Origin of the sequence: Chryseobacterium aquifrigidense (genome assembly GCF_006716485.1) — a bacterium.
In the GTDB taxonomy this organism is placed as follows: domain Bacteria; phylum Bacteroidota; class Bacteroidia; order Flavobacteriales; family Weeksellaceae; genus Chryseobacterium; species Chryseobacterium vietnamense.
On sequence record NZ_VFPD01000003.1, the window covers coordinates 57,672 to 115,342 of the forward strand.

Sequence of the window (57,671 nt, forward strand, 5' to 3'; positions counted from 1 at the left end):
AAGATTAAAAGGCGAATTACTTCCATACTCTAATAATTCTTTTATTATCAAATGGGACGACAGAAGCTATGATGCGGATGCTTATATTATTTTCAGCTACGACGAAAACGGAAAGGCAGAATCTGCAAAATTGAAGGCGATTTCTGATGTAACGGATTTCAGTTTTGATTTTGATGATCTGGATTTGAAGAAGAAATAAAAGCGGAATCACGTAAGATATTTCATAGAGAACGGGCTTGGGTCCGTTCTTTTTTGTTAACCACCCCGTCAAAAAATAAATTTTTTGCCACCCCTCCGATGGAGGGGAATATGCAGTTGGTAAAGGAATGTTGGTTTATTGTACAAGATTCAGGTCTTGCTGTGACAGGGAAAGTTCTGTGTTAAGATGTTGCTTTTCAAAGAAATTTTTCAATTCAAGAAGTCTTTTCTCAGGATCATAATGGATACTTGAATTCAGTTTTCTCTGACAGAGTGAACATGCTCTTGCGAGGTGATAATCTGTTTCAGTAAGCGTATTGGTTCCATTCATCACACAGTTGGCATTCAGACAATGGCTTATTCCAAACATATGCCCGATCTCATGAGAACTGATCTTTATTAATCTCAGAAAACTCTCATTAAAGTTGGAATCACTTAAATGACCGTTTGCAAATCTATACATTGACGTGACCCCTACACCTTCTTCATAAGAAGCCAGCCCGAAAACATAGTTCCATTCCGGCAGTGGAAAAAGATCTTTCTCTGTAATTCCCATCAGTACTACAGCATCTTTAGGCTTTCTTTTGATCAGAATGCTGTCCAGGACATAACTTGCCAGAATTTGTTCCTGTCCTTCCTTTGAAATTCTTTTGATCTTTTCAGGAAATATGGTGTTGGATAAGGGGGGAAGAATCTTTGTTTCCAGCTGGAAATATATTTTTAAATATTCACTGGTAAGGGCTATTTCTCTTTTCTGAAGTTCATCAAATTTTCCGATTGGCTGCAGATAGATGGTATTCTGTCCAGACTCTGGTTTTATCTTTTTTGATTTCTGAAAATCTTCATAGGTCTGGAAATGTTCATCATGATTAGAGCGCCAGCTTCCGGGCTTGGGGGAAGAAAGCTTTATATCATTCAGTGCAATAGATTCATAGTAGGTTTTCTTCTGTTTCTGACATGAGAAAAGAAGGATTAATAAGGATACATAAAAAAGTACAGAAGTAAAGTTATATTTTCCCCGGCTCATAAAAGAATAACAGTTTCTTTTTAGCACCGTCGAATTCTGACCAGGATTCACAGTCTACTTCAAAACCTGCAACTCCGCAAGTCGGAAAATGGAAAATATCCTCAGAAATAGAGTTGGCAAAATTGGAAATTCCATTATTGTGAGAAAAGAATGCAACAGAATTAAGATTGTCATCCAGATCATAAATTACAGATTCAAAGCTTCTTTCCGATGGATTATAAAGTTTTTCATCAGTAGCACAGTTCAGCTGATAGGCCTGATTGAAAATTTTACAGGTATTCAGTGCACGCACCGCGGGGCTGGACACAAAATGATCAATGGAAATATTATTACTTTTCAGGAACCTGGACATGTGCATAGCATCCTCCAAACCTTTGTCTGCCAATGGTCTGTCAAAGTCCTCCGTTTCCTCCGGCCAGTCGCTTTTTGCATGTCTAACGAGGATGAGTTTCTTCATATAATTGTTTTTTGGAAGATTAAAATTATAAAAAAAATAATGGAATAAAACATGATTTATATAAAAAAACTGCGTTATGAATAAAATCAGTAAATTTTACTAAATTTGCAAACTTATGGGACAAATCCTTGCAATAGACTACGGAAAGGCTCGTTGTGGTATCGCTGCAACCGATGATATGCAGATTATAGCCAGTGGACTGGAGACTGTAGAGAACCGTCTTTTAATGGAATTTTTGAAAAAATATTTCAGTGAAAATAAGGTGGATGAAGTAGTGATTGGGCTTCCCATAGATTTGAGAGGAAATATTTCAGAAGTGGAAACCGATATTTTAAAATTCATAGAAGAATTTAAAAAAGAATTTTCGGATATTGCAGTTCACCGTTTTGATGAAAGATTTACTTCCAAAATGGCTTCGTTTTTTATTTCCCAAAGTGGAAAAAACAAGAAAAAGAGGCAGGAAAAAGGACTAATAGATAAAGTAAGTGCAACAATTATATTGCAGAATTTTTTAGAACAAAGATTAAGATGATATTACCGATAAGAGCTTTTGGGGATCCTGTTTTGAGAAAAGTAGGGAAAGATATAGACAAAGACTATCCCGAATTACAGGAACTGATAGATAACATGTTCGAAACCATGTACAGCGCAAATGGCATAGGTCTTGCAGCGCCACAGATTGGTTTGGACATCCGTCTGTTCGTAATAGATGTAACGCCTCTTGCAGAAGATGAGGATTATGAAGATATTAAAGATGAGCTGGCAGAGTTTAAAAAAGTATTCATCAACGCTCAGATTCTCGAAGAATCCGGGGAAGAATGGAAGTTCAATGAGGGCTGTCTTTCTATTCCTGATGTAAGAGAAGATGTAAAAAGAAAAGGAACAATCGTTATTGAATATTATGACGAAAATTTTGTGAAACATACAGAAACTTTTTCCGATATTAGAGCCCGCGTAATTCAGCATGAATATGACCATATTGAAGGAGTTCTTTTTACCGATCACCTTAGTGCTCTGAAGAAGAAACTGGTAAAAGGTAAGCTGACTAAAATATCTCAGGGTGATGTGAACATCGGTTACAAAATGAGATTTCCAAAGTAATTTAAAATAAGGATTAAAAATAATAAAAAGCAAAAAGCTAGTGCTGATTGCAGAATTTACAAAAAATAAAATTATGCTGTTAGAAAAAATAATTTCAATTTCTGGAAAACCAGGACTTTTCAAATTAGTTTCTCAATTAAGAAACGGATTCATCATTGAAGATGTTACCAACAAGAAAAAAGTAAGCATTGGAAACTCAAGCCAGGTAAGTTTATTGGACAATATTGCGATGTTTACATTCGAGAAAGAAGTTCCTTTGTTTGAAGTATTTGAAAATATTGCTAAAAACAACGATTATAAAGAAACGATTTCTCACAAATCGTCTGATGCAGATTTAAAAGAATTCATGTTAACATCTCTTCCTAATTATGATACAGAAAGAGTATATGCTTCTGATATCAAGAAATTAGCTCAGTGGTACAACATCCTTCAAAAAGCAGGATATATTACTCCTGAAAGCTTTGTGAAAGCTGAGCCTGAAACTTTAGAAGGAGAGCCTGCAACAGAAGAAGTAAGCATTGAAAAAGAAGCTAAAAAAGCGGCTCCAAAAGCAGAAAAGCCAGCTGCTCCAAAAGTAAAAGCTACTTCAGCTGCAAAATCAGCTCCTAAGAGTACGCACAGAAAACAAGGATAATTCAGTTCTGAATTAAAAATATAAAGCCTTGTCTGGAATGTCCGGACAAGGCTTTTTGTTTTTTGAGACAAAAGATAATTGCACGCTAATATTCCAAACCTAACAGGTTTCGAAAACCTGTTAGGTTTAGACCTCTCATCTGTCCTGAATTCTGCACTTCGCAACTTTTACTTCCAACGTTTGTAATGATGCCTGAATAACCCTTACATTTGTATAAGATTGAATTTCCCCTTATTTATGAATACGAAACAAGAGAAACTGGAAGCCTTCGGAAGATTATTGGATATTATGGATGATTTGCGTGAAAAATGTCCATGGGATCAGAAGCAGACGTTGGAATCCCTTCGTCATCTTACCCTTGAGGAAACCTATGAACTTTCAGATGCTATTTTGCAGAATGATTTACAGGAAATAAAAAAAGAACTGGGCGACGTCCTGCTTCATCTTGTTTTTTATGCTAAAATAGGTTCCGAAAAAGAAAGCTTTGACATTGCTGATGTTATCAATTCCTTGAATGAAAAATTAATTTTCCGCCATCCTCACATCTATGGAGATGTAGAAGTGAAAGATGAAGAAGAAGTGAAGCAGAACTGGGAAAAATTAAAACTAAAAGAAGGAAACAAATCTATTTTGGGAGGAGTTCCTAAAAGCCTGCCGAGTCTGGTAAAAGCCTACCGAATTCAGGATAAAGTGAAGGGAATAGGTTTTGAGTTTCATGATGCAGAAGATGCATGGAAAAAGGTAGATGAAGAGATTCAGGAGTTCCATGCTGAGACTGATCTGGATAAAAAAGAACAGGAGTTGGGTGATGTTTTTTTCTCTTTGATTAACTATGCAAGAATTTCAGGTATTAACCCGGATTCTGCGTTGGAAAGAACCAATCTTAAGTTTATTTCAAGATTTCAAAAGATGGAAGGACTTGCCGAGGAACAGGAGTTGAAACTGGCAGATATGTCTCTGGAAGAAATGGATGTTCTTTGGGAAAAGGCAAAAAAGCTTTCATAATTTCTGATTGGAACAATTAATGCTTCTTACATTCAATTAAAAAAAAATAAAAGATAAATATGTTACGTTTTCTTATTTTACCCGCTTTGCTTTTATTGAGCTGTAATCCAAAAGCTCAGAATTCCCCAACTCAAGAAGATGAATTAAAAGTTCAGTTTTCCTTACCTAAAAAATTGAAGGAAGTTTCCGGAATTGCTTTGTCACAGGATAAGAAAACAATCTGGGCGATTGAGGACAGGGGAAATAAAAATGCGATATACGGGCTGAGTGATAAAGGTGACATGCTGGCAAAAATACCGGTAGAAAACGCTGAAAATACAGACTGGGAAGATATTATATCTGATCCTCAGGGAAATATTTATATTGGAGATTTTGGGAATAATGATAATAACAGGCAGGATCTGGCGATCTTAAAAACAGATCTGAAAGACAGCAAACAAATTGTTACCAAAGTTGTACAGACTACAAAATTCCATTATCAGGGGCAGACGGAGTTTCCACCTAAAAAATCAAACCTGTTGTACGATTGTGAGGCTTTTGTAGAAATGGACGGAAATTTTTATTTATTCACTAAAAACAGAAGCAAAGGTTTTGACGGAACTTTCCTTGTATTCCAGGTACCTAATAAAGAAGGTGATTTTGAAGCTAAATTAATAGGAACACTGAAACTTCAGGGTGGGTATAATGATGCTGCCATTACTTCAGCCACCATCAACAGTACGAAGGATAAGATTGTACTGCTGACTCATAAAAATGTTCACGTTCTTACCGGATTTACCGCTAATGACTTTAATTCTGCTAAAATTCAGAAAATTCCACTGAATCATAATTCACAAAAAGAAGCTATTGTTTTTCTTGATGATAAAACAGTAATGATTGCCGATGAGAAAGGAAAAAATGAAGGTGGAAATATGTATACTTTTTCTTTAAAGTAAACCTTAAAATAAAAAGAAGAGGTATCACAACTAAATGACGTATAGTAAAAATCATCTATGAGTGTACAATAAAACTTTATAAAAAGGCCGTTTTCACAATTTGTGAAACGGCCTCTTTTGAATATATGAATGTTATTGAAAGGATTGATGTTTTTTTTGTATTGTTTACTGAGTAAGATAAGAGATACTGATATTCCCTTTTGATAATCTGAAGTCCTGGGTGTATCCACATCTTAGCCTGAATGTCTCTCCGGCAGCAAAGGGCTGGATACCCGTTAACTGATGATATACATATGTTGTTCTTTCTCCGTGTCCTGTTGATACTGCTGAAACTAAGTTTTGAGTATCAGCCTCTTTCTGAAGTTGTGACGTTGCTGTTCCAGCTGTTTCATTAGTTCCGTTAAGGTTTAAGTCATAGGTGAAATAGGTTGCTATATTATAGAATCCGGTCCTGTTTACTGTAAATATCCCGGTGTTTGCATCATAGGAAATAAAATTATTATCTATTTTGTTAACCATATTATAAATGAAATTTTGAGCCAGGTTTTCAAAAGTTCCGGTTACGTGAGTTCCTGTATAGCTGCCGGTAGCTGGTGATATATTACCCTTGTTGCCCACAAAGACTACTTTGAAAAAATTTTGAGATTCTATAGTTCTCCAGGTAGGAGCTGTACCTGGCCCATTGGAACTTAAAAATTCACCGTCTTTACCTGCAGTACCCTGTACATTTTCAGAACCTCCTACGTTCAGTTCTTTTACCACCTGCAGTGAGCCGTTGACGTGCAGTGTTCTCTGTGGAGTAGATGTCTGGACTCCGATTTGTGCATAAGCAAATATTGACATAGCAAATAATGCTACACTTAATAGTTTTCTTTTCATCTTAAAAATGTGTTTTGTTGGGACAAATGTATGGATTATTATAAAACGAAAAAAAATCAACAATAGATGATTAATTTTATTATTGTGGTTTATTTTTATATAATTTGTTTTTTGCGTGTTTTATTTAAATTAATTTGCTGAATTTTTTGAATTAATTTAAATTCATTTTTCTTGTTCTTTATGATTTTTTTTAAATTATAGAAGAATTTCTATGATGATGTAAAAACTATAGTTTTTAGCAAGGATTATTATTGTGATAACAAGTGTTACTGACTTCTTTACCTAATATAAAGGAACTCAATCTGTAATTTTATTATACAGTAAAAACCACAGAATAAGTCTGTGGTCTTTGAATATATGAATAGTTGAAGTGATTGACGTTTGTCTCGTTTATGGAGTAAGATAAGAGATATGAATATTTCCACCCGATAATCTGAAATCCTGGGTATAACGGCAGCGTATTCTGAAGGTTTCTCCCGTGTTGAAAAAATTAATGGAGGAAAGATTATGATTCAAGCCTGTTGTACGCTCGCCATGTCCTGTGGATATACCTGCAAGTGTCGTGAGAGTAGGGGAAACTTTTTGGATATAGGAATTGGCCGTTCCTGCAGTTTGTCCTGATGGATTTAAATTAAGATCATAGGTTGCATAAGGAACGATATTGTAAAACCCCGGCTTTACTACCGTGAAAAGCCCTGTGGTAGAATTGTAAGTTAAATAAGCCGTATCGATCTTATTACTCACATTGAAAACATAGGTTTGTGAATAACTTTCATGAGTATTAACCGGTGTAGAATGGGTTCCTGTGTAGCTTCCGCTTGCAGGGCTGATGTTCGTTTTATTTCCCACATACACTACCTTTAAGAAGTTTTCAGACTCTATAGTTTTCCATACCGGCGCAATGCCCTCTCCATTTGACATTAAAACCTCTCCTTTGTTTCCGGAATTTCCTTTTGTTTTGTCGTCCCCACCTACATTCAGATCCTTAACTACCTGAAGTGTACCGTTTACATGCAAAGTATTTTGGGGTGTGGGTGTTTTAATCCCTACTTGTGCACTTAACTGTATGAACATGACAAATAATGCCATATACAATAGTTTTTTTTTCATCATTTGTTGATTTTTTATTGGCACAAATATAAAATGTTTTTTAAATGTCTGTTTTTTAAGGAATTGATAAACATATTGAACTATGTCTGGCTTTGACTTATATAGCTGAAAATATGGCTCTTATTTAAAAGCCATATTTATTTTATCTGTAAAAAATGTGAGTTGAAAATTTGAATTATTAAATTTTATTAAAATTGATTTTTTTTTAATATTTAAATTTAAGTAGTGTAAATTACTGTTAAATAGTGTTTTATGTTTATTCTGTAATTACGGTATACGTTCCCGGAATTAGAATTAATTTCCTTCTTTTCTATGAAACATGTTAAAATTTCATTCCCACTCCAGCAGAAATTCTTCCACCATCTGAACCATAGAAATAATTCAGCCTTGCAGACATCATTTCCACAATACTCAGCCATACACCTGCGCCGGCAGACTGATGCCATTTTCTGGAATTTTCACTGTCGTTCCATACACGGCCAATATCATATCCGATAAGAATTCCCATGTTGGCAGGCACAATATTATTTCTTACCCGTCCAAAATCCCATCGTATTTCTGAGTTATTGGTCAGGTAGGATCTTCCTGAGAATCTTTCGTTTCTGAAAGCTCTCATTCCATTATTACCCCCGATAGCCGCTGCCTGATAGAATTCGAAATTATTATTATTGATCCACATCACATTGCTGGAATTGGCGAATACAAATTTTCCTTTTTTATCAATCCTGTGGTCGATGGCAAGTTTTCCTTTTACCGTTACGAAGTTTTTATTAAAATCGGAAAGGGTTGCTTTCCAGTCTGCATTAAGCATGAATTCCAGTCCAAGAGTAGGGAAGGCAGCATTATCTGCATTTTTATAGCCAAAGGTATAATTGGCTCCTACAAACTGCTGGCTGTTGAATACACCAGGTCTCACATCCGGTGACTGGTTGATGAAGCGGTCAGCTTTTCGCTGTACTTTATTATCTTCAAAAGTTAATTGAAACTGGTGGCTGAGGTTCATCCAACTCTTCTGAGAGATGGAAGGCGCAAAGTTGAATTTGGAAATTCTTGCTCTGTTGTATTCTCTTTCCGTATCCTCTTTATCATACTCACTTTCATTGGAAAGCCCAAAGAAGTTTTGAGAGAATCTCGGCGTTGTATAAAATGCATCAAGATTGATATCCCAACCGGAGATGGCTTTTTTAAATACCCCCTTGTACGTAAGGCTAAATCCTGCGGTAGCCGTATAAAAATTAGCTTTTAAGCTGTGTCTTTGAGTAAATGGATCGCGGATAAAATTATTCACGGTATAATTGGCCAGAACCCCTACAATCACCCCATCATCCGGGTTATAATCCAGGTTTGGATATCCGGCAACAGAATTATATTTAGGGTGCTTATAATTATAGCTGTTGATATCATAATCATCCGTAATATTCCTCGTTGCATTTCCGGAATTGTATGTGTTTTTCTGAGATTTGAAATCATAGATCTTTACCTTTCTTCCGTCAGCAACGTTATAGGTATCATGATTATATCCACCAATCAGCCTTATCGTCATTTTAGGGTTTCCGCTTCCGGTAACTACATAAGTGTCATCATCTTCCAATCCATAGATCCACAATTCTTTTGTTTTCGAATCCTGATAAGTTTTTTCAAAAACAAGTTCATTCTGATCTTTATTCTTACCCAGATCATATTGCTGTACAAGTACGGAATGTCCGTTTTTGGTAATGACAAATTTATCAGGATGTATCGTTCCTGCAAGAGGTACTTTTCTCTGCAGTACATCATAATACTGAGCAGCGTAGGTCTGTAATTTTGTCTTTCTTATTTTCAGTTTTCTCTGGATTTCATCGATGGTCTCATCCTGCACTTCTTTCGGAAGGTTATGAAAAGCTTCATCAATATCCGCATCAGTCAGATGTTCCTGAATATATTTTGCCTGGGTTTCCCACTCATTCTGGTCTGCACCTTTTAAGAACACAAGATCCATCGGGTAAGGTTCCATGGCAAGCCATTTTACACTGCTGATGTCTTCTGTAAATGTTTTCATGTGGCGGATGGCCGGAACATTCATAATAATTTTAAAGGCTGCACCGTCATATTTACTGAATGCCTGATCCCTGTCTTTAGGAATAGGTTTATAGATTACTTTATCACCGGCTTCATATTCTGCCCATTTCCATTGGTCGGAATGTCTGTCCCAGTCACCGATGAGCATATCAAATAATCTTGCCCTGATATAAGATTCCCTGTCTACAGAATATTTACTGCTTTTGCTGAGGTTTTTTAATACATCATCGGTAGAAACAATATCTTTTGCATTATCGAGAGAAGCCAATGTCTTTGGATCTGATGAAAAACGTTCTTCAATCATATACATTTCATCTCCATAGTTTTCGTTATATCTTCCCAAAGCCTGCTGTTTAGGAATATAATACAGTTTTGGGTTGCTATGGAAAATACCCAGTTTTTCCGACATATTTCCAATCGTAAATGGAGTAAATGGATGATTGGTAGTATAAAAATCCAGCAGGAATTTTTCAGGATAGGTATCTGCAAGTTCTTCTCCCAATGTACTTTTCTGAAAAGCCATATTGTTTAAGAAGCGGATTGCACTTTTTTTCACCCCACGCATTACAAATTCCTGTCCGTCTGCAGATTTCAATCGAAGGCTGTTGGATTGGTTTCCTCCTCCTTCTCTGAAAGGAATATATCCACCGTTTAATTCTGAAAGATTAGCTGTCGGGGCATCAATGGGAATTCCATAATATCTTCTGTAATGATCTCCCCAAAGCCAGCGGTAAAACTTTCTTTTTTCGGTAAGCTGCACCGGGTAAATGGTTGAAGAGAATGTGGCAGGAAAAGAATTGGGAAAATTATTGACGAATACATCCGGTTTGGAAATTACGGATATATGAGTCAGTTTTTGAAGTTGAGCATCTTTGGTAGAAAAATACTCCACATCTGTACTTTCATCTTTTCTGAAATTTAAAACTGCGAAACCACTGCCTCCGTAGGAAAAGTCTGTTGTTTCTACAATGGTGGACGGATCTGTTTTTGAGCCTGCACCACTAATGATTTGCCTTAAGTTTCCATCTTCGTGATACTGTAGATTATGGTCATGACCCGATACGAAAATAATATTCTCCTTATCCTGAACAATACTTTTCAGCCGGTTGGCCATGTCAGCATAATGTTGATTATTGATATCTTCAGGGCTCGCTCCTGAAGAACTTCTTAGTATATTGATGACACTTGCTACTACAGGAACAGGAACTTTACTCTTTAGAGGAAAGAGATGGGATTTTGCAGAATTAAAACCTGCATGGGTTCCACTGCTGATGATAGGATGATGTAAAGCTATAATTATTTTTTTACCCTGATTTTTAATGATAAGATCTTTGAACTCCGTAAAAAAATCTTCGCGGGTTTTGATATTACAGTTTTTGTTGATTCCCGGATAATTATCCCAGTTGGCAATCACCCATTCTGTATCGATGGCGATAAGCTTGATATCTTTAGAAACATTGATATCATCAATAGGACAGCCATTTTTAGGAAGGAAAGCTTTTTTATCATCAAGATATTTTTTTACCAGCCCTTCCTGGGTATTTAATCCTTCCAATCCATTATACCAATCGTGATTTCCTGGAATTACTAATGTTTTTCCTTTGAAATTTTTGGTAATGGAAAGCTGGTTTTCCAGTTTTTGCTTTGCGAGGGAGTAATCTTTGTCTGTTTCTTCAGGCATCCCATTGGGATAGATATTATCTCCCAGAAAGATCAGCATCGAATTACTATCCGCAGAATCCAGCTTGCTTTTCAGTAAATTCAATGTTTTTTGGGCCTGAGGTTCATCTGAGTTTCCTGCATCTCCAATCAGAAAGAGTTTGAAATCATTTTCAGATTTTATTTCGGAATCTTTTACTTCAAATAAGTTTTTGCCCTTTTGTACGTTATAGGTAGCACAGGAATAAAGGACTCCTGCGGACATTACTGTTCTAAGAACAATAGAAGTATTTTTTAGATGAGTTTTAAAGGATAAATTCATAAATTTACATTAACAAAATTTCAGGGATGAGCATTTTACAAAAAGCTAAAAATTATGTTGAAATCTTATTCAAAGATAAGTTATCTTCGGTATATTTTTATCATAATTTTATCCATACTGCCTATACAGTTAATAAGGCTGAGGAAATCATGAAAAATACTCCTGTTTCTGAAGAGGATCAGGAGAAGGTACTCGTTGCATTATGGTTTCATGATACAGGGTATATAGAATGTGCTTTGAACCATGAGGAAAGGAGTGTAGAGGTGATGAAAGCCTTTTTACACCAGGAAAACTATCCTGAAAACTATATTGCAGACGTTGAAAAACTGATTCTGGCCACGAAAATACAGTACGAACCTCAGAATTTACTGGAAAAAATTGTAAAAGATGCAGACTTCAGTCATTTTGCAGGCCATGATTACAGTGATATTTCCGATGCTTTAAGAAAAGAATGGGAACTGACGAATGTAAGATGCTTTTCCAATGAGGAATGGAATGCCGGAAATCTGGATATGCTGAAAAACAAGCATACCTTTTATACAGATTATGCCAAAGAAAACTGGGAACCTTTGAAAAAGAAAAACATCAAAAAGATCGAAAAGAAGCTGGAAAAAGAAGAAGAGAAAAAAGAAAACAAAAAGGAGGCTTCCGAAGTTAAAAAAGAAAAAGAAAAATCGGACAGAAGTGTAGATACTTTATTCAGAGTAACGCTGAATAATCATACAAGATTGAGCGATATTGCAGACAGTAAAGCCAATATTCTTTTATCTGTAAATGCCATTATTATTTCAGTTTGTCTTTCTGTACTGGTTCCGAAGCTGGATGCGCCTAAAAATTCGCATCTGATTCTTCCAAGTTTTATATTATTGCTGTCTAGCGTACTGACGATCATATTTGCGATTCTGTCTACAAAACCGAATGTCACAAAATCAACATTTACTTCTGAGGATATTGTCAACAGAAAAGTAAACCTGCTGTTCTTTGGAAACTTTCAGCAGATGTTGTTTGACGATTATAACAATGCCATGAAAGACCTTATTAAAGACAGGGATTACATCTATGATTCCATGGTGAAAGATTTATATTATCTGGGAAAAGTTCTTAACAGGAAGTACAAGCTTTTATCCATTACCTATAAGATCTTTATGGCCGGAATTATTATTTCCGTTTTATCTTTCGGGGTGGCCTTTCTTAGTCTTTAATTAAAATATACACAAATGATAGTCCGACAGCGTACGAATTGGCTGAAAATGTTATTTATATGGAGAGGTTCCGTATTAAAGAAAATTGTTGTTCAGCTTTCCATTATCACGCTGTTTTCTCTGGCTATCTATTTTTTCAAAGGGAAAATATTTGATTATAAAGTGCATCTTAATCCTACCATTTTTACACTGATAGGACTTGCACTTGCCATATTTATGGGTTTCTGTAATTCTGCAAGCTATGACCGCTTCTGGGAAGGCAGGAAACTTTGGGGATTACTTGTGATCGAAACCAGATCCCTGACGAGACAGATCTTATCCTTAGTGAATGATTCTTCTCCCGAGGCTAAAAAGGAAAAAGAGCAAATTATTAAACTGATTTCTGCATTTTCCTGGTCTCTGAACTTTCAGCTAAGAGATAAAACAGGGACAGAACATCTTGAAAGGCTGCTTTCTCCCGAACACCTGGAACAGGTGAAGAACAAGAAATTTATTCCCAGTATTATCCTTGGGTTTATTGCAGACTGGCTCAATGAACAAAATAAAAAAGGAAATATAGATACTATCGTCATGACTTCGATGGATCATCAGCTGAATCAGTTTTCTAATATTTCCGGAGGCTGTGAGAGAATTTACAATACACCGTTACCCTTTGCTTACAGTGTTTTGCTGCATCGTACCGTATACCTGTACTGTTTCTGGCTTCCTTTCGGACTGGTAGATTCATTAGGATGGATGATGCCTCTGATTGTTTTATTAATCAGCTATACCTTTATTGCTCTTGACGCTATTATTCAGGAGATTGGAGAACCTTTTGGTGAAGAGGAAAATGACCTTGCCCTGAATAGTATCTGCCGTACCATTGAGTTTTCTATTTTTGAACAGGCAGGAATTCCACAAGGGGAGTTGAAGAAACCGGATACTTATTTTGTGGATTAAAGATATTTACTACTCTTGAGGAAGTGTAAAAGAAACTCTCAGTGCCAGCAATCCTGTAATACCCTGAAGATCCTCTACTCTTAAAAATTCTATATCATTTTGTAAAACTCCTTTCTTCTGGAGTTTGGAAATATAATCTAAGTATTCCTTCTGGTTTTCCATGCCGAAATAGACGATGGTAATTTTTCCGGGAGCCGTAATGCGTTCTGAAGAATCTTTCACGTGGGCTTTATCCAGACGTTTTTTGATAATCTCGTAATACGAATTGTATGCGCCGTCTACATCAAACCGTTTTTCATCCATTCTGAAACGGATGTCTATTTTTTCGTTATATACAAAGATCAGTGAAGCAATATCCAGTTGTACAGGAAGATATTTTTTGAACGACTGAAATTCAAGTTCCATTTTACAGATCGTTTTCAGCTGCCAGTATCTCAGTTTATGAACTACTTTCGAAGTATAATGCAGCTCAGGAGCGATAGAGGAACCACTGTAGAGATTGTGTTCCACACCATCAGATTTAAATCTTTCATAATAATGCGGGAAAATCTCCTGTGCCTTCACCTGGCTTTCGTCCAGCATATCGGCCAGTTTTCGGTTGACTAATGTGATAGAATCATCAAGGTTTTTCCTGTGGTGATAAAACAGATCCGTAGAAGTAAAGATGTGTGAAAAATAGTCTTTGATTTTCGTTTTGATTTCTCTCGAAGTTCTTACTTCCAGTTTTCCCTGTAAAAAAGGATGAATTTCTTCCCTTAATAACCTCTGGAAACGCTGTTCCGTATCTGCTTTGATTTCATTGTTGATTTCATTTTCAAAGACATCCAGTGCCAGTACAAATTTTTCGGAATCGGAATTGGTGAGTATCAGAATTTCATTCAGCCATTCAATCTGCTGGTTGAGATCCTGCAGCATCAGATTGAAACGTTTTTCCGAAGAGGAACGGATGTCTGAAACCCCAAATAGCGGAGTAAGATTTTTAAATGCAATCTGTTTTAAAGTATATATTTTTCTTCCGAGTGATGCGGTAAAATATTTTTCAGCTTCATTTCTGAATTTCCAGACCACACTGTCGTGGATCGTTGTATATTCACGCTGAATAATGGCTTCTATCTGATAGTTTTTCTCAAAGTAAAATCTGTTCAGAGAAAAAAGAACCATATCAGTGAAAAACTCCAGTTTTTTTAGCTTTAAACCATTGAAGCTTCCGGCAATAGGAGAGGTGAATTCCATAATTGCAAGAAGTTCGCCGTCCTTCATAATGGGAATTACCATGAAACTATTGACATTGTTGTCCTTTAAAATACTGAAGGAAGGAAGCAGCTTGACATTCTCGTCCAGGTTGTTTACATTGGAAACAACGACAGGTTTTGAATTATGATTTAAATTATTAAAGGTGCTTTTACGTGTCTCTTCATCAAATGCATTGATCCAGAAATCCAGGATATGATTCGTGAGAAGACTTTCATATATCGGAAGCTTATCCAGTTTCTGTTCCTTTTTGTTAAACGTCATCAACCCGAAGTTGAGTTCAGGAACATCAAAATAGGATTTGAAAATTTCAGTAAGATTTTCGTTGGGATTCATATTTTCCGGATCAATTTCAATCATGCTTGATTTCAGATCGGAAAGGGCTACTTCAGAGGTACAGTCTACCAGTGAAATAATGGTGAATCCTTTCAATATCCAGGATTGGGATGGGAAATATTTCTTCCACATTTTAAAGTCATCCAGGTTTTCCAGCAACATATCCAGAACATCATCGGACGGAATTTTGGCCTCTTCTGTGGGAGTAATTTCCGTAAAATCTGAATTGACCGTAATTTTATAATGCTTCATGATTCCCTGCTTATTGGGGATATCATAATAAAATGGGATCGTACTTTTAATATCTTTTTTGAAATAGCTCTGAAGAATCAGACAACAGCAGAATACATAAAATTCATTATCTGAAATATTTCTGAGTTCTATTTCGAAGTCTTTTCCGGCATCTTTCAGAATATCTTTAAACCTTTCGGTATAGTTGAAGGTAATGTTGGAAAGCGGAATGCTTGCTGCCTTTATTTCATTTCTGGTAAGGCCAGTCGGGAAAAGATCGGCAAGAAGCAGTCTGATGAGGTCTTCATATTTTTCAAGAAGGGTTGTGTCCTGAAAACCTTCTCTGAGTTCTTTAAAATTTCTTGTGCTTTCGATTAAAGACTCTGCATAATTGACCCTGTATTCCAGTCTGTCGTTATACCGGATATGTTCCAGAACATCCAAATATTTTTTGAATGATATATAAACCTGAAAGGGAGAGTCTTTTTTATAGAGATTAGCCAAGAGCTGAAAAATTTAGAGTAAAGTTATGAAAAAAGCGGAATATTAATAGGAGTATAATTTATTTTATTGTACATAATTTACTTGTACTTCGGGAAACTATATAAGATATTTTGTCATTATTTGTTGTTTTTTTGGAAAGGGGGATGGCAGGATTAATGAATAATAAATTTTATGAATTTTATTTCAAATATTGTCAAAAAAAAGCACAACTGAAAAGTTGTGCTTTTTATATCTTAAAATTCAGATTTTACAATCCGAACATTCTTGCAAACATATCCGGGAAAACTCCAAGGATGATGATCAAAACAATAACAATTACTGCAATGATGTTATAAGTAAGGGTTACTTTTTCTGATGATTTGAATGTTGATTCTTTAAAGAAGAACATGGCAATGATCAGTCTTAAATAGTAAGCGATAGATAGGGCAGAACCTAATACTGCTACCAATACTAGGAAAGCAGCACCATTCATAGCCTGGGAGAATAAAGCAAATTTCCCCATGAAACCAGCTGTTAACGGAACTCCTGCCATTGAAAGCATAGAGATCGTTGCTGCTGTTGCTAATAAAGGTTCAGTTTTTGCCAATCCTTTGAACGCTCCGAAAGAAGTTTCTCTTTTTAATTTCTCTACCCAGATCAGACACATGAAAACTCCTACTGTAGATAAAGAATAAGCAAACAAATAGAAGGCAAGGTTATAAGTAGAAAGGCTTGTCATTCCGAAGAATACCAATCCGATATATCCTGCGTGAGATACTGAAGAGTATGCCAACATTCTTTTTGCATTTGTCTGAGCAAGACCCATAACGTTTGCCAAAAGTAAAGTAATGATTAAGAATACTCCTAAAACATTGATCCATTCATGAGTAACTCCAGTGAAACCAAGCGTCATCAATCTGAATAGCGCAAAGAATCCGGAGATCTTTACAACACTCGCCATGAAAGCTGTGATCAATGAAGGAGAACCTGCGTATACATCAGGGCTCCACATGTGGAAAGGTGCTAAAGCTACCTTGAATGCCAATGCACAAAGAATCAGTAATACTCCTAAGATGAACATTACATTCCCTGAATTAGCTACCCCGAAATCATGGATTTTGTATAAATCAAAACTTCCTGCACTTCCGTAGATGAATGCAATACCGAACAGTAAGAAACCTGTTGCAAATGCACCCATAAGGAAATACTTAATTGAAGCTTCATTGGATCTCAAATCAGTTTTGTTGGCTCCAGCCATTACATATAATGGAATAGAAAGGATTTCAACTCCTAAGAACATCGTTACCAGATTCTGGTATCCGAAAAGGATGATCCCTCCACATAATGCAAATAGCATCAATGCATATAATTCTGACTGGTGGCTTCTGTGATTGCTGAAAGCAAAACCACCAAGGAAGAATAATAATAAAGTTGTTACGATTGATATTTTAGTGAATAATGCGGTATTGTCACTGTACTCATACATATGCTTGTAATGGTCGAAGAACGAACATTCCGGCATAAAACTTACATACAATGCAATGATTAATCCCAAAATCCCAATGTATCTTGCGAATTTTCCTTGTTCAAAAACTCCTGAAAATAACGCAATAACTGCCGTTAGGAAAACAATAATTAAAACACTCATTTCTTAAAATATCAAATTAACTTACCATTGATTGGTAGATAAACTTCACCGAACTACTCACCATGTCGATTACCGGTTGTGGGAAAATACCCAGTAAGATCACAAAAACCGCTAAACTTGCCAATACAGAAAATTCTACACCTGATAAATCTTTTGCTGTACTTAAAACGGCTTCATCACCTTCTCCGAACATTGCTTTTCCGTAGAATCTCAATAAATACACAGCACAAAGAATTACCGTAAGACCAGCAATTACTGCTGCTGTTCCGTTAAAATCATAAACTGATTTCAACAAAATAAATTCCCCGATGAATCCATTGGTTAATGGAACTCCCATTGAACCTAATATAATGATCAAGAACAATACTGCAAACTTAGGCGCTACTTTAGCTAAACCACCCATTTGTCTGATGTCTCTTGATTTGAATCTCTTGTATAAAATATCACAACAGTAGAATAATCCCACTACGTTGATACCGTGAGCAAAAGTCTGTACCAAAGCTCCTTCAGCTCCTTCTACATTGAAAGTTCCTCTCAAAGTAACTACTGCAGAAGCAAAGATCCCAGCTACCATCAATCCTACGTGAGAGAAAGATGAATAGGCAATGATTCTCTTCATATCCGTCTGGATAATAGCAATCAAAGCACCGTGAACAATTCCTACAATAGCAAGAATAATTACAATCTGTCCGGAAATTCCGGCAATCGGAAGCGGAGTGATTGGTAATAAATAACGCATTACACCGTATACTGCCATCTTCAGCATGATCCCTGATAATAACATGGATCCCTGAGTAGGAGAGTAGGTATAAGTATCAGGCTGCCATGTATGGAAAGGGAATACCGGTAATTTCACTGCAAAAGCAAAGAAAATAAACCAGAATACCACAGTCTGCTGTACCTCGTTAAGCTGAGCATTATATAGATCTGTTAAAGCGAATGATGCAGAGTGGTTGTACACATAGATCAATCCGGCTAACATAAATAATGATCCCACGAATGTATATACGAAGAATTTCGTCGTAAACTCAAACCTTTTATTCTCTTGTCCCCAAAGTCCGGCAATGAACCAAATTGGAATCAAAGTTACTTCCCAGAAAATGTAGAATAACAATCCGTCTAAAGAAGTGAACACTCCTACAAGACCGAACTGCATCAACAGAATCAATCCGTAGAATGTATTTCTGTAGTTTACATTTTCGTTGAAAGATGATAAAATAATGATTGGAGCCAGAATATTGGTCAATAATAAAAGAAGCATGCTCATCCCATCGATACCGAAGTGAAGAGAGCTCTTCATAAATTGTGACCATGGATAATTGATCTCATGCTGCAATACGCTGTCTACTGTCGGAGTAAAATCAAAATCCGATAGTATATAGAACGTAAGAAGCATTTGTACCAATGCGATTCCAAGCGCCAAATATTTGCTGGAATTATTCTTCCAGGCAAAAACTAATCCCGAACCTACTAGAGGTAATAGTAATAATGTTAATAACAAACAAGACATTATTATTGTAATAAAAAGTTAACAATTAATATAATTCCCACCGCTAAAGACATGATAAGGATATATGTCTCTACATTTCCGTTCTGTACACGCTTCATAGCTTTTCCGCTGTCTTCAGCACCATCACCTACAAAGTTTACAAAACGGTCTAAGATACCCTTATCAAACATTTTTCCTCCGCGTCCTAATCCTTCAACAGTTTTTACAATCAATGCGTTGTAAAGTTCGTCAACGTATAATTTCTTAGCAGAAAGCTTTTCCCATCCGGTGTAACTTTCCTCTGCAACAGCCATCTTTTTCTTACTTACATAAGTATTTCTAACGATGAACCATACAGTGAAAAACATCAATACTGTAGCTGCTAATAATATCATTTCAGTATTGAAAGGTACTCCTGAAAGAGTAGCTTCCATCTGGCTGTAGCTTTGTTCTGTAAGAACCGGCTTTAACCATTCCATCAGTTTGGCATAGTGGCCGTGACCGATGAAGTGTGGCAGGTTGATAAAACCACCGATTACAGAAAGAATTGCCAATACGATTAATGGTAATGTCATATTGGAAGGGCTTTCATGTAAATGGTGTTTCTGTTCTTCAGTACCTCTGAATTCTCCATGGAATGTAAGGTAGTATAATCTGAACATATAAGTTGCAGTCATTGCCGCTAAAACAAATAAGATGACCCAGTAAATCGGGTTTTTAGCGAAAGCTGCTACTAAAATTTCGTCTTTGGAGATCATCCCTGATAATAAAGGGAAACCTGAGATGGCTAATGTTCCGATAAGGAATGTAGCGTGGGTAAGAGGAATATATTTTTTAAGACCTCCCATGAAACGCATATCCTGTTCGTTGCTCATGGCATGGATTACAGAACCTGCACCTAAGAATAATAACGCTTTAAAGAATGCGTGTGTCATTACGTGGAACATTGCTGTTGTATACGCTCCAAGACCTAAAGCGATGAACATAAATCCAAGCTGTGAAACCGTAGAGTATGCCAACACTTTTTTGATGTCGTTCTGACGAAGTGCATAAAATCCTGCCAAAGCAGCCGTTAAGAATCCGATGAATAAAATTACTCCCTGTACGGTAGGCGCCAAAGTAAATAAGAAGTTGGATCTTACTACTAAATAGATACCCGCAGTTACCATCGTTGCCGCGTGGATCAACGCTGATACAGGAGTTGGTCCCGCCATCGCATCCGGTAACCATGTATATAATGGAACCTGAGCAGATTTACCGGTAGCACCGATGAATAAACTCGCTGTGATAAAGATAATCACTGTTCCGTCTAATTCAAATTTTGAAGCGTTTTCTGCTACAGAAAGATAATCTACAGCATTGGTCTGAGAAGCGATCATGAAGATACCGATCAATAACGCAAGGTCACCAATTCTGTTCATAATGAAAGCTTTTCTTGCCGCTTTACCGTATTCTTCGTTGGTATACCAGAATCCGATCAACAGGTAAGAACAAAGACCTACACCTTCCCATCCGATAAACAGGATAAGGTAGTTGCTTCCCATTACCAGAAGTAACATCGAGAAGATGAAAAGATTCAGATAAGTAAAGAACTTATAGAACCCTTTGTCATGACTCATATATCCGATAGAGTATAAGTGGATCAGTGAACCGATACCCGTAATGATCATCACCATCATTAAAGAAAGCTGATCAATCTGGAATCCAAAATTGATTTGAACTCCGTTTACTCTAAACCATTCAAAAGCTTTTACAATAACAGGCTGGCTCTCAGAATTGAAATTCATGAAAATACTTACAGCAATACAGAAAGATCCGAAAACCATAGCTGTAGCCAAAGATCCTACCAATATTTTGGGAAGATTTTTTCCGAATAGCCCGTTAATAAGAAACCCTAAAAGTGGTAAAAGTACTATTGCATATACTAGATTCTCCATTCTTATCCTCTTAATTTATTAAATATACTCACATCTACAGAACGGGTGTTTCTATATAGCATCGCAATAATTGCTAAACCTACCGCTACTTCAGCAGCAGCTACCACCATAATGAAGAAAACTAAAAGTTGTCCGTCGCCGTTGCCTTTATACGCTGAAAAAGCTGCCAATAAAAGGTTTACAGAATTCAGCATAAGCTCTACACAGCCCAGAATCACAATAGCATTTTTTCTAAGCAATACTCCCATTACTCCCAGACAGAACAATACTGATGAAAGAATGATGAAGTAGTCCAAAGGGATGCTTTGTATAAATGTATTTACTTCTCCCATAATTTTATAAATCTTTTTTACCGATTAATACCGCGCCTACAATACCTGCCAGAATAAGGATGGAAGCAAGCTCAAACGGTAAAACATATTCATTAAACAAAAGTCTACCCAGATTTTTGGTAAGACCAACACCTCTGTCTACATTTTCAACAACAATGTGGTTTTCTCTTACACCTCTGAAAACGCCTAATACTCCTACTAAAAGAATACCTGCAGTAAAAACTCCAACAAATTTTAAAGTATTGTTCTTCTTACTTTCGTCTCCTTTATTAAGGTTAAGCATCATTAAGATATAAAGGAAAAGTACCATGATGGCACCTGCGTACACTATAATCTGGATAATTGCAAGGAACTGTGCATTGAGAAGAATGTACATTCCGGCAATTGAAAACATCGTAACAATTAATGACAAAATAGCATAGAGAGGATTTCTTGCAAATACAAAATACACTGCACTTGCCACTGCTAAAAACGCCACCAAGAAAAATAAAAACTGATCCATTATTTTACCGCATTTTTTTGTTTCTCGGATTGTCTTGTCGTGATATCAATCCTTTCATTTATTTTTTCAACTAATTTATCTTTCCCATAAATGAAAGAACCTCTGTTGGTTTCCACATCTACCAATCTGTCGGTAAGATAGATCGCAGACTTAGGACAGGCCTCTTCACACATACCACAGAAAATACATCTTAGCATATTGATTTCATATACTGAAGCGTATTTCTCTTCTCTGTAAAGACCTCTTTCCTCTTTAGTTCTTTCAGCAGCCGTCATCGTAATGGCTTCTGCAGGACAAGCTACCGCACAAAGTCCACAAGCTGTACATCTTTCTCTGCCTTCCTCGTCTCTTTTCAAAACGTGCTGACCTCTCCAGATAGTGGTTCTTGGTTTCTGTACTTCCGGATACGAATATACTGCGGGAGCACCCTTTATCACGGTTCTTACAGCATGCTTAAATGTAATCCCCATTCCTGTAAAGATGGCAGGAAGGTAGATTTTTTCAGCAAGGGTCATTTCTTTATTGGAAACAACTTTTGATCTGTTTGTAAGTTTCATTTAATTATAGATATTAGATGTTAGACACCAGATTTTAGACTAATCTTGTCTGTTATCTTAATTTTTAATATTCAATATTCACACAAACCTAACAGGTTTTAAAAACCTGTTAGGTTTAGATAATTTAATTTCCAAACGCTAAAATTACAGCTCCTGTAATTAATAGGTTTACCAATGCCATTGGGATTAAAGTTTTCCATCCCAAGTGCATTAACTGGTCATATCTGAATCTCGGAAGAGTCCATCTGATCCACATAAAGATCAGAATTCCGATAACAGTCTTCGTTAAGAATGCTACGATACTCAAAATCCCCGCAGCATTTTCACCCCAGTTCTGAGTTACCCATTCAATACCAGGATAGTTGTATCCTCCGAAGAAAAGAACTACCATGAATGCATTGGAAATAAACATGTTCACGTATTCCCCGAACATATATAAACCTAATTTCATGGAAGAGTATTCTGTAGAATATCCTGTTACCAATTCAGATTCACACTCAGGTAAATCGAACGGGTGTCTGTTGGTCTCTGCCAAAGCGGCTACAAAGAAAACAAGGAAAGCAATCGGCTGGTAGAAAATATTCCAGTTCAGCCCAGAAACCCAAGGAATAACTCCCCATAATTTTCCGGTAGTCTGGCTTTCAGTGATTTCCTTCAGATCCAAACTTCCTGACATCATAATGATAGAAAGAAGTGCTAATCCCATCGCCAATTCATAAGAAATCATCTGAGAAGAAGCACGGATAGCACCTAGTAATGAATATTTGTTGTTCGAAGCCCAACCTCCGATCATAATTCCGTAAACTCCGATGGAAGCCATACCGATGATGAAAAGTACACCAACATCAATATTTGCTACCTGAAGATCAAAAGAAGTACCTGCAATATTTAAACTTTTACCCCAAGGAATCACAGCGCCTGTAATCAATGAAATAAACATTACCAAAGCCGGCCCCAATACGAAAAGAAATCTTTCTGCATTGGCAGGTGTAAAGTCTTCTTTAAAGAAGAATTTTCCACCATCAGCAAGAGGCTGCAGTAATCCGAAAGGTCCTGCTCTGTTAGGACCAATTCTATCCTGCATGATAGAGGCTACTTTTCTTTCTGCCCAGGTAGAGTAGGCTGCAATCGTCAAGGATAGCAGGAAAAGTGCTAGTACAAGTATTAGTTTAAATGTAAGTAAATCCATTTTTTATTTTAAATGTTTGAAGATGGGAGCTGGAAGCTGGAAGTGTATTACGTCTTGCCATCAACTCTTCATCACATTACCAAATTTTTTTTATATATTTTAAAACAGCTAAAGTTAAAACTGAAATTTAGGGTATTTATTAAACTCCCAGCTTCCAGCTTCCTAACTTTGAACTATTCTATTTTTCGTCTTTTTCACTGATTTCTTTAGCCATCGGATTGTCTAAAACTCTTAGCTCATCTTTAGGCTTTTCGTAGTGGTTCAATGAAATTACAGAATGTCTGTCGATATGTCTAGGACCTTCGATGTTCCAGTCTGATAATGCTTTTCTTTCGAAACGACATGTATCACAGATGAATTCTTCTACTTCACCCCACTGGTCTTTTCTTGCCGTTACTCTTACAATTTCATCACCTTTAAACCATACTACAGCTTTTCCGGAACATTTATCACATTTACAAGTTGCATTCATCGGTTTTGTAAACCAAACTCTGCTTGCAAAACGAGCTGTTCTGTCTGTTAATGCTCCTACAGGACACACATCGATAACGTTTCCGATGAAGTCATTGTCTAAAGCTTTATTTAAATAGGTTGAAATTTCAGCGTGATCTCCTCTGAAAAGGATACCGTGTTCTCTTGTTTCTGTAAGCTGGTTAGCTGTCAGTACGCATCTTGCGCAAAGAATACAACGGTTCATATTTAATTTGATGTTCGGTCCAAGATCATCAGCTTCGTAAGTATTTCTTTCGAATTCTGTTCTTGTGTTTTCCACACCATGCTCATATCCTAAGTCCTGAAGATGACATTCTCCTGCCTGGTCACAGATAGGGCAGTCCAGCGGATGATTTACCAAAAGGAATTCGGTAACCGCTTTTCTTCCTTCCTGAGCTTTCTCAGAAGTAAGATTTTTTACTTCCATACCGTCCATTACATTAGTTCTGCAGCTTGCTACTAATTTTGGCATAGGACGAGGATCTGCTTCAGATCCTTTAGAAACTTCTACCAGACAAGTTCTACATCTTCCTCCACTGGTTTCCAACTTGCTGTAGTAGCACATTGCAGGAGGTACAGATTTACCACCGATTTGTCTTGCAGCTTCCAGAATGGAAGTACCAGGCAAAACTTCAGTAGTCTGTCCGTCTATAGTTATTTTGAATTTTTTAACTTCTTCGCTCATATGACATGCTTTAAGCTTTATGCGTTAAGCAATAGGCTTTGTTATTTATATTTCTTAGTATTAAATGTATATCCAATTCCTCCCAGAACCTGTCCGAAAACAAAATCCTGGCGTGCTTTGTCCGGCTTGTTATTCAACGTGGTTTTGATGTCCCACATATTGATATATCCTGCTTTTCCTTCTAATCTCAGCATCCAATTTTTCCAGAATACGAGGTTAAGACTGGATCTGATATCAGTTCCCATACCTGCAACGTGAAAACGGTCACTTCTTTCATTACCAAAAAGTTTTACATTACTTTTCGGAAACATAAACCCGATTCCGGCTCCATAAGACCACACTAAATCTATATTTTTCTTATGAACAAGATTTTTGTATTTCTCAAGACCTAAGTTTTCATAATTAAGTCCGTCTGTATGTTCAAAAGTAAGGAACTTCTCATCTGCAAGATTAACCTGCCCGTTCTGAACCATTGCTGCATATTCAGGATCTGAAATATGACCTTTGAAACCTACAGTCTGGTTCTGATCCATTACATATTTCATGTGGTCGATCCCTAATATCAATGCTAAATTATCTTTAATAAAATATCCTATTCTGAAATTATACTGTGTTACAGTAAACCAGCTTGGATCAAAATAGACAATTCCAAATTTTGTAGGTCTGTCCTGCGCGGTTACATTATTCAATTGAAAATCGTATCCGTTTCCGGTAAAATGGATGTCAGAATTACTATAAGCGGCTCTGTTCCAACCATAAAATACGAAAACCTGACCTTTTTTGCTTAATGGTAAAGGCTTTTCCTTTCTTTCAGCTTTAATCTGCTGTTTCTCACTCACTAAATATGACAAATCCTCTTCAACAGATCTGTTATAATTTGCAGTATCAGTTTTTTTATTCTGTGCAAATACAAAATTCGACATCATTAAGCCGACCACCAATAATTTTTTCATCTTTTACCTATGCGTTCTTTTCAACAGCCGGGATAGGATCTGCATAATGTGCCAATCCATAGTTTTGTGTCTGAGACAACTCTGGGTTTTTTACGTGCCACTCAAATTCATCTCTGAAGTGACGGATCGCTGCTGCAACCGGCCAAGCTGCTGCATCACCCAACGGACAAATTGTATTTCCTTCGATTTTTCTCTGGATATCCCAAAGTAGATCGATATCTTCCATTTTTCCTTCTCCTTTTTCGATTTTCTTTAAAATCTTGTACATCCATCCTGTTCCTTCACGGCAAGGAGTACATTGTCCACAGCTTTCGTGGTTGTAGAATCTTGCCAAAGTCATAGTATGATCTACAATACACTGGTCTTCATCCAAAACGATGAAACCTCCTGAACCCATCATGGTTCCGGTAGCAAAACCACCGTCTGCCAATGATTCGTAGTTCATATATCTTGGCTCACCGTTCACTGTTCTCAACAGTAGATTTGCTGGAACAATCGGAACGGAACTTCCTCCAGGAATACAAGCCTTTAATCTTTTACCATCTTTAATACCACCGCAATATTCATCAGAATAGATAAACTCTTCTACAGTGATCGTCATATCGATTTCGTATACACCCGGTTTGTTGATGTTTCCACAAGCAGAAATTAATTTCGTTCCTGTAGATCTTCCAACACCTATTTTAGCATATTCAGCACCTGTAATATCAATGATTGGAACTATCGCAGCAATAGATTCAACATTGTTTACCACCGTTGGTCTTTCCCAAAGACCTTTTACAGCCGGGAATGGCGGTTTTAATCTCGGGTTACCTCTTTTTCCTTCAAGGGATTCAAGCAATGCCGTTTCTTCACCGCAGATATATGCTCCACCACCTCTCTGTACATAGATTTCAAGATCGAAACCGGTTCCTAAAATGTTTTTACCTAAAAATCCTGCTGCTTTAGCTTCTTCAATAGCTTCTTCAAGGATATCCGGAATCCATGAGTATTCTCCACGGATGTAGATATAAGAAGTATTGGAACCTAAACAGTAAGAAGAAATCAGCATTCCCTCAATCAATAAATGAGGAAGGAACTCCATCAGATATCTGTCCTTGAACGTTCCGGGCTCAGATTCATCTGCATTCACTACAAGGTGTCTTGGAACGCCTTCCGGCTTTGCCAGAAAGCTCCATTTCATTCCTGTTGGGAATCCAGCTCCACCACGACCTCTTAGTCCTGAAGCTTTTACTTCTTCAAGAATTTCGTCAGGAGTCATTTTCAAGGCTTTTTCAGCAGCTGTGTACCCCCCTTGTTTGCGGTAGGTTTCAAAGTAGCGAATACCTTCTATATGTGCGTCTTTAAGTAAAAGTTTTTTACTCATTGTTATTTGCTTATTGCAATAGGCTTTTGGCTTCTTGCATTAATTATGATTAAACGTTAAGTGAATAATTTAAAATCTACAATGTAGAATTTAAAATTTCTATTAGTCTAAAGCAAGTTGTCCCTGTCTGCAAAGATCAAGGATTTCATCTACTTTCTCTATCGTTAAATTTTCATGAAAGAATTTTCCAAGCTGCATCATGGGTGCGTATCCACATGCTCCAAGACATTCAGCCGGTTTTAATGTGAACATACCGTCTTCAGTAGTCTCTCCGTCTTTAATGTTCAGTTTGGTTCTGATATGATCCAGAATTTTTTCGCTTCCACAAACCATACAAGGTCCTGTTCTGCAAACTTCTAAAACATACTTACCTACAGGCTTCATATTAAACATGGTATAGAAAGTAGCCACTTCATATACTTCGATCGGTTGGATACTTAATAGTCCGGCAACATAATCCATCACAGGAACATCTAACCATCCTCCGAATTCTTTCTGCGCCAAGTGAAGTACAGGAAGAAGAGCAGATTTCTGTCTTCCTTCAGGATATCTTGCGATAATTTTGTGTACCTGTGCTAAACTTTCCGGTTTAAAAGCTATTGTTTCGCTCATTTTTTATCTAAGATTAAAGAACATAGAAAAAGAGAGAATAGACTCTGAAATTCGTGTCCTAAATTCAATTTATATTGGGTGATGAAAGTCCTTTATCTTTCATCTGTTTTCTAAATTCTAATTATGCGTCTAATTCTCCCGCAATAATATTCATACTACACATCGTTACAATGGCATCCGAAATTACAGAACCTGTAATCATTTCAGGATATGCCTGATAGTAGATGAAGCATGGTCTTCTGAAGTGAAGTCTGTAAGGGCTTCTTCCTCCGTCACTCACAAGATAGAAACCTAATTCTCCGTTTCCACCTTCTACAGCATGATAAACTTCTCCTTTCGGTACATCAGTTTCTCCCATTACAATTTTGAAATGGTAGATCAGTGCTTCCATTTTCTGATATACATCCGCCTTTTCAGGAAGATAGAAATCAGGAACATCCGCGTGGAATGGTCCTTCCGGAAGATTTTCGTATGCTTGTTTGATAATTTTGATTGATTCCCAGATTTCCTGCTGACGAACCATGAAACGGTCGTAAGTATCTCCTGAAGTTCCTACAGGAATAATGAAGTCGAAATCTTCATAGGAAGAATAAGGCTGTGCAACTCTTACATCATAATCTACTCCTGCTGCACGTAAGTTTGGACCTGTGAAACCGTAGCTTAATGCTCTTTCAGCAGAAATTGCTCCTGTACCAATGGTTCTGTCCATGAAAATTCTGTTTCTTTCTAATAAAGTACAGAATTCTTTAAATCTTGGTGGGAAAGTTTTTAAGAAGTCTTTCAACAACTCATGAAACTTAGGAGTGAAATCTCTTTCAAAACCTCCTATTCTTCCCATATTGGTTGTCATTCTGGCTCCGCAGATCTGCTCATACATATCATAAATACGTTCTCTTTCGATGAACATATAAGTAAGACCTGTAATCGCTCCTGAGTCCATTCCGGTTACCCCGTTACAGATCAGGTGGTCACCGATTCTTGCAAGCTCCATGAGGATAACACGCATATAGTCTACACGTTTTGGAACTTCCACGCCAATCAGCTTCTCTACTGTCATATGCCAGCCTAAGTTATTGATGGGTGCAGAACAGTAATTCATACGGTCTGTAAGGGTAGTGATCTGAGAATAGTTTCTTCTTTCAGAAATTTTCTCAAATGCTCTGTGGATGTATCCTACTGTTTGCTCAGCGTGAAGGATTCTCTCTCCGTCCATCGTTAAGATATTCTGGAAAATCCCGTGAGTAGCAGGGTGAGTAGGTCCCAGATTCAGGGTATATAATTGTCCGTCAATCTGTTCCTTACTTTCGTACTGGTTTAGTATATTAGATAATGAGTTATCTTTCATAAGTATTATAATTGATAATTGATAGTTGATAATCGATAATCATTTATCTATCATCATTTATCATTTATATTTTATTTTTTATCTTCCGAACATGCTATCGTTCTTGTCGGTTCTTGTACCGTCTTCAAGGCGATATTCCTTCAACATTGGGTGGTATCCCAGGTCTTCCATATTTAAAATAGGTCTCAGATCCGGGTGTCCTTTAAATTTAATCCCATAGAAATCATACGTTTCTCTTTCCATCCAGTTTGCTCCTGCATACAGCTCTACTAGAGAGTCTACTTCAATATTTTCTCTGGACATAAAGATTTTCAGACGTAATCTGAAATTGGCCATCATATTATGCAAATGGTAGACAACACCAATTTCCTTCTCAGGGAATTCAGGGTAATGAATACCACAGATATCCGTAAGGAAATTAAATTCCAGAGATGAATCTTTCAGATAGTGAATGATCTTCTTGATATCTTCTTTCTTTACTTCAATCGTCAGCATCCCATATGGTTCTGAGCTTGAAATAACAGATTCCGGAAATTCTCTTGTGATTGCTTCTAATACAAATTCGTTTGTCATTTCCGTTTAGTTGCTTATGTTGTAAGAATCTAATAATTTCTGATATTCAGGCATGTCTCTTCTTCTGATGCTTTCGCTTTCTGCAAGAGCCTGTACCTGCATTACACCTTCAATGATCTGTTCAGGTCTTGGAGGACATCCGGGAACGTAAACATCTACCGGAATAATTTTATCTATTCCCTGAAGTACAGAATACGTATCAAAAATACCACCGCTGGAAGCACAAGCTCCAACTGCTACCACCCATTTCGGCTCAGCCATCTGAGTGTAAACTTCTTTCAGGACTGGTCCCAATTTCTTTGATATAGTTCCGCAAACCATCAGCATATCTGCTTGTCTTGGAGAGAAAGAGTTTCTTTCCATACCAAATCTTGAAGCATCATAAGTCGGGTTCAGGGTAGCCATAAACTCGATACCACAACAAGAGGTTGCAAAGGGTAATGGCCAAAGTGAAAACTTTCTTGCCATCCCGATTACACTGCTCAGTTTTGTTGCGAAAAACCCTTCTCCTTCATAGCCTTCGGGAGCAGGTGCATCTGTTCTTATTACTGGTTTTTTATCTGACATTTTCTTTTGTTGAATATTTAAAGATTAAAGTACTTATCAAATGTAATCATCTCTTTTTTTCAATGATTAAATTATTCAATCTTTTAATGTTAAAATTTATTTATCCCAATCCAGCGCACCGCGTTTCCAGACATAGAAAAACGCTACGAAGAATATCGCAACGAATGTAAGCACGGCAAGGAATCCTTCCATACCAAATTCTCTGAAATTAACAGCATAAGGATAAAAGAATACGATTTCAATATCGAATAGTACGAACAATACCGCAGTCAGGAAGTACTTGATAGAAAACGGTGTTCTAGCGTTTCCTTCTACAGGAACCCCACATTCCCAGCTTTGGTTTTTTACAGAGTCTCCTTTTTTCTGTTGTGGACCTAAGAAATGTGCCCCAAGCAAAGAAACAGCTACAAATCCTACTGCTACACCAGCCTGGATAAGGATTGGAATATAACTTTCAGGTAAATTCATTTTTGCATTATTATCTCAATTTGCAAATTTAGCGAATAAACAAGAAAGCATGAAATTAATCAGCTTAAAAGTGGGATGAAAATGAGTTAAATCGGTAATTTAGAATCAATAAAAATTAGCTTTTTATGATTATTTTTTTGGTGTGTTTTTCCCCTTTTTTTGTAGTAACTACCAAAATATATACTCCATCAGGCAGATTAGAGATATTTAAACTTTCAATATTGTTTTGGCTGGAGAAGTCTTTAGTTAGCCTTCCTGAGTTGTCAAACAGCTGTATTGCGATCATTTGATTACGTTCAATATTGGTATTACAAATAATTTTGCCGTTAGCAGGATTGTTTACATTGAAATAGGTTTTTGATGCAGAGGTTTCTTGGGTATGCAATGGTGTGAGACTACAGGTCGTATTGGTAGATGTAAGATTGTAACGGGCAGCAGCGCCATAAATAAGATGGTTATAAGTCCTTATCGGAGCTCCAATCTGTTTATTTACCATATCGATTTCAGACAAAGTAGATGTATTGTTGCCATAAGTGATCAGATAGGCTTTTGAATATGTTCCGTAATCAATAGAAAAAGCAGCGTATGGGTTCGGTGTATTGATGGCCATGAAAGGACAGCTCTGGGTTGGGTTTTCCAGATTAATTTCAACGATTCCGTCTGCAGTAGTTAAAAAAAGTCTGCTTTCATAAAAGAATAAATCTCCTGAAGGAGTCTGGCCATCCGAGAGATTACCAATCTCTGTGAAAGTACCGTTATTTATATCATACCTGTAGAGCGCATTAGGATTGGTTCCGGCCGCATAAAGATAATTTCCGGAATCGGCTACAAGTGAATTGGCTGCAGCATTGCCAGTGGTGAAATCACCTAAAAATTCACAAATTGAACTGGTGCTTTTTTTTCTGTATAATAATCCGGAATTGGTAACGTAATACAAGTTGTTATTGCTGTCAATAGCAATATCTGTGGATATTTCATTGGCCGTAATATTTTGTGTACAGTAGGTTTCCGGGACTTCCGTAGGACCAGAAACATCAAACCTGTAGACACCGTTGGTGAAGTTAGTAAAGTTGATTACAAAAAATGTATTAACGTAAAATTCCTGTGAATAGGTTGATGCCGGAATAAAAAGCATTCCTATGAAAAGTAATATTCTGTTCATGCTGGTGGTTATTAGTCAGAACAAATATAAATTATTTCATAGAATCTGATGATAATTTTACATTTCTTATTTTTTCATTTTTCTAAGAAGCGTATAGGCCATAAAGGAAATATATCCGAAAAGAATACTGGCAAAAAGGATATTGATTACTGTATTGGTTTTGTCATCCGGCGACTGGAAAAAGATGTTATAACTGACAAATCCTGCAATTAGAATGGCAAATATGATAAGCTGTGGTTTCATAAAGTTCAAAGTTTAGGTGATAAGTTTACACTGTACAAAATACAGAATCATTTATTTAAGCTCCATAGAATAGGTTCTTCTTCTTTTATGATTCACGGGATTATAATCCTGCCATAGCAGCTGAATACTTTTGTTTTCTTCCAGTTCAGGATTGGTTTCAAGATATTTAACTCCTTTTTTTCTGAATATGTCCCAGATTTCTTTGAAAATAATGGAAGTTACTCCTCTTCTCTGATAGTCCGGGTGGATTCCGATCAGATAGAAGTTAGCCCTGTCATTTTTCTTTCCAGCTTGCAGGAAATGCCACCAACCGAATGGAAGAAGTTTTCCGCCGGATTTCTGCAGTGCTTTGGAATAAGAAGGCATGGTAATAGCAAAAGAGATCAGATTGTTGTGCTCATCAGCAATACAGACAATGAAATCTTTATCAATAAGTTTGAAATATTTCTCTTTATACGTTTTACGCTGTTCATCCGAAATCGGAGTGTAAGTAGAAAGATGTTTGTAAGTCTCATCCAAAAGATCAAACATAGGATCTACATACTGAATAATCTCTTCTTTGTTTTTGAATTTTAAAACTTTCAGCTTGTACTTTTCAGAAATAAGCTGATTGAATTTATGGATTTTTTCAGGCAGGGTTTCAGGGAAAATGATTTCAAACTCTACCCATTCTTTTTCTTTGGTTAATCCTAGATTTTCGAGATGCTGAGGATAATAATCATGGTTGTAAATCCCAATCATCGTTGCCAGCTGGTCAAAACCTTTTACCAGCATTCCTGCTTTGTCAAGATTGGTGAACCCCATAGGTCCTTCAATTTTGTCAATATTTTTTTCTTTGGCATAATCAACCGCTTTTTGAATCAATGCCTTTGAAACTTCAGCATCATCAATAAAGTCAATCCATCCGAAACGCACTTTCTTAATTCCTAATTCTCTCTCTTCCTTATGATTAATCAGAACGGCAATTCTTCCCGCGATCTTATCATTCTTATAAGCCAGATACTGTTTTGCTTCGGAATATTGAAGCGCAGGATTTTCATCTGCATTCCAGATATTGATTTCGTCATTGATAAAAGACGGAACATAGTAGGGATTGTTTTTATACAAATCCATTGGAAACCTTACGAATTGCTTGAGCTGACCCGCTGTTTTTACTTCAATTATTGAAACTTTAGACATGTTTTTTGAGAGGAATTAAAGGACAAATATAAATAATAATATCGTATACTTTGGCACAGTTTTTATATGATTATGGGTGAAATTAAACACAAAAATTTATATAAAATGGTGGGTTATTATATCATTATTGGTATTTCAATGCTGGTGAGCTGGTGGGTTTCATCCAGGTTGAAATCGAAATTTGAATATTATTCCAATGTACACCTTCGAAATGGCCTTTCGGGGAAAGAAGTAGCGGAAAAGATGTTGAGAGATAACGGGATAAATGATGTTCAGGTCATTTCTGTACCCGGGCAGTTGACGGACCACTATAATCCGGCAGATAAAACAGTAAACCTTTCTGAAGGAGTTTATATGCAGAGAAACGCAGCGGCAGCGGCAGTAGCAGCTCACGAGTGCGGACATGCAGTACAGCATGCGGTAGGATATTCTATGTTGAATTTACGTTCAAAGCTTGTTCCTATTGTCAATATAAGTTCTAATCTGATGCAGTTCGTTCTTATTGCAGGTATCGCAGTAATGGCGGCATCAAGAACAATTGAGAATCCAAATGGAAATACAACTGTTCTTGCAATCGGTGTAGCGATGTTTGCGATGACCACTCTTTTTGCTTTTGTAACACTACCCGTGGAATACGATGCAAGTAACAGAGCAATGAAATGGCTTAAAGATACAGGAACGGTAACTGCTGAAGAATTTGTTGGAGTACAGGATAGTTTGAAATGGGCAGCAAGAACTTATGTGGTGGCAGCCTTAGGTTCTCTGGCACAACTTCTTTACTGGGGATCATTACTTCTTGGTGGAAGAAGGGATTAATCATTAAATTCAAATGAAACATATTGCATCTCAGAAAGTTTTTCTGAGATGTTTTCTTTTTGCGCCAGTTTCAAGGATGCAGTAAGAATGCAGTTTTCATTGGCGTCGAAATTCAAAACCTTGGCATCAAATTTTGAAAGCAGGGTGAAAATTGTATTTTGCTGATTGAAGTTAAATTGAATCTCGACCTCTGTCTCTAATTCTCTGGTGATAATACTGGCTTCCTCCAGTGTGATCTTGGCAGATTCCTTGTAGGTTTTTACCAATCCTGAAACACCTAGTTTGGTCCCTCCGTAATAACGGACAACAATGACAAGAACATTGGTGATTTCATTAGCCAAAAGCTGGTTGTAAATTGGTAATCCGGCACTACCGGAAGGTTCACCATCGTCATTGGCCCGATAATTCTCTCCATTTAATCCCATTCTGAAGGCGTAGCAGTGATGGGTCGCTTTCGGATGTTCTTCTCTTATTTTTTCGAGTGCACTCTTTAATTCTTTTTCATTGGTTACCGGGTAAGCAAATCCGATGAACTTGCTTCCTTTTTCTTTTAAAAGAGTATTTTCTATGGGTTTTTCTATGGTTTTGTATTCAAACGTCATTAGAGTTCCTGCTTTGTTTATGCAAAAATATTAAATGCTTTACGATTCTGCACCATGATCATAAATTAAGCCGTCAAATCTTGACGGCTTATCTGTTTTTTGATATGAAATTACGTTCTTATATTCCATCTCCGCAAAGATCCATCGGGATCAGGCACATATAACTTGTCGGGCCGCAAAAATCCTGAGGACATTTATCTCTGCATCTCGTAGGTTCTCCATTGGGTAGTGTGCAGGTTACAAAAGCTCCTCCCTGAATTGTCTTTAAGCCGGTTCTTGATACTTTTTTCAAATTTTTCATGATAGTAGTTTTTGGTTTTTCAAATTAAAAATAGATCTAACAAGGAAATGTCCCGTCTGCCCATGGTGGTGGGCAGCTCATACTGGAGGGAGTTGCACAGCAGTGCTGTAATGAGGGTGGATAGAATGAACAGCATTCAGGAGCAATACCTCCCTGAACTGTTTTTAGCTCTTTTCTTGAAACTTTCTTTAAATTTTTCATGGTAGTTTTAATTTTGTAAAACTAATGTAAAGAAATTATTTCATTTACCGGTGATAAAATGATTTTTTATTTTGAATTATAAAATGAAATGGTATTATCTCTGAATGTTTCAGTTTTAGTAGCTGTATTATTGAATGCCGGAGCTTTTGTTCCGTTTTCAAGTTTCAGATTTTCATTTCTTATGACCATTGCTTCATCCCAGAGATCAGCGTTGATAAATTCCTGCAAGGTAAAACGACCACCTTCAATAATAACTGACTGTATCTGCTCTTTATACAGTGCTTCCATGAGCTCCGGGAGAAAATGATCTTTGTTGATTTTAATGAATTGGATGTGTCCTTCAGTACCTTCTTTCACGGAATTTACAACCAAAGTTTTTGCTTCATGGCTATAAATATTGAAGCTGGCAGGAACTTTTAAATCAAAATCAATTAAAATTCTGACCGGATTTACGCCTTCAGTATTTCTTACGGTAAGGCTGGGATTATCATTCAAAGCAGTTTGAGTTCCTACTAAAATAGCGTGTTCGTCAGCTCTTAACTGATGAACAAACTGATTCACCAATGTGTTGGAAACAGCTGTCGGTTTAAAATCCTTATCCAGAAAACCATCACCGGATTCTGCCCATTTTAAAATGATATAAGGTCTTTTCTTTTCATGATAAGTGAAAAATCTTTTATTGAGTTCAATACATTCTTTTTCAAGAATTCCTGAAACGGTTTCAATTCCTTCATCCTGAATGATTTTCTTCCCCTTGCCATTCACTTTATCATGAGAATCCATAGCGCCAATCACCACTTTTTTAAATTCCAGTTCTTTAATCTTTAAAGCACAAGGCGGAGTCTTTCCGTAATGGGCACAAGGTTCCAGAGATACATAAATTGTTGATTCCGGAATAAGTTCTTTATTTTTAACGGAATTAATGGCGTTGATTTCCGCATGGTTTTCTCCTGCTTTGTGATGATATCCTTCGCCAATGATCTCTCCGTTGTGTACAATCACGCTTCCAACCAGAGGATTAGGGTAGGTGTAGCCAAGAGCTTTTTGAGCCAGCTCGATACATCTTTTAATATAAAATTCGTCGTTGTTCATAGATATAAAAAGAAAAAGCGAAGACAAATTGCTTTGCTCCGCCTGTATTGATTTTGTTATGTGTTAATCTCCGCTGATAATGCTGTGAAGATTTTGTTTTAACGTTTCAAGATGAGCTTTTTTCTCATCAATCGTGTTGTAAGTGTCTTTTAAAAGAGGGTTTTCTCTGGACGGTTTGTTAAAGAAAGATAGGTTGTTTTCCAGTTTAACGATCTCTGCCTCAAGATCAGAGATTTGATTTTTTATCTTTCTTGCTTTATCGGTAAGCTGATTTTCAGATAATCCTTCTTCTTTCAGTTCAAGTTCATTGATTTTGTTTATTTTCAATTTCTCTCTTAATGTCTTGTTGAATTCAGAGTTAATTGAAATTTTATCTCTCGGAACTTTTCCAATATTATTCCATGAAGTTTTGATCTGTTCAATTCTTTCGATACTGCCTTCTTCATTGGAAACTTCTTTAAGTTCATCAAGAAGAGCTTTTTTGTTTTTATAGTTCTCCTTCCAGTTGTCGGTAGATGTATTGCTTTTCTCTCTGTAGTTGTTGAAGAATGCATTACAGGCATCACGGAATTCATCCCAGATTTTATTGGTCATGCTTTTTGGAACGTGGCCTATTTTTTTCCAGTCTTCCTGAAGTTTTTTGAATAACGGAACAGCAATATCCCATTCCTCATTATTCATATTGTCCTGTGCAGTCTGGATCAGTTTTAATTTTTCTTCAAGATTCGCCTGCTGAGAGCCTTTCAACGATTTGTAGTAATTATTTTTCGTTGTATTAAAACCTCTTAGTGTTGTTTTGAAATCATTCCAGTTTTGGTTGGAAAGTTTTCTTGGAACACTTCCTGTCTTCAGGAATTCAGAACGAAGATCTTCCACTCTTTTGATGGCATTCTGCCAGTAATTGTGGTTAGGTGTTTCTGAAGGTTCAGACAGTTTTTTGATTTCAGCAATGATTTCATTCTTCTTTTCAAGATTAACAGCCTGTTCTTTTTCAATAGAAGCAGAAAGCTCAGATTTTCTTTCGTGAATTTTGTTCGAAATTTCTTTGAATTCTTCCCATGTTTTTTCACGGAACTCTTCAGCAACAGGTTCTGCTTCTTCTTTCCATAGCTTATGGAGATACTGAAGCTCATTTAAAGCCTTTTGGATGACAGGTTCATTTTCCAGTTCTTTAGCACGGGCAATGATATGTTCTCTCTTTTCCAGGTTATGGCTGTATTCCTGTTCCAGAAATTCTTTATTAAGATCCAGCATCTGATAAAACTGATTCAGGTGGTGGAAATAATTATTGTTAAGAATTTTGAATTCAGACTTGGCAACCTGTCCGGCTTTTGACCAGTCTTCTTTAATCTCACGAATAGATCTGAAAAGATTAATTCCTGGTTCTGAGCTGGTGTATAGATTTTTAAGTCTTTCGATTATGCTTTGACGGTGGTCAAGGTTTTTCTTTTGCTCTTCTTCCTGTCCTTTCTGGAAGTCGTCATGTTTTTCTTTGAAGATATTGACCAATGCAGAATACTTGGCCTGAGAAGGGTGTTCATAGCTGAAATTTTCGGCAGTGTTTCCGGCTTCTACGTATTCATGCTTTTTATCCTCCACTTCATCATGGATGTAATGACTTGCTTTTTCCCTCAGTTGGTTGAATCTTTTGAAGTTCTCACCAGCATTGGGAGTGTTGATGATTTTTTCCATTTCCTTTAAAGCATCGGCAAGGGAGATTTCTTCTTCATGTTCATCCAAGTGTTCTGCATCATCTTCATGTTGGTTTGCATCATGAGAAACGGTGTTTTCTGATGGGTCCTGAGATACTTCGTTAGGATTTTTCTTTTCTTCGTTTTCAGAAAGATTGTTTTCTGTAGTCATAGCAAATCTTTTATGTGAGTGGCGTTAATATCCTTTAAATATAGCTGTAAGGCCAATTAAAGCACTAATTTATGTTATTTTTTTTGAAAATTCCAAATTTCCCAGGCTTTTTCTGCTTGCTGTTCAAGCATATAGTATCCATTCACGGTTTTTGCTCCTTTTTCAGAGGCATTGATGATGAATTGAGTGTAGTTGGGATTATAAATCAGATCAATAACCAGATGATCTGAAGAAAGTCCTTCAAAAGGAAAGTTCAGACAGTCTTTTACATTTGGGAAAGTACCTACTGGCGTACACTGAATGATAATTTTATGTTCAGCAACAGTTTCCTGATCAAGATTTTCAAAATTGATTTCCGTACTTCTTGAAATGATTACCGAAGGAATATTATGTTTATCTAAGGCATATTTAACAGCTTTTGCAGCTCCCCCGTTTCCTAAAATCAATGCTTTATCCTGTGAAGGTTTTCTATGCAGGAGAAGCGTCTTTTCAAAACCGAACGCATCCGTATTGTAACCTGTTTTTTTTCCATCCTGAATGAGAACGCAATTGACGGCACCTATTTTCTCTGCTTCATCACTTAATTCATCCAGATAATCAATTATTTTTTCTTTATAGGGAATGGTCACATTGAATCCTAACAGGTCCGGAGAAGCAAAAAGATTTTCAACTTCAGTAATTTCGTTCAGATCAAAAATATCATAGGAGAAGTTCTTCAGCATGAGCTTCTGGAACTTATTTTCGAAGAATTTTTTAGAAAAAGAATAGGAAATGTTTCTGCCTATCAATCCTAATTTTTTATTGGAATCCATAGATCAAAAGTAAAAAAAAGACCGGATAAATCCGGCCTTAGTTTGAAATATTTTTTAATAATTAATCTACGATAAATTTAGTAGAGAAATTATCTGTTTTCAGGATATAAGTTCCCTTTACCATCCCTTTAAGGTTGATTTTGTTTGAATGTCTGAAAGGATTAGCAATTGTTTCAATTAATTTTCCTGAAAGATCATAGATGTCAGCTTTTGAAATTTTGCCAAGGTTTTCTCCTTTTACAAATAATTCATTGTTCCTTACCGGGTTAGGATAGATCGTGAAGTCAGATTTGTCCTTTTGGTTTTCAGTGGTAGCTAACGTAGTACCGAAACATGTCCAGCTTAGGTCATCCAGAGCAACTCTGTTGGTAAGAGATGAATTAGTCAGTTTAATAACAACATTTCCGCTTACATTTATATTATTAATGGTAGTTGTAGTAACCACATTACTGTAAGGAATAGTTCCTACATTGACGTCGTTTACAAGAACATTGAAGTATCCTGCGCTTCCGGAGAATTTCAATTGAGTTGTTAATGTTAAACTCTGAACTCCACCTGTGAAAGTTGAACTTGTTAAAGTTCCATTTTTTATAGTAATAGCCTTATTATTGATGGTCTGGTCAACTCTTGCGTCTGTAGCAGTCCATGAAATTCCATTGTTGGTCCAGTTTACTGTCATGTATGTATTTACAGGGCCGGTGATCATTTCAAAATTTTCAGTTCCGCAGCTTCCTCCTCCAGCAGGTGTGTCAAGAGTGGTTTCCGTAGCGGTTGTGCTTTGTGGAGAAGAGTTTGAGAAAGCATCTTTAGCAATGATATAGAATGTATATTGAGTAAGTGGAGATAATCCTGAAACAATAGTAGACGTTGTTGTTCCTGAAACTGTAGTTTTTAATGTTCCGTTGGCATAAATCTGATAAGATGTTACTCCCACATTATCTGTTGCGGCTGTCCAGCTTAAAGCAATAGAGTTTGAAGTAGGATTGCTGGCAACAAGGTTGGTTGCTGCTGTAGGTGCCTGGTTGTCAATAACCGGAGCTCCCCAGATCTGGGTAACGTATTCAGGGTGGTCAATGAAAGGGTTTCTGTTTCCCTGGTAAGTATAAGAAGCATTGTTTCTGGCAATTTCTTCCGGAGATACCGGATCCATTGCGTTCCATGCTAAATATTGATTAAGTGCCCAAGGCTGCAGCCCTGGAAATGCGGTGTTGCCAAGCATATCACCGGAAGTGAAATTAAGAAGTTTGTCCTCATATCTTGTTACAAAATAAAGAATCATTCTGGCAATATCTCCTTTGAAAGCATCAATAGGCTCAAATACGGTACCTGCATATCCTGCAGATACAGATGTACCTAGTTTTGATCCGTTTTTAGAGGTAAAAGAAGTGTTGCCAACAATTCCGAAAGGGTAGTTGGATCTCATTCCGTTTACTTTTCCATCGGTAGCGCGGATAAAATGAATATCAGCTACCATAGGAGAAGCACTGTTGAATAAACTCTGGGGAATCACATGCTCTCTGTTGTAGCAGTCACCTTCATTAGAGTAGCCGGCAGATCCGCATTGACTGGTTCCCAGTGTGAAATTATACTGATCCGCTCCATTGGGGTTTTCAGAATAAATATCCAGAATAGTTCCGTCATTTTCATAGAAATAGTCGCGGTCAGTGGTTGCATAGCCAGTCCATAGCCCACCATAACCATTGTCTACATGTCCGTTGCTGATAATGTTTTTCAGAGCTGTTTTCAGAGCTGCACCTGTAAATCCGTTAGCATTTGTGTAATATCCTGCCGGAGCCTGTGCCAAAGCGCCAATAAATGTAACGCTTAAAAGAAAAAAAGATAAAAGTTGTTTCATTTTTTAAAATTGGGGCGTAAAGGTACGAAAAAATGAAACTGAAGTATATTAATTGTATGTAATATGTAAACTTAATATATTAGTTTTTAGTAATATATTCTTTGCTGATTTTTGAAAAGAACCATGAAATAGTGATTCCAAATAAGGAAGCTGTAAGGGCTACAATAAGATAATTTTTTCCTACAATTTTTACCGGGAATGGCAGAACCTCATTGGCTCTGAAGAATTCTGTATAAAGCTGGAAATAGCAGAGAGCAGTTCCAAAAAGTAATCCGGTAATTACTCCGGAAATAACAATCAGGAGTCCGGTGTAGAAATAAGTCATTCTCAAATGGCTTAAAGGAAAGCCGAGTGATATCAATGATTTTGCCTGCTCTTTTTTATCAAGCTGGAGAATAATAATGGCTCCGGCAAGATTAAAGGTCGTAATAAAGATAACCAACGCAAAGATCAGATAAATAAAAAGTTTTTCAGTGTTAATCATTTTCCAGAAAGCAGCATTTTCTTCTTCCTTGGTTTTGATCTCGATATTTTTTCCAAGTGAAGAAAGCAGGTTTTGTTTTACAGCATCTGCATTTTCCGGATTTTTAAGTTTAATAACAATCTGGTAAGCTGATTTTTTAGGAAGACTAAGTAATTCTTCTGTAAGCTCAATAGGAGAAACGATATAACTGTCCAGCTGGTCTTTCCCAGGGAAAACGCCTGTTACCAGAATATCTCTTTTATTATAGATATCTTCTTCCTTACTGATGATCCCCGTTCCCGGTTTCGGCATGAAGACTGTTGCATAATGATTGGAAGAATCCACAGGAATCGAAAGTCTGTTGTCCAGACTGTTTTCCATTAGTACTTCATTAGAATATCTGAAACTTGGATAAGTTCCGTAGAAAACTTCTTTATTAATAGGATTTACCTTGACATAAGCAGAATCTACACCCCTTAAGTAAGCAATGTCACCCTTTCCATTGAAACTGATGTATACTTTTTCCTCAATAACACGGGAAAAGCTACTGATTTCTTTGTTGCTGCTTAAAACTTTAGTGACTGTATCCAGATTTTTGATCGTTTTTCCGGAAGTACTTTTTATAGTAAGATCAGCATGAAGATTGGAAATAAGGTCTTTGTTCAGGTTTTCAAGTCCTGAAAAAACAGAAATAATGACGAACATTGCAGCCACAGCAACCGTCATGGCACCTACGGCCAGCCACGTAATGAACGTAACGGCAGTACTTCCTTTTTTAGCCAAAAGGTATCTGGATGCTATGTAAAATGCAATATTCTTCAAGATCTATAAAACAGGATTGTCGCCTTCGCCTCTTAATTCTCTTTCCAGTCTTTCAACATCATCAAGAGCGGTATCCAGGTAAAAGTTTAGTTGTGGGATAATACGCACCTGCTTTGCCATTTTCTGGCCAATGAAGTTTCTGTATTGAGGTTTGTTTTCTTCAATCTCCTTCATCACAGCGGTACGGAATTCCTGTGGGAAAATGCTTAAATAAATCTTAGCAATCCCTAAGTCAGCAGTTACTTTTACATCTGAAACAGATACCAATATGCTCTGTTTGCTTTCTGAAGCCTGTTTGCGGAAAAGCTCTGCGAAGTCTTCCTGAATGATCTGTGCTACTTTTCTTTGTCTGTTACTTTCCATAATTTCTGCAAATTTAGTACTTTTGTTTGAATTGATACTTTGAAATTCAACTACAGTATCAAATTTACGATTTAATTATATTGATTAGTATTTATGAAACTAGAACATATTGGTATTGCAGTAAAGTCTTTAGGTGTTTCTGACGAACTTTTTGCCAAGTTATTAGGAAAAGAATCCTATAAAAAAGAGACAGTGGAAAGGGAAGGGGTAGTAACTTCTTTCTATGAAACCGGAGAAAGTAAAATTGAGCTTTTAGAAGCCAGTAATCCTGAAAGTCCGATCTCTAAATTTATCGATAAAAAGGGAGAAGGCATCCATCATTTGGCCTTTGGGGTTGAAAATATCCTTGAGGAAGTAGAAAGATTAAAAAAAGAAGGATTTCAGTTTATTTCCGAAGAACCGAAAGAAGGTGCTGATAACAAATTAGTTGTATTCCTTCATCCCAAATCTACAAACGGTGTGCTGGTAGAACTTTGCCAAGAAAAGCAATAAAAAATTTTGTAGTGAAAGAAATTTTACTATTTTTGCAAACACAAAATTTAACCAAGTTTTGAGGTCCTATAGCTCAGTTGGTTAGAGCACCTGACTCATAATCAGGTGGTCCCTGGTTCGAGCCCAGGTGGGACCACAATAAATCAAGCACTTACAGAAATGTAGGTGCTTTTTTGTTTCCTTTTAAAGTAAATATATAAACTTTTGTTGATTATCTTCTGTTTTTACAATATCAGATATTATTTTGTTGTTGATGATCAAATGCTTTTAGTCAATGTATGATGACTATGTTTTCTTGAAAAAATGAATATTTTTGTATGGTATAGAAAAATTAATGAAAAAGATATTCCTGTTTTTATTTACATTCTTTTATAGTCTCTTTTTTACTCAAAACAAAATTGATAGCCTACAACTATTGAATTATGAAAAGTTAAAGAATAGATTTAATATGTATGATGAAGCGAATAAAAAGTTAGAAGCAAAAACTATTTCCCACTATTACTTAAATAAGGCAAAAAAAGAAAAAAATATCCTTGAAATTGCGGAAGGTTATAATCTTATACATTTAACTGAAGACTTCCCCTTGGCTTTAAAGTATATTGATAGTTTGTCCGCAACTACAAAAAATGTAAAAGGAGATGTATATCCTGCCAGAACATTTATCATAAAAGGAAATCTATATTATAAGTATGATAACTTAAAAGCCGCCCTTGATAATTATATTTTAGGTTTAGAATATTCGAAAAAACATAAAAATCTAAAGCAGATCGCCTATACTAATATGAATATTGCCTATTTAAACAGTTATATGGGAAGAAATAAAGAAGCGGCACAAACTTTCAGATATCATTTATTAAATTCTCAGGATATAACAGATGAATATCAGCACGATCAGATGCGGGTAAGTCTTGCATACTGCTATATTAAGATAAATAAAATCGATTCTGCCAGTTTTTTCATTCAGGAAGGATTAAATTCTCCCTTTGTACAAAAGAATAAATATAATAGAAATCAGTATTTATTTTTATCTGGTCAGCTGCATCTTAAAACCAAAAATTATCAAGCTGCTATTGCTGAGTTAACAAAGGCGTATGCTTATTTTTCAAGTATTAATGATAACAATCAAAATTATGCATTATACAGCCTTGGAAAATGTTATGAAGAATTAAATAAGAAACGGGAGGCAATAAAATATTTTACTCAGATAGATGACAACATAAAGAAAACAGATATTACCTTTCCAGAGCTAGGAGATGTATATACTTTTCTAATAGATTATTATAGGAAAAGCGGTGATAAAGAAAAACAACTCTATTATATTGACCGTTTTCTAAAAGTTGATAAAAAGCTTGATGAACAATTTCGATACTTATCAACGGAGTTGCACCAGAAATATGATACACCTAATCTTTTACAAGAAAAAGAAGTTATAATAAATGAATTAAAAAATAAAAAAACATTTTTGTATGCTTCTGTTAGTATTTTAGTATTAATATTAATCTTGCTTACCTATTTTTATTACAAAACTAAGAAAGCTGAGAAAGAACATCGAAAAATTGCTCAGGACTTAATTCATTTGATTGAAAAAAGAAATCTAGAAGCAGCTCAAAATAAAAATGATAAACCGGTAGAAATATACGAACCGGTAAAGGTTGAAAATGAAACCAAAACAATTAAAACGGTTCCCGAAGATGTTGCTCAATCTATCTTAAAGGATCTGGACAATTTCGAAAATAAACTTCATTTTTTGAAAAACGGGATTACATTAACAAGTCTTGCAAAAAATATAAAAACCAATACCGCTTACTTGTCGGAAATCATTAATAATCATAAAGATAAAAATTTTACTACTTATCTTAATGATTTACGTATTGATTATGCTTTAGATCAGCTTGTAAAAGATAAAAAATTTCGTTCTTATAAATTACCGGCTATTGCAGAAGAAATAGGTTATAATAACGTTCAGGCATTTTCGATTGCTTTTAAGAAAAAAACAGGAACAACTCCGTCTATTTATATTAAAGAGATTGAAAAATCAATTTCGAATTAAAACAAAACAAATAGGGTTTTAGTATAGAACATATTTTCTGCGGGATCGAATGATTTTTATGTATCAGCTACTTACTTAAGAATTAAAACCGGTAATTTATACCTGTCAAACTGACTTATAATAGTAAGCAAACGATTATTATCCACTGGAGTTGCACAGCCGGTCAATCTATTTTGAAGTCCAAGATCATTTTGATCTAACGAAATTTCGCTTTCAAAGACTAATGTATTATTTGAATAGATAAATATTTTACTTTGTATTGTTGAAACATCTGCATTATTATATTTGAACTCACAATGAAGCAGATCATGTATCAAAGCTGTATTGTCAGACTTTAAAACTTTCCACTTCGGAATTGTAGGGCTTATATTGTTTCGGTCTTCCGGGGTTAAAATTATATATACAACCATATTCTGAGAACTTTTCAGTTCCGGAATATCTTTTAATTTAAATATTTGACCGGGTTTAAAGTTAATGGGTTCAGGATCTTTTATATTAGTCGATGAAATGATCAGCGGATTATAGAAAAAATATCCTGCCATTAAGAGGAGCATCGAAAAAATAACTTTTTTAGTCATGTAGTTTAATCATCATTATTAGTATTGTGAATGTAATAAAAAGCAGTATAACTTTTTAAAAATATTCATACAATTTTCATTCTTATTTTCTTAAAAAGAGACATTTGCAAAGGCTGAATTTCCTATGCATAACATTAAACAATTGTTTAAAAAACCATAAAATACATTTAAAATTCAGTTAACAGCCTTCTTCCTGAGATACCGTTGCTTTGCAAAAAAAGTAATGATGGAAAACAATAACCAATTAAACAGAAGAAGGTTTCTTAAAAATTCACTATTGGCAGCCGGAGGAATTTTTCTTGCTCCTCTCATTGAAAGCTGCAGTGACGATTTTACTGAAAATGGAAATGCTCCCGATAATCTCCAAAACGGAGGTTTCGAATCCGGTGTAGCGAGTTTTGATCCCAGTGCAGCAGGAATTATTATCTGGACCCGATATTCAAAAGGAACTGATGCCGAAATTACATGGGAAATCAGTAAAAACAGTAACTTTTCAGAAGTGGTAAGAAGAGGACAGGTGAATGCGACTGCAGTAAATGATTTTACTATAGCAGTAGATGTTCAGAATATCTCTTCCAACACAAAATATTACTATAGATTCTATAACAGTAAAACTAAGGAAGTCAGCGTAACAGGAGAAACCCTTACTTTACCTTCAAAATCAGATGCTGTAAATGAAGTAAAAATGGCTGTAGTATCCTGTTCCAACTTTCCTGCGGGACTTTTCAATGTATATGGCGCAATTGCAAAATCTGAAGCTGATGTAGTTGTACATCTTGGAGACTATATTTATGAATATGCTCCGGGACAATATGGAACAAATCCTTATACCAATCAGTTGGGAAGGGCTCATCAGCCGGCAAAGGAAATTCTTACCCTCAGTGACTACAGGGAAAGATACAGGCAGTACAGAGGAGATAAAAACCTACAGCTTCTTCATCAGAAAAAACCGTTTATCTGTGTTTGGGATGATCATGAATTTGCCAATGATACCTATAAATCCGGGGCCGAAAACCATCAGCCTAATGAAGGAGATTTTCAGGCAAGAAAAATGGCGGCTTTCCAGGCATATAGCGAATATATTCCTCTTAAAACGGGGAAGGATATGAGGATTTACAGAAGTTTCAGCTTTGGAAATATCGTTTCGCTTTATATGATGGATACCAGAGTGATTGCAAGAGATAAGCAAATGGAATATTCCGATTATCTTGATAGCACCGGGAATTTTAATCAGATACAGTTTAAAACAGATTTTTTAAGCACTAACAGAAAACTGATCGGAAGTGAGCAAATGTCATGGCTTGGCTCTCAGATCAATAGTGATACTGCAAAATGGAAAGTATTGGGACAACAGATTTTAATGACCAAAATGATGGTTCCTGCAGAACTTCTGATGCTGCTGAATCAGATTCTGGCCGAAATAAAACAATATGGAAGTGCTCAGCCGTCTACCATGCAGGCACTTCAGAATACCATCACTCAGCTGATTATTCTTAAGACAAGATACCAGCAGCAGGATCCAACACTGACTCCACAGGAAATTGCCAGAATCACAACTACTTTACCATACAATCTGGATGCATGGGATGGATATTTCATGGAGAGAGAACAACTTTATTCTGTTCTTGCAGGAAAAAATGTGGTGGTACTGGCAGGAGATACCCATAATGCATGGTTAGGAAAGCTTACTGATGCACAGGGTAAGTTCATCGGAACAGAGCTTGCCTGCAGTTCCGTTTCTTCTCCCGGCCTTGAAGGATATCTGGGAATCACTTCAGATCCTACAAAAGCAATAGAACTTGCCCAGGCATTTTCACTACTGATTGATGATCTGGATTATGCCAATCTTTATAAAAGAGGATATCTGCATGTGAAATTTACCACTGGAAGTTCTACTGCAGAATGGAGGTTCGTAGACAACGTCATCTCTGATACTTATAGTGTAAGTACAGAAAAGACCTATACGATATTATAGTTTCGATAATCATATCTTATTTTCAATTTAGTAAAAAGAGTCATGGTGTGCCACTGTGACTCTTTTGTATTATAGTTTGGAAGCTGGAAGCAGCAGGAGGGAAGCTATTGAGATCATAACAAAAGCTACTCTCAAAAAACTATTATCTTTTTAAGGGAAAATTTCATTGAATTTGCGGTAACTACAGAAATTATCAGACTAAAAGTAACCTCCAGCCTCCCGCTTCCAGCTTCTATTTTTACCAGGTTTACTTAATTTTTTATATCTTGAACAGATGCAAGAGAATGTAAGAAAAGATTTTTCACCATTAGTTTCTAAAACATGGTGGTTTATGACTTGGCTGACCAGGACTTTTGGAATACTTTTATTGTTGGCAGCGTTTCTGATCATAGCAGGATTACCTGTTGTAATTAGCGATAAACTGGTCATATTTGTTATTGTAGCCATACTATACTATCCTGCACTTGCTTTCGGTTTATACCGTTTTTTCCACTATCAGAAGAGAATCAGAAAGAGAGTAGTCCGAAAGATAGAGGTTGATGAGAAAGGAATTCATTATGAAAGAGCCGACGGAACAATAGATGAAATTTTTTACAGTAACCTGAAAAAATATTCCTTTTCTGATGAATATGACGTAAGTATCAGCCCAAGAAATAAAACTTATATATTGAAAGTAAATGACAACGGTTCGGTGGCAGAAGTCGATTTTAATGGAATGGATGCCGGCCACAGTACTTATATTGGAAACCTGAAAGCTTTACGTAGAAGATATATCCAGGGAATTGTTTATTTTCGACCAGATTTGCGCATCAATCCTTTGGTTTATGATGTCTTTTATATTAATCCTGTTGATTTTACTTTCGATCATAAAAAGTTTTGGATATCACTAGCACAGACTTTTACAATAATGATACTATTCTGTTTGGTATTAGGAAGCATTTTGTTTGGATTGGTTAAGTGGCTTTTTTAAGAATCTCTCATGAGTTAACGAAGAATTTAAATTTCATATCCTTTAATTTTATTTTTATATCTCAAAATCTTATGCTTATATTTATTTTGTATTAAGGTTTTCCAGTCAATAAAACAGGGGGTATTCTCTGGAAACTACGGCTGGATTTAAAATTAAATGAATGAAAAGTTTAAAAAAACAGCTCGGACAGTTTCCCGATGAAAAAAGAAAAGAATATTTCAGTACACTACCGAATTATCTCAACGGGCGATTTCAGAATATATTAACAACACCGGCATTGTTAGAAGGGGAAAGTATGACTAAATTACTCCTTCAAAGCCTGTGCAAAGTTGAAAATACATCACCAAAGACCGCTCTCCCGTTTGTAGTGACTGATCTTAAGAATCTTCGTCCGGATGAAAATGTGTTGGTATGGTTTGGGCACAGCTCTTATTTCATCCAGGTGGATGGGAAAAAATTCCTGATAGATCCTGTTTTCAGTGGTAATGCATCCCCGATGCCCGGTTCCATAAAAGCTTTTCAGGGTGCAGATTATTACAAACCGGAACATATGCCGGATATAGACTTTCTGCTTATTTCCCACGACCATTGGGATCATCTTGATTATAAAACCGTTCAGGAATTAAAAGATAAAGTAGGTAAAGTTATTTGTGGCCTGGGAACCGGACAGCATTTCGAATACTGGGGCTGGAGCTTTGATAAAATTATCGAAAAAAACTGGTGGGAAAGTATAGACATTGCAGAAGGCTTCAGAGTTACACTCACTCCGGCAAGACACTTTTCAGGAAGATTGCTAAACCGTAATATCTCACTCTGGACATCCTTTGTTTTAAAAACTCCAACCAAAAATCTGTTTTTAGGAGGAGACAGTGGCTATGGAAATCATTTTACAGAAATTGGGGAAAAATACGGACCATTTGATTTAGCGGTGATGGAAACCGGACAGTACAATGAAAAGTGGCCTTATATTCATACATTGCCGGATCAACTGATGACAGAAATAAAAGAACTGAAAACCCAAAACTTCATCCCGGTACACAATTCCAAATTCAAGCTTGCCCAGCACATCTGGTATGAACCATTGGAGCTCGCTTCGAAACATGCAGAAGAAAACGATATACCGATAACACTTCCGATGATTGGAGAAAAAGTAGATCTGGATCAGCTGGGAACTGCAGTCTGGAAAAAATGGTGGGAAGACTATATATAATTAAAATCCTTTATGTACTACTACAAAAAACTAATAACATTATTAATTATGCTTTACAGTATTTTATCATACGCTCATTCCTATGAAAAAGATACTCTGCAGGGCGATTTTACATACCGTTTAAAAGCAAAGTTAAATAGACAAATGGATTACATTCACGAGGAGCTATTCTCATTACAGGTAAGTAACAACCGTGCATTTTTTACGAGTGTTCAATCCCTTAAAAGAGATTCGGTGATAGAAAATTCTCTGCAGACAACAAAAAATCCGGATGGAAGCATAAGTCTTAGCCTGGCAGGGGTGTCAGTGCCCAAAACAAGATTTCTCTCTACCATAGTACAGTCCAATGAAAATGTACAGTATTTCCAGTTAGCCGGAATGTCTTTGCTTACATATAAGCAACCCGTTATGAACGGCTGGAAACTTATTAATGAATCAAAAATAATTAATACACTACATTGCAAAAAAGCCGAGCTCAGCTATAGAGGAAGAAACTGGATGGCATGGTATTCTACTGAAATCCCATTTCCCTATGGTCCCTATAAATTTGGTGGATTGCCAGGACTGATCATTACAATAGCCGATGAAACAGGAGATTTTGATTTTGAACTTGTAAAATCCGTACCCAGTGCTGCACTAAAGGGTAAACCTGTTAAGATCAATAAAAGAAGATATACAGAAGCCATAGAAACGACACAGCCAAAACTGGAACAGGCATTAAAGACTGCCAGAGAAAATACTGCTGCTGTGCTGGCAAGCTATGGAACAACAATTTTAAAAGGGCAGGAAATTGTACGACAAAGGGAAAGAGAGCAAAAACAGAACCTTGCATATGATAATCCGATAGAACTGGAAAAATAAAATCCGGCCCATTATTGGGCCGGATTCTTCCTTCTTATCAAAAAATAATCACTACAAAGGTTCTTTATGATTGACCTTGGTATGAATGATATCGTAAAATACAGATGGATTTGCAGCATCAGGTGTAATTCTGTAAGTAAATGTTGTTTCGTTCAGAACCAGAATATCTACAACACGGGTAAAAGTAGGAGTGGTAAGTGTTCTTTTCTTTCCATCCGGAGAGATAGACCATGTACCTTCGGATCTTAACACATCATTTAAACCGAAAATTTTAAAAGTACCGTTAGCTTTGAAGTAGGAATATCCCACAAATCCGGCTACACTCGCATCATTTAATGCAACATTATTTCCATTTTTATCCTTGGCACCAGTCGTTTCCCAGGGAGTGGAAGCCAAAGTAAGCTGTCCATTCGTTGGTTCAGCATGAGAAGTTCTTGTATGGATGATATCAAAGTAAACAGACAGATCACTGGAGTTAGGACGGATTCTGTACGTGAATTCATTTCTGTTCAAAACAAGAATTTCAACATCTCGGGTGAAAATAGTTGTCCCATCCGGGTTTAATGCTGCAATAGTTCTTGTTTTTCCCTGAGCATCTACAGACCATGTTCCCATAGATCTTAATACGTCAGTCAAATTATAAATTGCAAACTTTCCATCTGCTTTGAAATAAGCAAAACCCACATATCCGGATACACTGGCATCGGTAAGGGGCACACTGTTTCCGTTTTTATCTTTTGCTCCTGTAGTTTCCCATGGGGTAGAAGACAGTGTCTGTGAGGGAGTCTGCTGCTCAATATTCATTTCATTGTCGTCATTTGAACATGAAACGAATGATGCCGATAGCAATACGGCTGCTGACAGATAACATAATTTTTTCAGCGTATTCATAAGGGTATTTTTAAGTCTTTGCAAACTTATCCCTAATAAATAGCAATGTGTTGTATAAAATATATCTTTTGTTGTAGAAAATATAACAGATCCCAATTCAGAATGAGAAAAATGATGTTATGTTCAAAATTTGCATCAAAAAGTACCCAATTCCCATCCTTTGGAGGTGTGGCGAAAATTCAAAGAATTTTTGACGGGGTGGTTTTTAGCATTATCTATTAAAATCAACTTTTTACCATAAAAATTCAGCAAAAACTCTATTTTTGAGCATGAATAACAGAAACCGTGGGAAAAATACCGGCGATGATACCTTATTTGGTTCAGAGAAGCAGCTTAGTAAGCTGAAACTGGCTGTTGAAGATATGCAGTACCTGTTAAGCAGAGATTACCCGGAAAAAGCGGCTTCGGATCTTGTAGGGAATAGGTATCGGCTTAAAACCCGCCAGATACAAGCTCTTCGGGGAGCATCAGCATCCATTCAGCAGCTTCATAGTAGACAGCTGAAGCATGTTGGTACTTCAGATTTAAAAGAGAAGACGATATATCTGGATGGTTTCAATGTTCTTATCTTACTGGAAAGTCTGCTTTCCGATGCGTATGTTTTTGAAGGATTGGATGGCTGCATTCGTGATCTTTCTGGTGTGCATGGAACCTATAAAAGAGTTAATCAGACCTTGAGAGCAGTAGAATTGGTGGCATCTTTTTACCGGAAAAATCAGATTCATCAAATTGTATGGATATTTGATAAGCCTGTTTCCAACAGTGGAAGAATTAAACAGATTGTTCTGGATTTTGCCAAAGATCATCAACTCAACTGGGATGCAGATCTGCAATTCAATCCTGATAAATTTCTGGCAGAAAGTTCAGCAATCGTTATTTCTTCAGATGCCTGGATTCTGGATCACTGTAAAGAATGGTTTAATCTGATCGGATATTTGATTACAGAGGAAAGTCTTCCTGTTAATCTGATCAAAATGATGTAAAATATGAATCTGTTCGAACCCTATATTGCTCTGTTTTCTGAAACATGGAAAGATCAGTACAAAGTCCTTGTAGCAAAAGAACATCTGGAAAACCTTGAAAAAAATATTCATAGATTTAAGGAAGGAAGCTTAGATTGGGATTTCCCTTATTTTAATGAAGAAATAAAGATCAACAGACAAGAAAGCTTTGAAAAGTTCTTAGAGATTCTTGATAATAATGATTCAGATAAGGTAAAAGCCAAACTTCTGGAAACTATTTCAATTGAGCATTGGCTGAATGTTTTAGGACAAAGATTGACTTCAGCAAGCATCCGTGATGAAAATGCTATTCCGCCATTGAAAGCAATGCTGATCAATGCCTGTCAGGAACCATTTAACAATGAAATAACGATTGCACATAGAGCCTGGGAAAAGCATATTGGAAGAATGGATGATGATTTCTGGGGAGAAATCAAAGGAAATAACTGGCAGAAGCAGGAAAAAGTAATGGCAAAAATCCATGATATTCTCGATAATAAAACCTGGTGGAATGTTTTCTTCCACTACAAACATGAGCTGGTTTTTGAAGTTCGGGAAAAAGAAGGTCATGGAATCCGCTGGAGCCACGGCGGAACAAAGCTAATCGGTTTTCTGGAAAAATTCATCAACGAATAAAATGCAAACATCTGTGTCATTTGTGAAATCTGTGGGAAAATAAAAGCTCCCACAGATTATGCTGCTTTTACTCTTAAAATTATTTCACCTTTCGTCTTTTTTCACCTACTTTTTTACTGCGTAGAAACATTGCGTACTAAGCTTCTAGTTTTGCAGATATAATTAATCAGAAAGTCAAAGCAGTAGCTTAATCTGGAAAAGCATATCCATGGAGGATAGGTTGCTGGTTCGATCCCGGTCTCTTTGGCTTTCATTTTAAAATATAATACCATGCTTAAAAAACTATTGATTTATCTGAACATTATTGATGAAGTTCAGATTCCCATACCCATACAGAGGAGGAATAGAACTCCAATGGAAAAAGCGTTGGAGCTCTCCAGAGCCGAAATGCTAAAAGAAAGACAAAGAATTTTACAGGAACAAAAAAGAGAAGCCTCAGAAAAGTTAGCGCAAGAAAAGATGGTGAAAGAACCTATTCTTACACTGAGAGAAAGAAAAACAAATCGAAGCTATCATAATAAAATTAAAAATCTTGCAGAATATACAACGGGTTATAGACAATACTGTCTTGAGAAAACAAGCAATCAGCATATGTTGAAAACAAAAGAATACCATATCTATGCTAAAGCCGGAACTACAGAAGCATTCCAGATTTATGAAAATGCCTTTATAACCCATAATGAACATAAAATGCTCCGTGTAGAAAGTGATTACTTCGTAAAGTATATCCAGCAGGAATATAATCCGATAACTCAAATGATAGAAAATGCATACGACTGATACCATAAAAAAATATAAAATATTCTCCGGAGAAGATTGGGCGAATATTGTTTTTGATGAACATACTCTGATAGAAATGTATGCTAAAAACGTCACTTTTCATTGCACTGAAATACAGGGCAGCCTGGTTTTGCGGGGTGAAGAATGCCGCTTCCCGGAGCTGAAACTTATCACAGGAAACCTTTCTATTGATGCCAAAAACTGTGAACTGCCAAAGCTGGAAACAGTAGAACGTCATTTTACCATGCATTGTCATACTGTGATGAACAGCCTTAAACAAGTCAGAGGAAATTTTAAGTGTATTGTGGATACGACTTTTAAAAACCTGGAAACTATCGGAGGATGCATTTCTGTAAAGAATGCCACCGTAAATACGAGGAATGGAAAGTTGCTGAAAACAAGAGATGTTATTCTTGTTCAGTATCAGTTTCAGGCAGATTTGCTTTTGAAAGACGGTATCTTTGATATCAATATCCTTGGAGATAATATTACCATTCCTCATCAGGAAATCCGGGGTAAAATTACCATTGTAGGGAGAAATGTTTCATTCCCGAATCTGGAATTTGTTCAGGGCACGCTTAGAATAAGAAGCGAATATCATATCGGGCATAAATTTACCCATCATTTTCCTTTCCTGAAGAAGTTGATCGGTAACCTGAAATTTGAAAATACTGGGGTTTCATTTCCGGTGCTTCAGGAAACCAGTGGAAGTATTCATATGGAAAATGGTTCTTATGTCACTTTTCCGGCGCTTGAAAAATCCGGCAATATAATGCTTAATGGAAGAAGCAGAGGATCATTTCCGGTTTTGACAGATATTAATGGAAATTTCATTTATAATGGTTCTGAAAAGTGCGAATTGAATGCTCTCCGATATGTGAAAGGCGTTTTCAATACCTATAATGCGGTTGCTCCCAACATTGCTGAAGTAGGGGATCTGATTATTCATGAAACCGATCGTTTTGAACACCTTCAAAAAGTGAACGGGAAAATTCAGTTTTTGTATAATGTGAACCCTGAAACATGTTTTAAATCGTTGGAATATCTTGGGGAATGGGGGGATTCCAGGATGAATGGACTGAAGTTTCCTGCCCTGAAGTGTATTAATAACTATTTGTACGGTACCTATGATGGCTTTGAGCATATCGCAAAAAATGTTTATTTTAAAATAAATAATAACCTGCATCTTACAAAAGATCATTTCATTATCTCGCGGACATCTTTTCCTTATATTTTTCAGGAAAAACGCTATCCTTTAAGAAAACTGGTTGGAATCCTAAAATTAAGACACAGCAGTTTTCAGAATTTTGAAACCCGTGAATATGAAAGACAATGGGAGTCTTATACCACTCCATTTTTTAAACAGGTTTTAGATAAAATTGAAAGTCTCTGGATGGAAGTGGAGCCGATGAAATATGAAAAATTCTTTAAAGCAGAAGATCGGAATTTTAAACTGTTCTGCTTCAGTTATTATGGCGTAGGAAATCTGATGGAAAAACTTGAAGCCCAAAAGATCAATGAAAAAGAAATTGAAGTTACCTACCAGGAATATGATGAAAACGGAAACGCAAAACTAATCCGAAAAGTCAACCGTTATGAAGTTCATGAAGTTGAAAACCGTAAATTGGGAGTATTCATCTGGGGAAGGAGAGCAGAATATTCTTATGCAGTGAAATGTTATTGTCCATCTACGGAAAAAGAGCACTGGTTGTGGATAGAGGAAGGATATAAAGGTGATGCTTTGACAGCCATTGCATCTACATTCAGAATACACAGCAACCTGATCCCTTATATAAAATGCCTGAAGAGACAGGGCGATTTGCTTATATGCGAATTAAAAGAAAAAATAACTCCTACCGGAGAAATACGACCACTTACCGCTTCAGAATACTTTAATCTTCTGAGAGCGGAAACATAAACAAGAAACAGTAGTTTAACTGGAAAAATATTCCATTCAAAGGAAGGTCATCAGTTCGAACCCGGTCTGTTTCTATTTTTAAATAAAAGTAACCAATAATAAAACAGTAAAAACAAATGAATACTTATATTGATATTGGCATTAATCTGACCAATAAACAATTTTATAATGAACACGAAGAAATTATCAACCGCGCATTAGATCATGGCGTTGAACATATGATTCTCACTGGAACCAGTATACGTGGAAGTAAAGAATCTGCGGAAATTGCAGAAGAATATCCTGAAATCTTGTTTTCAACAGCCGGAATTCACCCTCACGATGCCAAATCTTTTAATGAACAAAGCATCGCCGAACTGAGGAAATTATTAAAACAGGATCATGTGATTTCAGTAGGTGAGTGCGGACTGGATTTTGACCGTGATTTTTCCCCCAGACCCGTTCAGGAAAAATGCTATAAAGCACAGCTGGAACTGGCGATAGAAGTCAATAAACCCCTCTTTCTTCATGAAAGATCAGCATTTAAAAGATTTAATGAGCTTACAGATGAATACCTTTCCCAATTACCCCAAGCCGTTGTACATTGTTTCACCGGAACATTGGATGAAGCAAAGATCTATCTGGATAAAGGATTTTATTTAGGATTTACCGGAGCCATAAGCGATGAAAAAAGATTTAAACACCTTGAAGACGTTATAAAATATATCCCTCTTGACAGGATGATGATTGAAACAGATGCTCCATTTATGCTTCCCAAGAATATGCCGAGAATGCAGAACAGAAGAAATGAATCTTCGTTTTTACCTTATGTGGCACAAACCATTGCCCATCTGAAGAAGATCAGCATTTCCGAGGTTGCAGACGAGACCACAGAAATTGCCAGAAATTTTTTCAGACTATAAAAAAGAGCTCTACTGATAAAGTAAAGCTCTTTTTTTATAAATAATTATTCTTTTACAAACTCTTTATTGCCGATTCTAAAGCCAGCTCCATCATAGGATTCAAAGCTTTTTCTCTTTCGTCAGCAGAGATTTTCTCATGGGTAGGGATAATATCCGTTACGGTAAGAATAGTCGCTGCGTTTTTTCCTAAATGCTGGGCATTCGCAAATAAACCGAAAGCTTCCATTTCTACTGCAGGACAGTTATATTTTGTAGCAATTTCCGGAGTGTCAGGATCTTTTCTGTAGAAAATATCACTACTGTGGATATTGATTGCTTTAGCATTTAGAGATAAATCTTTAGCCGTTTCATTAATCGTGTTAAAGATATTCCCCTGGTGAGAAAGAATTTCGTCTTCAATTCCCCATGCATATTTGGCATAAGTACTTTCGCTGGCTGCTTTTTCAATATTTAAAATATCAAAAAGTTTAAGATCCGTATTGTAAGCACCACAAGTTCCAATTCTGATGATGGTATCTACTTCATATTCTGTAAACAGCTCAAAAGAATAGATTCCGATACTTGGGAAACCCATTCCACTAGCTCCTACAGTGATTTCTTTACCTTTATAAAGTCCTGTATAATATAAAATACCTCTGGTTTTACTTACCAGTTTAGCATTTTCTAAATAATTTTCAGCAATATACTGTGCACGAAGCGGATCCCCCGGCTGCAATACTACTTTAGCAATTTCTCCTTTTTTTGCACTGATGTGAATACTCATAATATTTTTTTGAATGAGGCAAAGATAATAACTTTTAGTTTGTTTCTGTAATTGCGAAAATGGGAACTGTGAAACCCTCTCTTATTAATAAAACATATAAGATGTTATTAATAAATGCTTTAAATAATTTTTTATAAAAAGTCCTTTGCAGAATTCAAAACCTAATCTTGTAAATACAGAACAATAAAAGAATAACGAAGAGCAGGTATCGTGAAAGCAGTCCGGCTACTTTTGCAGAAGTAAAACATATAACATTTTAAAAATGAAAATAGAGCATATTGCCATTTGGGTGAAAGATCTGGAAAAATCCAGAGTATTTTATCAGAAA

General features: G+C 36.4%; 57 protein-coding genes and 2 tRNA genes (2 of these 59 cut by a window edge). 23 read left to right on the forward strand and 36 right to left on the reverse strand.

All coding sequences use genetic code 11. The annotated features are described in order from the left end of the window. Positions 1-199, forward strand: partial view of a serine hydrolase gene (locus tag FB551_RS18860; protein WP_142018563.1) — the 3' end only. It extends 1,346 nt beyond the left edge of the window; only the last 199 of its 1,545 coding nucleotides appear in the window; its start codon lies beyond the left edge, outside the window; the stop codon is at positions 197-199. Between the two features lie 135 nt (positions 200-334). Here FB551_RS18860 and FB551_RS18865 read toward each other — a convergent pair whose 3' ends face one another. Both FB551_RS18865 and FB551_RS18870 read right to left on the reverse strand, forming a co-directional pair. Continuing rightward, positions 335-1,225, reverse strand: a complete 891-nt coding sequence (locus FB551_RS18865; RefSeq protein WP_142018564.1) for an archaemetzincin — start codon at positions 1,223-1,225, stop codon at positions 335-337. Further along, positions 1,206-1,682 carry a SixA phosphatase family protein gene (locus FB551_RS18870; protein ID WP_047428442.1) on the reverse strand — a complete coding sequence of 159 codons (477 nt, stop codon included), beginning with the start codon at positions 1,680-1,682 and terminating at the stop codon, positions 1,206-1,208. The genes FB551_RS18865 and FB551_RS18870 overlap by 20 nt, the downstream gene beginning before the upstream one ends. Before the next feature lie 115 nt (positions 1,683-1,797). Between FB551_RS18870 and ruvX the strand changes: the two genes are divergently transcribed. The 5 genes from ruvX to FB551_RS18895 all read left to right on the forward strand — a co-directional run bounded on the left by ruvX (position 1,798) and on the right by FB551_RS18895 (position 5,357). Then, positions 1,798-2,214, forward strand: a complete 417-nt coding sequence (ruvX, locus tag FB551_RS18875; protein WP_047428440.1) for a Holliday junction resolvase RuvX — start codon at positions 1,798-1,800, stop codon at positions 2,212-2,214. Next, a complete protein-coding gene (gene def, locus FB551_RS18880) occupies positions 2,211-2,783 on the forward strand; it encodes a peptide deformylase (RefSeq protein ID WP_034693378.1) in 573 nt (190 codons plus the stop codon). Before ruvX ends, def begins: the two co-directional genes overlap by 4 nt. Before the next feature lie 73 nt (positions 2,784-2,856). Further along, positions 2,857-3,417: a DUF5606 family protein gene (locus tag FB551_RS18885; RefSeq protein ID WP_047428671.1), complete on the forward strand. Its 561-nt coding sequence runs from the start codon at positions 2,857-2,859 to the stop codon at positions 3,415-3,417. Between the two features lie 237 nt (positions 3,418-3,654). Then, positions 3,655-4,422, forward strand: a complete 768-nt coding sequence (gene mazG, locus FB551_RS18890) for a nucleoside triphosphate pyrophosphohydrolase (RefSeq protein ID WP_142018565.1) — start codon at positions 3,655-3,657, stop codon at positions 4,420-4,422. Positions 4,423-4,481: 59 nt separating this feature from the next. Then, the gene (locus FB551_RS18895; protein ID WP_142018566.1) at positions 4,482-5,357 is read left to right on the forward strand and encodes an SdiA-regulated domain-containing protein; all 876 of its coding nucleotides are present in this window, start codon (positions 4,482-4,484) and stop codon (positions 5,355-5,357) included. Positions 5,358-5,522: 165 nt separating this feature from the next. Here FB551_RS18895 and FB551_RS18900 read toward each other — a convergent pair whose 3' ends face one another. From FB551_RS18900 to FB551_RS18910, 3 genes are all read right to left on the reverse strand, one after another. Further along, positions 5,523-6,236 (reverse strand): hypothetical protein, encoded by a 714-nt coding sequence (locus FB551_RS18900; RefSeq protein ID WP_047428431.1) that lies wholly within the window; start codon positions 6,234-6,236, stop codon positions 5,523-5,525. 390 nt (positions 6,237-6,626) lie between these two features. Further along, a complete protein-coding gene (locus FB551_RS18905) occupies positions 6,627-7,349 on the reverse strand; it encodes a hypothetical protein (RefSeq protein WP_142018567.1) in 723 nt (240 codons plus the stop codon). Between the two features lie 319 nt (positions 7,350-7,668). Beyond that, positions 7,669-11,385, reverse strand: a complete 3,717-nt coding sequence (locus FB551_RS18910; protein WP_142018568.1) for a metallophosphoesterase — start codon at positions 11,383-11,385, stop codon at positions 7,669-7,671. A 26-nt stretch (positions 11,386-11,411) separates the two neighbouring features. Between FB551_RS18910 and FB551_RS18915 the strand changes: the two genes are divergently transcribed. Continuing rightward, entirely contained in the window at positions 11,412-12,587 is a 1,176-nt protein-coding gene (locus FB551_RS18915) for a Pycsar system effector family protein (protein WP_047428422.1), read from the forward strand. A gap of 15 nt (positions 12,588-12,602) precedes the next feature. Next, the gene (locus tag FB551_RS18920) at positions 12,603-13,526 is read left to right on the forward strand and encodes a bestrophin family protein (RefSeq protein ID WP_047428419.1); all 924 of its coding nucleotides are present in this window, start codon (positions 12,603-12,605) and stop codon (positions 13,524-13,526) included. Between the two features lie 9 nt (positions 13,527-13,535). On the opposite strand, the gene FB551_RS18925 is transcribed toward FB551_RS18920, so the two are convergent. The 19 genes from FB551_RS18925 to FB551_RS19010 all read right to left on the reverse strand — a co-directional run bounded on the left by FB551_RS18925 (position 13,536) and on the right by FB551_RS19010 (position 33,126). Further along, a complete protein-coding gene (locus tag FB551_RS18925; RefSeq protein WP_047428416.1) occupies positions 13,536-15,848 on the reverse strand; it encodes a GAF domain-containing protein in 2,313 nt (770 codons plus the stop codon). Positions 15,849-16,095: 247 nt separating this feature from the next. Beyond that, positions 16,096-17,475, reverse strand: coding sequence for an NADH-quinone oxidoreductase subunit N (locus FB551_RS18930; RefSeq protein ID WP_142018569.1), 1,380 nt, complete (start codon positions 17,473-17,475; stop codon positions 16,096-16,098). Positions 17,476-17,491: 16 nt separating this feature from the next. After that, complete coding sequence (locus FB551_RS18935; protein ID WP_142018570.1) at positions 17,492-18,985, reverse strand: complex I subunit 4 family protein; 1,494 nt, start codon at positions 18,983-18,985, stop codon at positions 17,492-17,494. A 2-nt stretch (positions 18,986-18,987) separates the two neighbouring features. Further along, positions 18,988-20,901, reverse strand: a complete 1,914-nt coding sequence (nuoL, locus tag FB551_RS18940) for an NADH-quinone oxidoreductase subunit L (protein ID WP_142018571.1) — start codon at positions 20,899-20,901, stop codon at positions 18,988-18,990. Between the two features lie 2 nt (positions 20,902-20,903). Then, on the reverse strand, positions 20,904-21,233 hold the full coding sequence (nuoK, locus tag FB551_RS18945) for an NADH-quinone oxidoreductase subunit NuoK (protein WP_002983557.1): 330 nt from the start codon (positions 21,231-21,233) through the stop codon (positions 20,904-20,906). Positions 21,234-21,237: 4 nt separating this feature from the next. Further along, a complete protein-coding gene (locus FB551_RS18950; RefSeq protein ID WP_047428404.1) occupies positions 21,238-21,735 on the reverse strand; it encodes an NADH-quinone oxidoreductase subunit J family protein in 498 nt (165 codons plus the stop codon). After that, positions 21,735-22,292, reverse strand: a complete 558-nt coding sequence (locus tag FB551_RS18955) for a NuoI/complex I 23 kDa subunit family protein (protein ID WP_034693420.1) — start codon at positions 22,290-22,292, stop codon at positions 21,735-21,737. The genes FB551_RS18950 and FB551_RS18955 overlap by 1 nt, the downstream gene beginning before the upstream one ends. A 124-nt stretch (positions 22,293-22,416) precedes the next feature. After that, the gene (gene nuoH / locus FB551_RS18960; protein WP_047428401.1) at positions 22,417-23,481 is read right to left on the reverse strand and encodes an NADH-quinone oxidoreductase subunit NuoH; all 1,065 of its coding nucleotides are present in this window, start codon (positions 23,479-23,481) and stop codon (positions 22,417-22,419) included. A 178-nt stretch (positions 23,482-23,659) separates the two neighbouring features. After that, the gene (locus FB551_RS18965; RefSeq protein ID WP_034693425.1) at positions 23,660-24,658 is read right to left on the reverse strand and encodes a 2Fe-2S iron-sulfur cluster-binding protein; all 999 of its coding nucleotides are present in this window, start codon (positions 24,656-24,658) and stop codon (positions 23,660-23,662) included. A gap of 41 nt (positions 24,659-24,699) precedes the next feature. Continuing rightward, entirely contained in the window at positions 24,700-25,611 is a 912-nt protein-coding gene (locus FB551_RS18970) for a hypothetical protein (protein ID WP_142018572.1), read from the reverse strand. Between the two features lie 7 nt (positions 25,612-25,618). Continuing rightward, positions 25,619-26,977, reverse strand: coding sequence for an NADH-quinone oxidoreductase subunit NuoF (gene nuoF, locus FB551_RS18975; protein WP_045492881.1), 1,359 nt, complete (start codon positions 26,975-26,977; stop codon positions 25,619-25,621). 102 nt (positions 26,978-27,079) lie between these two features. Next, the gene (locus FB551_RS18980; protein WP_123945414.1) at positions 27,080-27,589 is read right to left on the reverse strand and encodes an NADH-quinone oxidoreductase subunit NuoE family protein; all 510 of its coding nucleotides are present in this window, start codon (positions 27,587-27,589) and stop codon (positions 27,080-27,082) included. A gap of 121 nt (positions 27,590-27,710) precedes the next feature. Next, positions 27,711-28,934: an NADH dehydrogenase (quinone) subunit D gene (gene nuoD / locus FB551_RS18985; protein ID WP_034693431.1), complete on the reverse strand. Its 1,224-nt coding sequence runs from the start codon at positions 28,932-28,934 to the stop codon at positions 27,711-27,713. A gap of 78 nt (positions 28,935-29,012) precedes the next feature. Continuing rightward, positions 29,013-29,507 (reverse strand): NADH-quinone oxidoreductase subunit C, encoded by a 495-nt coding sequence (locus FB551_RS18990; RefSeq protein WP_034693433.1) that lies wholly within the window; start codon positions 29,505-29,507, stop codon positions 29,013-29,015. Positions 29,508-29,513: 6 nt separating this feature from the next. Continuing rightward, positions 29,514-30,074: an NADH-quinone oxidoreductase subunit B gene (locus FB551_RS18995; protein ID WP_002983540.1), complete on the reverse strand. Its 561-nt coding sequence runs from the start codon at positions 30,072-30,074 to the stop codon at positions 29,514-29,516. A 96-nt stretch (positions 30,075-30,170) separates the two neighbouring features. Beyond that, positions 30,171-30,542, reverse strand: coding sequence for an NADH-quinone oxidoreductase subunit A (locus tag FB551_RS19000; protein ID WP_047428392.1), 372 nt, complete (start codon positions 30,540-30,542; stop codon positions 30,171-30,173). A 115-nt stretch (positions 30,543-30,657) separates the two neighbouring features. After that, the gene (locus FB551_RS19005; RefSeq protein ID WP_142018573.1) at positions 30,658-31,704 is read right to left on the reverse strand and encodes a T9SS type A sorting domain-containing protein; all 1,047 of its coding nucleotides are present in this window, start codon (positions 31,702-31,704) and stop codon (positions 30,658-30,660) included. Positions 31,705-31,770: 66 nt separating this feature from the next. Beyond that, on the reverse strand, positions 31,771-31,947 hold the full coding sequence (locus FB551_RS23375; RefSeq protein WP_167497897.1) for a hypothetical protein: 177 nt from the start codon (positions 31,945-31,947) through the stop codon (positions 31,771-31,773). A gap of 51 nt (positions 31,948-31,998) precedes the next feature. Beyond that, entirely contained in the window at positions 31,999-33,126 is a 1,128-nt protein-coding gene (locus FB551_RS19010) for a GNAT family N-acetyltransferase (RefSeq protein ID WP_047428386.1), read from the reverse strand. 105 nt (positions 33,127-33,231) lie between these two features. On the opposite strand from FB551_RS19010, the gene FB551_RS19015 reads away from it, so the two are divergent. Continuing rightward, positions 33,232-33,942, forward strand: coding sequence for a zinc metallopeptidase (locus FB551_RS19015; protein WP_174525207.1), 711 nt, complete (start codon positions 33,232-33,234; stop codon positions 33,940-33,942). Here the strand turns inward: FB551_RS19015 and FB551_RS19020 are convergent. The 9 genes from FB551_RS19020 to rbfA all read right to left on the reverse strand — a co-directional run bounded on the left by FB551_RS19020 (position 33,939) and on the right by rbfA (position 42,316). Beyond that, positions 33,939-34,544 carry an IMPACT family protein gene (locus FB551_RS19020; protein ID WP_047428383.1) on the reverse strand — a complete coding sequence of 202 codons (606 nt, stop codon included), beginning with the start codon at positions 34,542-34,544 and terminating at the stop codon, positions 33,939-33,941. The two genes, FB551_RS19015 and FB551_RS19020, sit on opposite strands and share 4 nt — an antisense overlap. A 118-nt stretch (positions 34,545-34,662) precedes the next feature. Then, positions 34,663-34,845: a bacteriocin-like protein gene (locus tag FB551_RS19025; protein WP_142018574.1), complete on the reverse strand. Its 183-nt coding sequence runs from the start codon at positions 34,843-34,845 to the stop codon at positions 34,663-34,665. A 36-nt stretch (positions 34,846-34,881) separates the two neighbouring features. Then, on the reverse strand, positions 34,882-35,046 hold the full coding sequence (locus FB551_RS23380) for a bacteriocin-like protein (RefSeq protein WP_156121353.1): 165 nt from the start codon (positions 35,044-35,046) through the stop codon (positions 34,882-34,884). A 66-nt stretch (positions 35,047-35,112) separates the two neighbouring features. Then, a complete protein-coding gene (gene ribD, locus FB551_RS19030) occupies positions 35,113-36,138 on the reverse strand; it encodes a bifunctional diaminohydroxyphosphoribosylaminopyrimidine deaminase/5-amino-6-(5-phosphoribosylamino)uracil reductase RibD (protein WP_142018575.1) in 1,026 nt (341 codons plus the stop codon). A gap of 63 nt (positions 36,139-36,201) precedes the next feature. Beyond that, a complete protein-coding gene (locus FB551_RS19035) occupies positions 36,202-38,001 on the reverse strand; it encodes a DUF349 domain-containing protein (RefSeq protein ID WP_142018576.1) in 1,800 nt (599 codons plus the stop codon). A 74-nt stretch (positions 38,002-38,075) separates the two neighbouring features. Then, the gene (locus FB551_RS19040; protein ID WP_047428370.1) at positions 38,076-38,813 is read right to left on the reverse strand and encodes a shikimate dehydrogenase family protein; all 738 of its coding nucleotides are present in this window, start codon (positions 38,811-38,813) and stop codon (positions 38,076-38,078) included. Positions 38,814-38,874: 61 nt separating this feature from the next. Further along, entirely contained in the window at positions 38,875-40,668 is a 1,794-nt protein-coding gene (locus tag FB551_RS19045) for an endonuclease (RefSeq protein ID WP_142018577.1), read from the reverse strand. 79 nt (positions 40,669-40,747) lie between these two features. Then, complete coding sequence (locus tag FB551_RS19050) at positions 40,748-41,953, reverse strand: ABC transporter permease (RefSeq protein ID WP_047428363.1); 1,206 nt, start codon at positions 41,951-41,953, stop codon at positions 40,748-40,750. Between the two features lie 3 nt (positions 41,954-41,956). Beyond that, positions 41,957-42,316, reverse strand: coding sequence for a 30S ribosome-binding factor RbfA (gene rbfA, locus FB551_RS19055; protein WP_034693455.1), 360 nt, complete (start codon positions 42,314-42,316; stop codon positions 41,957-41,959). Positions 42,317-42,409: 93 nt separating this feature from the next. Here rbfA and mce point away from each other — a divergent pair, with 93 nt between their 5' ends. The 3 genes from mce (at position 42,410) to FB551_RS19070 (ending at position 44,858) form a co-directional block, all read left to right on the forward strand. After that, positions 42,410-42,808, forward strand: a complete 399-nt coding sequence (mce, locus tag FB551_RS19060; RefSeq protein WP_047428360.1) for a methylmalonyl-CoA epimerase — start codon at positions 42,410-42,412, stop codon at positions 42,806-42,808. A gap of 62 nt (positions 42,809-42,870) precedes the next feature. Continuing rightward, a tRNA-Ile gene (locus FB551_RS19065) sits at positions 42,871-42,944 on the forward strand. A gap of 198 nt (positions 42,945-43,142) precedes the next feature. Continuing rightward, positions 43,143-44,858 (forward strand): tetratricopeptide repeat protein, encoded by a 1,716-nt coding sequence (locus FB551_RS19070; RefSeq protein ID WP_142018578.1) that lies wholly within the window; start codon positions 43,143-43,145, stop codon positions 44,856-44,858. A gap of 71 nt (positions 44,859-44,929) precedes the next feature. Here FB551_RS19070 and FB551_RS19075 read toward each other — a convergent pair whose 3' ends face one another. Then, on the reverse strand, positions 44,930-45,436 hold the full coding sequence (locus FB551_RS19075; RefSeq protein WP_142018579.1) for a hypothetical protein: 507 nt from the start codon (positions 45,434-45,436) through the stop codon (positions 44,930-44,932). Positions 45,437-45,659: 223 nt separating this feature from the next. On the opposite strand from FB551_RS19075, the gene FB551_RS19080 reads away from it, so the two are divergent. From FB551_RS19080 to FB551_RS19095, 4 genes are all read left to right on the forward strand, one after another. Beyond that, the gene (locus tag FB551_RS19080; protein ID WP_142018580.1) at positions 45,660-47,411 is read left to right on the forward strand and encodes an alkaline phosphatase D family protein; all 1,752 of its coding nucleotides are present in this window, start codon (positions 45,660-45,662) and stop codon (positions 47,409-47,411) included. A 274-nt stretch (positions 47,412-47,685) separates the two neighbouring features. Next, positions 47,686-48,381, forward strand: a complete 696-nt coding sequence (locus FB551_RS19085; RefSeq protein ID WP_047428352.1) for a hypothetical protein — start codon at positions 47,686-47,688, stop codon at positions 48,379-48,381. 160 nt (positions 48,382-48,541) lie between these two features. Continuing rightward, entirely contained in the window at positions 48,542-49,591 is a 1,050-nt protein-coding gene (locus tag FB551_RS19090) for an MBL fold metallo-hydrolase (RefSeq protein ID WP_047428350.1), read from the forward strand. Between the two features lie 12 nt (positions 49,592-49,603). Continuing rightward, positions 49,604-50,452: a GLPGLI family protein gene (locus FB551_RS19095; RefSeq protein ID WP_142018581.1), complete on the forward strand. Its 849-nt coding sequence runs from the start codon at positions 49,604-49,606 to the stop codon at positions 50,450-50,452. 51 nt (positions 50,453-50,503) lie between these two features. Here the strand turns inward: FB551_RS19095 and FB551_RS23550 are convergent, their stop codons facing one another. After that, positions 50,504-51,343, reverse strand: coding sequence for a DUF4822 domain-containing protein (locus FB551_RS23550; protein ID WP_226798737.1), 840 nt, complete (start codon positions 51,341-51,343; stop codon positions 50,504-50,506). Positions 51,344-51,612: 269 nt separating this feature from the next. On the opposite strand from FB551_RS23550, the gene FB551_RS19105 reads away from it, so the two are divergent. The 6 genes from FB551_RS19105 to FB551_RS19130 all read left to right on the forward strand — a co-directional run bounded on the left by FB551_RS19105 (position 51,613) and on the right by FB551_RS19130 (position 56,580). Next, positions 51,613-52,326, forward strand: a complete 714-nt coding sequence (locus FB551_RS19105) for a DUF434 domain-containing protein (RefSeq protein ID WP_167497898.1) — start codon at positions 51,613-51,615, stop codon at positions 52,324-52,326. A gap of 3 nt (positions 52,327-52,329) precedes the next feature. Beyond that, complete coding sequence (locus FB551_RS19110) at positions 52,330-52,980, forward strand: hypothetical protein (protein ID WP_142018583.1); 651 nt, start codon at positions 52,330-52,332, stop codon at positions 52,978-52,980. Between the two features lie 175 nt (positions 52,981-53,155). Next, a tRNA-Pro gene (locus FB551_RS23385) sits at positions 53,156-53,227 on the forward strand. A gap of 23 nt (positions 53,228-53,250) precedes the next feature. After that, positions 53,251-53,760: a hypothetical protein gene (locus FB551_RS19115; RefSeq protein WP_142018584.1), complete on the forward strand. Its 510-nt coding sequence runs from the start codon at positions 53,251-53,253 to the stop codon at positions 53,758-53,760. Further along, complete coding sequence (locus FB551_RS19120) at positions 53,747-55,678, forward strand: hypothetical protein (RefSeq protein ID WP_142018585.1); 1,932 nt, start codon at positions 53,747-53,749, stop codon at positions 55,676-55,678. Before FB551_RS19115 ends, FB551_RS19120 begins: the two co-directional genes overlap by 14 nt. Positions 55,679-55,794: 116 nt before the next feature. Continuing rightward, on the forward strand, positions 55,795-56,580 hold the full coding sequence (locus FB551_RS19130; protein WP_142018586.1) for a TatD family hydrolase: 786 nt from the start codon (positions 55,795-55,797) through the stop codon (positions 56,578-56,580). Positions 56,581-56,632: 52 nt separating this feature from the next. Here the strand turns inward: FB551_RS19130 and deoD are convergent, their stop codons facing one another. Further along, positions 56,633-57,343 carry a purine-nucleoside phosphorylase gene (gene deoD, locus FB551_RS19135; RefSeq protein WP_047428333.1) on the reverse strand — a complete coding sequence of 237 codons (711 nt, stop codon included), beginning with the start codon at positions 57,341-57,343 and terminating at the stop codon, positions 56,633-56,635. A 262-nt stretch (positions 57,344-57,605) separates the two neighbouring features. Between deoD and FB551_RS19140 the strand changes: the two genes are divergently transcribed. After that, a protein-coding gene (locus FB551_RS19140) for a VOC family protein (RefSeq protein ID WP_142018587.1) crosses the window boundary here: on the forward strand, positions 57,606-57,671 show its beginning. Its footprint extends 324 nt past the window's final position; only the first 66 of its 390 coding nucleotides appear in the window; its start codon is at positions 57,606-57,608; its stop codon lies off the right edge, out of view.

Excerpts from the sequence above, each read along its gene's own strand:
- FB551_RS18865 (WP_142018564.1), bottom strand. The coding sequence starts at position 1,225 with ATGAGCCGGGGAAAATATAACTTTACTTCTGTACTTTTTTATGTATCC.
- FB551_RS18870 (WP_047428442.1), bottom strand. The coding sequence starts at position 1,682 with ATGAAGAAACTCATCCTCGTTAGACATGCAAAAAGCGACTGGCCGGAG.
- ruvX (WP_047428440.1), top strand. The coding sequence starts at position 1,798 with ATGGGACAAATCCTTGCAATAGACTACGGAAAGGCTCGTTGTGGTATC.
- def (WP_034693378.1), top strand. The coding sequence starts at position 2,211 with ATGATATTACCGATAAGAGCTTTTGGGGATCCTGTTTTGAGAAAAGTA.
- FB551_RS18885 (WP_047428671.1), top strand. The coding sequence starts at position 2,857 with ATGCTGTTAGAAAAAATAATTTCAATTTCTGGAAAACCAGGACTTTTC.
- mazG (WP_142018565.1), top strand. The coding sequence starts at position 3,655 with ATGAATACGAAACAAGAGAAACTGGAAGCCTTCGGAAGATTATTGGAT.
- FB551_RS18895 (WP_142018566.1), top strand. The coding sequence starts at position 4,482 with ATGTTACGTTTTCTTATTTTACCCGCTTTGCTTTTATTGAGCTGTAAT.
- FB551_RS18900 (WP_047428431.1), bottom strand. The coding sequence starts at position 6,236 with ATGAAAAGAAAACTATTAAGTGTAGCATTATTTGCTATGTCAATATTT.
- FB551_RS18905 (WP_142018567.1), bottom strand. The coding sequence starts at position 7,349 with ATGATGAAAAAAAAACTATTGTATATGGCATTATTTGTCATGTTCATA.
- FB551_RS18910 (WP_142018568.1), bottom strand. The coding sequence starts at position 11,385 with ATGAATTTATCCTTTAAAACTCATCTAAAAAATACTTCTATTGTTCTT.
- FB551_RS18915 (WP_047428422.1), top strand. The coding sequence starts at position 11,412 with ATGAGCATTTTACAAAAAGCTAAAAATTATGTTGAAATCTTATTCAAA.
- FB551_RS18920 (WP_047428419.1), top strand. The coding sequence starts at position 12,603 with ATGATAGTCCGACAGCGTACGAATTGGCTGAAAATGTTATTTATATGG.
- FB551_RS18930 (WP_142018569.1), bottom strand. The coding sequence starts at position 17,475 with ATGAGTGTTTTAATTATTGTTTTCCTAACGGCAGTTATTGCGTTATTT.
- FB551_RS18935 (WP_142018570.1), bottom strand. The coding sequence starts at position 18,985 with ATGTCTTGTTTGTTATTAACATTATTACTATTACCTCTAGTAGGTTCG.
- nuoL (WP_142018571.1), bottom strand. The coding sequence starts at position 20,901 with ATGGAGAATCTAGTATATGCAATAGTACTTTTACCACTTTTAGGGTTT.
- nuoK (WP_002983557.1), bottom strand. The coding sequence starts at position 21,233 with ATGGGAGAAGTAAATACATTTATACAAAGCATCCCTTTGGACTACTTC.
- FB551_RS18950 (WP_047428404.1), bottom strand. The coding sequence starts at position 21,735 with ATGGATCAGTTTTTATTTTTCTTGGTGGCGTTTTTAGCAGTGGCAAGT.
- FB551_RS18955 (WP_034693420.1), bottom strand. The coding sequence starts at position 22,292 with ATGAAACTTACAAACAGATCAAAAGTTGTTTCCAATAAAGAAATGACC.
- nuoH (WP_047428401.1), bottom strand. The coding sequence starts at position 23,481 with ATGGATTTACTTACATTTAAACTAATACTTGTACTAGCACTTTTCCTG.
- FB551_RS18965 (WP_034693425.1), bottom strand. The coding sequence starts at position 24,658 with ATGAGCGAAGAAGTTAAAAAATTCAAAATAACTATAGACGGACAGACT.
- FB551_RS18970 (WP_142018572.1), bottom strand. The coding sequence starts at position 25,611 with ATGAAAAAATTATTGGTGGTCGGCTTAATGATGTCGAATTTTGTATTT.
- nuoF (WP_045492881.1), bottom strand. The coding sequence starts at position 26,977 with ATGAGTAAAAAACTTTTACTTAAAGACGCACATATAGAAGGTATTCGC.
- FB551_RS18980 (WP_123945414.1), bottom strand. The coding sequence starts at position 27,589 with ATGAGCGAAACAATAGCTTTTAAACCGGAAAGTTTAGCACAGGTACAC.
- nuoD (WP_034693431.1), bottom strand. The coding sequence starts at position 28,934 with ATGAAAGATAACTCATTATCTAATATACTAAACCAGTACGAAAGTAAG.
- FB551_RS18990 (WP_034693433.1), bottom strand. The coding sequence starts at position 29,507 with ATGACAAACGAATTTGTATTAGAAGCAATCACAAGAGAATTTCCGGAA.
- FB551_RS18995 (WP_002983540.1), bottom strand. The coding sequence starts at position 30,074 with ATGTCAGATAAAAAACCAGTAATAAGAACAGATGCACCTGCTCCCGAA.
- FB551_RS19000 (WP_047428392.1), bottom strand. The coding sequence starts at position 30,542 with ATGAATTTACCTGAAAGTTATATTCCAATCCTTATCCAGGCTGGTGTA.
- FB551_RS19005 (WP_142018573.1), bottom strand. The coding sequence starts at position 31,704 with ATGAACAGAATATTACTTTTCATAGGAATGCTTTTTATTCCGGCATCA.
- FB551_RS23375 (WP_167497897.1), bottom strand. The coding sequence starts at position 31,947 with ATGAAACCACAGCTTATCATATTTGCCATTCTAATTGCAGGATTTGTC.
- FB551_RS19010 (WP_047428386.1), bottom strand. The coding sequence starts at position 33,126 with ATGTCTAAAGTTTCAATAATTGAAGTAAAAACAGCGGGTCAGCTCAAG.
- FB551_RS19015 (WP_174525207.1), top strand. The coding sequence starts at position 33,232 with ATGGTGGGTTATTATATCATTATTGGTATTTCAATGCTGGTGAGCTGG.
- FB551_RS19020 (WP_047428383.1), bottom strand. The coding sequence starts at position 34,544 with ATGACGTTTGAATACAAAACCATAGAAAAACCCATAGAAAATACTCTT.
- FB551_RS19025 (WP_142018574.1), bottom strand. The coding sequence starts at position 34,845 with ATGAAAAATTTGAAAAAAGTATCAAGAACCGGCTTAAAGACAATTCAG.
- FB551_RS23380 (WP_156121353.1), bottom strand. The coding sequence starts at position 35,046 with ATGAAAAATTTAAAGAAAGTTTCAAGAAAAGAGCTAAAAACAGTTCAG.
- ribD (WP_142018575.1), bottom strand. The coding sequence starts at position 36,138 with ATGAACAACGACGAATTTTATATTAAAAGATGTATCGAGCTGGCTCAA.
- FB551_RS19035 (WP_142018576.1), bottom strand. The coding sequence starts at position 38,001 with ATGACTACAGAAAACAATCTTTCTGAAAACGAAGAAAAGAAAAATCCT.
- FB551_RS19040 (WP_047428370.1), bottom strand. The coding sequence starts at position 38,813 with ATGGATTCCAATAAAAAATTAGGATTGATAGGCAGAAACATTTCCTAT.
- FB551_RS19045 (WP_142018577.1), bottom strand. The coding sequence starts at position 40,668 with ATGAAACAACTTTTATCTTTTTTTCTTTTAAGCGTTACATTTATTGGC.
- rbfA (WP_034693455.1), bottom strand. The coding sequence starts at position 42,316 with ATGGAAAGTAACAGACAAAGAAAAGTAGCACAGATCATTCAGGAAGAC.
- mce (WP_047428360.1), top strand. The coding sequence starts at position 42,410 with ATGAAACTAGAACATATTGGTATTGCAGTAAAGTCTTTAGGTGTTTCT.
- FB551_RS19070 (WP_142018578.1), top strand. The coding sequence starts at position 43,143 with ATGAAAAAGATATTCCTGTTTTTATTTACATTCTTTTATAGTCTCTTT.
- FB551_RS19075 (WP_142018579.1), bottom strand. The coding sequence starts at position 45,436 with ATGACTAAAAAAGTTATTTTTTCGATGCTCCTCTTAATGGCAGGATAT.
- FB551_RS19080 (WP_142018580.1), top strand. The coding sequence starts at position 45,660 with ATGATGGAAAACAATAACCAATTAAACAGAAGAAGGTTTCTTAAAAAT.
- FB551_RS19085 (WP_047428352.1), top strand. The coding sequence starts at position 47,686 with ATGCAAGAGAATGTAAGAAAAGATTTTTCACCATTAGTTTCTAAAACA.
- FB551_RS19090 (WP_047428350.1), top strand. The coding sequence starts at position 48,542 with ATGAAAAGTTTAAAAAAACAGCTCGGACAGTTTCCCGATGAAAAAAGA.
- FB551_RS19095 (WP_142018581.1), top strand. The coding sequence starts at position 49,604 with ATGTACTACTACAAAAAACTAATAACATTATTAATTATGCTTTACAGT.
- FB551_RS23550 (WP_226798737.1), bottom strand. The coding sequence starts at position 51,343 with ATGAATACGCTGAAAAAATTATGTTATCTGTCAGCAGCCGTATTGCTA.
- FB551_RS19105 (WP_167497898.1), top strand. The coding sequence starts at position 51,613 with ATGAATAACAGAAACCGTGGGAAAAATACCGGCGATGATACCTTATTT.
- FB551_RS19110 (WP_142018583.1), top strand. The coding sequence starts at position 52,330 with ATGAATCTGTTCGAACCCTATATTGCTCTGTTTTCTGAAACATGGAAA.
- FB551_RS19115 (WP_142018584.1), top strand. The coding sequence starts at position 53,251 with ATGCTTAAAAAACTATTGATTTATCTGAACATTATTGATGAAGTTCAG.
- FB551_RS19120 (WP_142018585.1), top strand. The coding sequence starts at position 53,747 with ATGCATACGACTGATACCATAAAAAAATATAAAATATTCTCCGGAGAA.
- FB551_RS19130 (WP_142018586.1), top strand. The coding sequence starts at position 55,795 with ATGAATACTTATATTGATATTGGCATTAATCTGACCAATAAACAATTT.
- deoD (WP_047428333.1), bottom strand. The coding sequence starts at position 57,343 with ATGAGTATTCACATCAGTGCAAAAAAAGGAGAAATTGCTAAAGTAGTA.